This is a genomic window from Raoultibacter massiliensis (genome assembly GCF_900199545.1).
Classification (GTDB): Bacteria; Actinomycetota; Coriobacteriia; order Coriobacteriales; family Eggerthellaceae; genus Raoultibacter; species Raoultibacter massiliensis.
Genome location: NZ_LT962671.1, coordinates 879,660 through 937,330, shown reverse-complemented (window position 1 = coordinate 937,330; position 57,671 = coordinate 879,660). Strand labels below are relative to the sequence as shown.

The following is a 57,671-nucleotide window of genomic DNA, read 5'->3' as shown; positions in this document are numbered from 1 at the left end:
TTTCGTCGAAGCATTGACGACGAAACGCGTGATAACAAAGCCGAGAGCGATACCGACGACAGCTCCGATTACAAGCCATAGCACTTCGGGCATTCGCTCCCCCTTTCAATCTGTTTGTACTGGTCATAAAGTCATTTTTCAGTTTTCGGCACAAAAAAATGCCGGGCAAAACACCTGGCATGAGCGAACGCGCACGGTAGAGTACAGATATTGGGTTGTCTCTATAGTCAGCACCCTATCGGGTACGCAATCTCTCAAGCTGCATACCATGATAAAGGTTTCTGCGATTTTGATAAAGTCTTTTTGGAAATTATAACGATTCGCTCCACATGCGGGCGGCGCTCTGAGCAGCAGAAGAGCTGTATCCTTTCGAAATGAGCCTCCGATACGCCGCATCTCGTTTGTTCTTGGCAGTCGGCGGGCGCTTTTCGAGGACCTCGAGAGCACGGGAAACCTCGTCGTCGCCCGATTCGCACCACTCGCCGATCTCCTCAGGATCGATTCCGAGGTCGCGCAGATCCGATTCGATGCCTCGCCGGCCCTTACCCGCTCTCAGCTTGGTACGAACGTACGCCTCTGCATAGCGCCTGTCGTCGACGATGCCGTACGAGACGGCGCGCTCGATCGCCTCGTCGACGGCTTCGGACGCATACCCGTCTTTGGCAAGCCGCTCTCGCAAGGCCTTGGTGGACCGTTCGCTGACGCTTGCGAGTCTCTGAATCTTTTTGTACGCTTCGAACGCCTCGTCACCGAGCGCTTCGCGCGCCGAAGCGGCGCGCGAAGGTGCAGCAGGCCTCATGGAGGCGACAACCGATTCTTGGGAAGATGGCTCTTCGTCGCCGAGTTTTCTTCTCAGATCTTCGATGAACCGCTCGTCGATGTAAGGCATAAGGATGCCGCTACTTCTTGCCCGGCTTCGGGGCTGCCTCGATCGCCGACTCCTCCGAAGAGGCGATCACGGGAATCTCGAAGAACTCGCGCACCTTCACCTCGATCTCGTCGCGCAGATCGGGATTCTCCCTCATCGTCTGCTTCGCCGCCTCGCGACCCTGGCCCAAACGTTCTTCGCCGTAGGTATACCACGCGCCGCTTTTCTTTACGACGCCTGCCTCGACGCCCATGTCGACGATACAGCCTTCGCGCGAGATGCCTTCGCCGTACATGAGATCGAATTCAGCCTGGCGAAACGGGGGGGCAACCTTGTTCTTGACCACCTTAGCGCGGACGCGGTTGCCCACGATCTCGCCGTCTTTTTTAATGGAATCGATTCGACGGATGTCGATTCTGACGCTTGAGAAGAACTTGAGCGCACGCCCGCCCGTCGTAGTTTCGGGGTTGCCGAACATAACGCCGATCTTCTCGCGCAGCTGGTTAATGAATATGCAGGTGGTATTCGATTTCGAAAGAGAACCCGCAAGCTTTCTGAGCGCTTGGGACATGAGCCGCGCCTGCAAGCCGACCGATGTATCGCCGATCTCGCCCTCTATTTCGGCGCGGGGCACAAGAGCCGCCACCGAGTCGACGACGATGCAATCGATGGCACCGCTGCGCACGAGCATATCGCAGATTTCCAAACCCTGTTCCCCGGTGTCGGGCTGCGAGATGAGCACCTCGTCGATATCGACGCCGAGACGGGCTGCATATACCGGATCGAGCGCGTGTTCCGCATCGATGAACGCGACAACGCCGCCGAGCGCTTGGGCTTCAGCGAGGATCTGCAGTGCGAGAGTGGTTTTACCGGATGCCTCGGGGCCGTACACTTCCACGATGCGCCCGCGGGGCACGCCGCCGATCCCAAGCGCAGCATCGAGCGGAAGAGCACCCGTGGGAATGACGCCGATCGAAAGATGCTTGCCGTCTTCGCCCAGCTTCATGATGGAGCCCTGACCGAACTTCCCCTCGATCTGATCGGTCGTCAGTTTGAGCATTTTGGCCTTGTCCTGGTTCATTTCCTTCTCCTCGCTGAGCGCGTCTGTGTTGCATTCGGACTGTTCTATTATACGAACAGATGTTTGTTCGTCAAGCGAATGTTTTAAATCGCACCGTAAAACCGATTATGGCATGAAGACCTTGCATGATAGCGATTCGAGCGCGCGCGTTATCCAACGTGATCGAACACGGTATCTTGCACGCAGCGGAACCGAATCCGGCAAAAACCGGACGCGCGCACCGCCTATAAGGGACGCGGTTCTTCGCGCCCTGCGATCGCATCGAGGACGAGCTCGAGTGCGGTCTTGACCGCAAGCAGCCTGACCTGTTCGCGGTTGCCGGGAAACCGGCAGAGCTTGGAAACCGTTATCGCAGGATCGGCAAGACCGATCCATACGGTCCCGACGGGCTTTCCCTCAACCGCGCCTCCCGGACCGGCGATTCCCGTAACCGATACGGCAATGTCGACACCCAGGCGCTTTCGCGCGCCGAACGCCATCTGCTCGGCCGTCTGAGAACTGACCGCGCCCGCAAGTCCAAGCGTCTCCTTCTTAACGTCAAGCTCCGCCCGCTTGACATCGTTCGAGTAACTCACAATGCCGCCTGCTACGCTCTCGGAGCTGCCGGGTATCGCCGTCAGCGTAGCAGCGATGAGACCGCCCGTGCAGCTTTCCGCCGTGCCGAGGGTCACACCCGCCCGCTTCGCCGCTTCGAGCACTTCCGATGCAAGGGCCCGAAGCGCGTCGGGTTCTATCGAGGCAAGCTCTTCTTCAGTCGGATCGCCCGGATCGGAAGCGTTTTGCACGCAGGATTCCGAACCGCCCCGCTCGCCTTCCCCTCGCACCTTTCGAGCCACCTTCGTGAAACCGAGTATCTCGCGCGCTTTCACGAAGTAGTCGAGCATCGATACGATCGTTAGCACAAGGGCGACGAACATGACCGCCCAGGAGACGAGGTACAGATGGTTGCTGAACACCTCGGAAAACGTCGTAACAGGCGTCGAATCCTTTATGATGAAAAGCACGATGGCGATGATCTGGGTGACCGTCTTCGCCTTCCCGTACCAACTTGCCGCAATCACGACGCCTTGGCTCGCCGCAACCATGCGAATGCCCGATACGATGAACTCGCGGCACAAAATGACAAGAGCGACCCATGAGGGAAGGACGCCGAGCTCGATCAGCGCGAGAAGCGCTGCTGCAACGAGTATTTTATCGGCAAGGGGATCCATGAACTTTCCGAGGTTCGTCACTTCTCCCCTGCTTCGCGCAAGGTAGCCGTCGAGCCCGTCGGTGGCCGCAAGCAGGATGAATATCCCCGCCGCAATCCACGATTTCCAAATTTCCGCATCGCTCCATTCGGGAATCCATGCGGGCCAAGGGCTGATGATCGCTATCACGAACAAAGGAACGCCGCAAATGCGCAGAAGCGTTACGATATTCGCCGGAGTCCAAAGCTTCTCGTGGGTGGGAGCTGGCGTTGCCATGGGCTATTCCGCCTCCATTTCATACAAAAGCGTATCCGCGATCGTCACCGTGACGAACTGGCCGGGCTCTCCTTCGCTCAGATACACGACGCCGTCGACATCGGGCGCCTGGCATGCGGCGCGGCCGTAAAGCTGTCCATCCTCTTCGCGGCCGAGCACGAGAACCGATGCCGTCTTGCCGATCCTCTCGGCAACGCGCGCCGTGCAGACCGTATCGGCTATATCGCGCAAGGTCTGCGCCCGCTCGAGTTTCACCTCGTCGTCGATCTGGTTTTCCAGAGCGGCCGCCCTTGTTCCCTCTTCACGCGAATAGGCGAACACGCCAACGTAATCGAGGTCGGCTCCTTCGACGAAATCGCACAGGTCCTCGAAATCGTCTTCGGTTTCGCCGGGAAACCCTGCGATCAGAGTCGTTCTCAGCGTTACGGCGGGGATGCGACGTCGAATGCGCGACACGAGTTCTTCGAACTCCTCGCGCGATCCCGTTCTGTTCATCGCCCGCAGGATATCATGCTTCACGTGCTGAAGCGGTACATCGAGGTAGCTGCAAATATTGTCATGCGCGGCGATCGTATCGATCAGCTCGTCGGTCACCCCTTCGGGCTGAACGTACATGACCCTGAACCATGTGTCGGCGAAGCGCTCGGCCAGGCTGGCAAGCAGCCACGATAGACTCGAAGGCTCGTCGAAATCGGACCCCCATCGGCCCGTATCCTGCGCGATGAGAACGATTTCCCTCGCACCCGAGTCGACGAGGCGCTTCGTTTCCCGCTCGATCTGATCGTAGGGAAAACTGCGGTAGCGGCCCCGTATGAACGGGATCGTGCAATACGAGCAGAAGCGATCGCATCCGTCGGATATCTTCACATATGCCGATACGGCGCCGCTGCGCTCGTCTGCCGCATCGGCGGCAAGTTCCGCGAGAGGCAATTCGAGTCCGAGCACCTCGGCAAGAAGTTCGGCGATGTCATCCTCCTTGCTGCACGGCACGAAAGCCGCCGCTTCGGGCAGCTCCGATTCGAGCTCGTCGCCATAGCGTGCGGGCATGCAACCCGCCACGACGAGGGGCGGGCGCTTTCCGTCGGAAAACTCGATCTCGGCGAGGTCGAAGATCATCTCAAGGCTCTCTTCGGTAGCCGCCTCGATGAACGAACAGGTGTTGACCACGATCGCTTCGGCTTCGCGCGGCTCGTCGACGATGAGAAAACCCGCCTCGGCGGCGCGCTGCGCCATTCGATCGCTGTCCACTTCGTTCTTCGCGCAACCGAGCGTTACGAAACAGACGCGCGGCGATCCTGAATCTCGAATCATGAGCCCGACCCGTTATCGGTAGTTGACGTACTGGAGCGGCTGTCCGTAGTCCTTTTCCTTCAAAAACGCGATGACCTCTTGCAGGGCATCGCGCGAAGCGCTGCTCACCCGAAGTTTGTCGCCTTCGATCTGAACCTTGACCTTGAACTTCTCCGCCTTGATATCCTTGTTGATCGTCGAGGCGGTGTCGCGGTCGATTCCCTCGACGATGGTTGCCGTCTGTCGCACGCTCTGTCCGGCGGCAGACTGTACGGCACCCCACTTCACGGCGGTCAAATCTATGCCGCGCTTGACGAGTTTCGACCCGATGACGTCGATGACCTGCTTTGCGACGAAATCGCTCGGCGCGGCTACCGTAATCGTCTTGTTCTGCTTGTCAAGCGAGATATCGGCTCCCGAATCCTTCAGATCGTAGCGCTGCGTCAGCTCCTTTTTCGCCTGCCCGAACGCGTTGTCGACTTCCTGCATGTCAACGGTGGATACCACGTCGAAGCTCGATTCTTTTGCCATGTCGTTCCTCCTCGATTCCCTGCCGCGCCCGACGCTGTCCGGCGCGCGCCTTCGCGTATCGCGATAAGGCTCGGCACAAGCCGAGCCCCTGTTGTATGGCCTTATTATAGGCGAGCGGGGATGCGTTTGCCCCCGCTCGCCCATATCCTCGAAAAACATCCCGCATTTGCGACGAGCGGCATGTTTCTACCGCTCGCACGAGGTTCGCTATTCGTTTGCCGTTCCGCTCGGCGAACCGCTATCGCCCGTATCGGTTCCCCCCGTATCCGCATCCCCGGCCCGCCCAGCCGTTCCCGCTGACGGGTTATCCTCCTGCCACTTCTTAAGCACCTGTGCGAAGTCGACGGTTACCTCGTATACGCCGTCGTTGTACGGCGATGTCAACTCGATCTCCTCGCCATCTTGGTACACCTTGACGGCATCGGGATTCGTTGTTTTGAACCTCAGCTTGCCCGTGACGTCGTATTCCTTGTTCGCGGGGCCGCTTACCTCGTCCGCTTCGACGGTCACGTCATCGACGATAACCTCGATATAGGCAGATCCGTTCCCCACCTCGTATTTGAACACAGCGCTAGCCGGAGCCACTTTCGCCGGGGTGTTCTGCTGGGTATCCCCCGAATCGCCGCCATCGTTCGTCGATCCCGAATCCTCCGGATCGCTCAATCCGGTCACCGGCACCTTCGGGACGTCTTCGTTGCTCGATCCGCCCTGCCCGAACACCAGCACGAGCACGATGATCAGCAAGATGAGAATGACCGCTCCCGCAATGATGAACGGCAGCTTCGAACTTGAAAGCGGCGAAGCCTTCGGCCCCGAATAGAAATTCGTGTACTGCGTATTGGGAAGCGCGCTTCTGTTCGATCGATGCGTCCGTTCCTCGCCGTATCTCTCGGATCGCGCGGTTTCGTTGCGTCGCCGGTCCCGATGGGGATCATCGACGTAGAGCTTGCGTCCAAGCGCCGTCGATTCTCCCTGCTCGTCGTAATCGCGCCTGCTGCCGCGCCTGTTAGGGGGAGCGGCCGACATATCGAAACCCGTTTGGCGCGCATCGGAGCGGGCTCTGCCCACCTGGTAGGCGTACGCCTCGTCGAGATACATCCGCGTGACCTCGGTCGGATTGAGGCCGAGATAGCGCGCATAGGCGTTTACCATGTTGCGGGCATATCCTCTCGGGGGCATCCGCGAGAAATCCGCCGCCTCTATGGCCTGCAGGATATCGGGGCGAATCCGCAACCGGCGCGCCGCAGTGGCCAAGTCGTAGCCTTTGCGCATGCGGGCGTCCTGCAAAACCGTTCCAAAACTTACCTGGTCCACGTCGTCACTCCTCCGCAAACGATGGTTCGCCGGCCTCGTCCTGGGCTTCGAACGCTTTCAGCGTTTCGAGTTCCATGGCATCGACGAGCACCTCGCGCGGCTTGCTGCCGTTCGGGGGGCCCACAACGCCCTTTTCTTCAAGCATGTCCATTATACGCCCGGCTCGAGAATAGCCAACTTTGAGACGTCTCTGTATATTCGACGTCGATCCGAGCCCGCTCGAAACCACGATATCGGCAGCTTCCCAAATCAGGGGATCGTCACTCGACCCGCTGCCGCCCGATCCATCCGGCGCCGAGGCGCCGAGCGTGATGAGGTTCGTGTTGAGGATTTCGGAATGGTATTCGGGCTCGCCTTGCGATTTGAGCATGTCGACCACAGCGTTGATCTCGTCCTCGGAAACGTAGCAGCCCTGGATGCGCTGGGGTTTCGCCAGCTCGGGCTTCGAGAGCAGCAAGTCGCCGAGGCCGATGAGGTTTTCTGCCCCCGGCGTGTCGAGCACGACGCGCGAATCGATGCCCGACGCTACGTTGAACGCTATTCTGTTCGTGATGTTTGCCTTGATGAGGCCCGTGACAACGTTGGTCGAAGGCCTCTGCGTGGCCACGATCAGATGGATGCCCGCAGCGCGGGCCAGCTGCGCGATGCGCGAGATCGAAAACTCGACCTCCTTGCCGACGTTCATCATAAGGTCTGCAAGCTCGTCGATGATGATGACGATGTAGGGCAGTTCCTTCGCCTCGTCGTCGCCGATTTCGCCGCGCTGCACCTTCGCGTTGTATTGTCCGATGTTGCGGGCGCCTACCTTCGAGAATATCTTAAGGCGCCTTTCCATTTCGGCAACGCCCCACGAAAGCGCACTCGCCGCCTCTTTCGCTTCGGTCACAACCGGAACGTAGAGATGGGGAATGCCGTTGTAGGGCGTGAATTCCACACGCTTGGGATCGATCATGATGAAGCGCACTTCGGAGGGCGTTGCACGCATGAGGATCGACATGATCATCGCGTTGATGGACACCGACTTACCCGAGCCGGTCGTACCGCCGATGAGCAAGTGGGGCATCTTGGCGAGATCCGAAACGATCGACGAGCCTTCGACGTCTTTGCCGATGGCGATTTGAAGCGGCCCTTCGGTGGCATCGCTGAGCACATCGCCCAATAGAACGCTTTGCCGCTTGCTGTTGGGCACCTCGATGCCCACGTAGTTCGTGCCGGGAATCGGCGCGAAGATACGCACGCCCGGCGCAGCAAGCGCAAGCGCGATATCGTCTTCGAGCGCCGTCACGCGGCTTACGCGCACGCCGGCGGGGAGATCGACCTTGAACAGCGTGACGGTGGGACCCGCAACCCAGCCGACCACTTCCGCAAGGATGTTGAAATCTTCGAGCGTCTCCTGCAGGCACGCGGCGGTTTCCCTCAAATCGGCTTCGCTCGCACCCGACCCCTTGCCCGATGAGCGGGCAAGAAGGCTCATCGGAGGCAGCGTAAAGCCGTCAAGCGGCTGCGGGGTTGCGAGCGGCGTCGAACTCTTCGCAGCGGTCTTCGAAACGGCCTGTGTCTTCGGAGTTTCTGCAGAGGCCTTTTCCTTCTCAGTGCTTTTCTTCCCGAGCTTGCGCGTCATGGGCTGTTCATGGGATTCCGGCTCGTCGAAAACCGGTGCGACGCCTCCCAGCACCTGGGTGTTCAGCGAAGAGGTAGCGCGCTTCGGACGGCGTTCGATCTTCGAGGTATAGGCATTGGACACGTTCGCAGGCGCAAGATCGTCCTTTGCCGATTCCCGCTGCCGCTTGATGCGCGGCTCGAACGGAGCCGCCTCGAGTATGTCGGCATCGTCGAAATCATCGTGCTCGCGCAGCGAGCGCACCTTCTCGATAAGGCTCGAAATGGAGAATCCGATAACGACGAGCCCTGCCGCGATGATGCCGCCGAGAATGATGGCGGCAACGGTCTGCCCGAACAACGTGAGTCCCGCCCACGCGATCCCTGCGCCGATGTAGCCGCCGCGTGCCGCAAGGGCTTCTTCGGCGAACAGTCCCATCGCATCACGCTCGGCTCCTGGCGTGAAAAGGGATAGAAGCGCAAGCACCGCCACGAAGATCATGACGAGCCCGACCGCTACGCGAACCGGCACCTGCTGACGTTCGAACCGTATCAGGAAGCTCGCCCCGATGACGAGCAGGAAGAACGGAAGCAGGTAGGCGCCCACGCCGAGCGTAAGGTGCAAAACGGTCGAGAGAAACGCCGTGACAACGGCATCAGAGGGCATGACGGCAGCCACGAACAACACGATCGCCACAACGGCGAACACGACGCCGACGATATCGCGCTGCGTGCGCTCGTCGAAAAGCCGCGGGGCCTCCTCGACCCTGCTCGCTTGTGCCTTTTTGCTTTTCTGTGCCTGTTTTTCCTTGGGTGAGGCTGCTTTTGCGCCCTTCGCCTGGGATTGCTTTTGCTTGGCTGCTGAATTCGTCTGGCGAGCCACGTCAGAGCTCCTTTATGTACTGTGTTTATGCTGCGATTGTCAAACTTCGCCCATTATAGACGAAAAGCCCGCTTGCGCGGGCTTTTTTCTCCGTTCAACGACGAATCGTCACGTGTGTGTTTACCATCTTACCTTTACGGTATGTCAAGCACGTTCACGATGACCATCGGACGCTGCTTGGTGCGCTCCCATAAAACCGAGAGAAGCGCGCTTTTGCAAGCTTTTTCGAGCTCCCGAGTCTGCGTTTCCTTCGAGAGGGCGCGCTTGAGCGCATTGCGCACCGTTTGGGCGGCATCCTGCTGCAGGTACTCGTCGTCTCCGCCCGTTATGCCGTGCATTTCGACGCGGACATCGCCCACGACGTCCTTCCGCTTCTTCGAAACCGCAGCTGCGACGGTGGCGAATCCCTGCGATCCGAGCGCGTTGCGCTCGTCGAGCACGCTCTGCGACGTATCGCCAACCGAAAGCCCATCGACGAACACTATGCCGCTCTGCACGGTTTCGCCGCGCTTCACTCCCTTTGCAGTGAGCTCGAGGCTTTCGCCGTTCTCGCAGATGAAGATGTTTTCGCTCGCAACGCCCGTCGCCTCGGCAAGCTGCGCATGGGCGCGCAGATGGGTCGCCTCGCCGTGCACCGGCATGAACGAGCGAGGCTGCACGATGGAGAGCACGAGCTTGAGTTCTTCGGCTCCCGCGTGTCCCGAAACATGCACCATGGCGCGCTTCTTATCGTAAACGTCGGCGCCGATCTTCGCGAGCGAATTGATGACGCGGGTGACCGCCTTCTCGTTTCCGGGAACCGGCGTTGCCGAGATGATGACCGTATCGCCCTCTTCGATGCTGATGGTGCGGTGCTCGCCGTTTGCGATGCGAGACAGAGCCGAAAGGGGCTCGCCTTGCGACCCGGTGCACATGATGACCACCTGTTCGGCCGGTATGCCCTTGAGGTCGTAGGCGTCGATGATGTCGGTGTCACTGACCTTGAGGTATCCGAGGCGACGCGCGATATCGGTATTCTGGATCATGCTCCTGCCCGTCACAACCACCTTGCGCCCGTTCGCAATCGCCGCATCGCATATCTGCTGCATACGGTGGATATGGCTTGCGAACGAGGCGATGATGACGCGCCCTTTGGCCTGCGAGATGATCTTCGAAAGGTTTTTCCCGACCTCCGCCTCGGAAGGCGTGAAGTTGGGGTTTTGCGCGTTGGTCGAATCCGACATCATGAGATCGACGCCGATCTTGCTGAACTTAGAGAGGGCGCCGAAATCGGTATGCACGCCGTCGATCGGAGTTTGATCAAGCTTGAAGTCGCCTGTATGAAGCACGTTTCCCGCAGGACTCTGGAAGAACACGCCGACGGCTCCGGGGATCGAATGGTTCACCGCGAAGAATTCCGCCGTGAAGCATCCGAGCTTAATCTGGTCGCCCGGCTTGATCTCAACGAGCTTGGCGTTTTTGATCTTGTGTTCGGCGAGCTTGCCCTCGATAAGCCCGAGCGTGAGTTTCGTCGCGTAGATCGGCACTTGCCGATCAAGGTCTTTCAACAGGTACGGCAGCGTGCCGGTATGGTCCTCGTGACCGTGCGTGATAATGATGCCGCGGAGCTTTTCGGCGTTCTCGAGCACGTAGGTGTAATCGGGCAAAATGAGATCGATGCCCGGATGATCGTCGTCGGGGAACATGAGTCCCGCATCGTCGAGGATCATATCGCCCTTGCACTCGAATGCCGTCATGTTCTTGCCGATGGCATCGAGGCCGCCGAGCGGAATGATCTTGAGCGTCGCCTTGGGATCCTTCTTGGGAACGTCGGCCGATCGTCTCTCGCCCTGCTGGCTTCTGCTTCGGTGCGCACGGCTCTGCCCGCCTGCACCGCCCCGCTTCGCCGGCGGCGTGCTCTGAGCATCGTCGCCCTTGGTGAGCTGGGGCCTTTTCCGCTCCAACTGGACATGCTTGTACGAGCGCGTGTTCTTCTCTTTCCGCGCTTGACTATTCTCGCGAGAATCGCGAGCGTTCTTCTGTTCCATACTATTCCTTTTTCTTTGCGCTTACAGCACTCCGACTTCCCGCATAACCTGCGCGAGATGCTCGGACTGCTCCGGCGTTGCATCCACCAAGGGGAGCCTTACGCCCCCGACGGGGAACCCGACGAGCTTGAGCGCCTCTTTCACGAGGATCGGGTTCGATGTGACAAAAAGCTCTTTCATCAGCGGTTGCAACGCATTATGAGCCGCTTGCGCGCCGTCGTAGTTTCCAGCGGCAGTCAGCTCAACTATTTCTTTCATTCGTGCGGGGGCAACGTTGCCGATCGTCGAGATGACGCCGGCGCCTCCCATCTTCATGATCTCGAAGGTTGCCTCGTCGTCTCCCGAATACACCTGGAAGGCATCGGGCGACTCCTCGATGATCCTCTTGATCTGCTCCATGTTACCCGAAGCTTCTTTCACGGCAACGATATTCTCGACATCGTGGGCAAGCCGTAACGTTGTATCGGCCTCCATGTTGACGACGCACCGCCCCGGGATGTTGTACAGGATGACCGGCAGATCGACCGCTTCCGCGATAGTTCTGAAGTGGCGGTACAGTCCCTCTTGGGGAGGCTTGTTGTAATAGGGAACCACCAGCATGATGCCGTCGACCCCGAGGCTTTCGACCTCTCGTGCAAAATCGACCGTATCGGCCGTGCAGTTGTCGCCGACGTTGGCCAAAACAGGCACGCGATCGCCAACCGCCGACACGATCGCCCTGAAAAGCTCGATCTTCTGCGGGTAGAACACCGTGGGGCTCTCGCCTGTGGTCCCGTTGATGATGAGAGAATCGCTCCCACCGTCGACAAGGCGGTTTGCCAAAGCCTGCGCCCTATCGAGATCGAGCTCGCGATTCTCGTCGAACGGCGTGACCATTGCGGGTATCATGCGCCCGAACCGGGGCTCGGCTTTTGCTGCCATGGTGTTCTCCTTCGATACTGCGTTTCGTGGTTCCTCTGTTACCGTGACATTGAATTATGCCACGTATGTACGCCTTAGGCCATGAAGTTCTCCAAACCTACAATGAGGCCCTCCTGCTCGCCGACGCTGCGAATGCCGAGCAGTACGCCGGGCATGTAGGACGTTCGATCCCACGAGTCGTGGCGGATCGTGAGCGATTGCCCCATGGATCCGAACACGACCTCCTGACTTGCCACATAGCCCATCGACCGAACCGAATGGACGGGCACGCCGTCGACCAGAGCGCCTCGGGCCCCCTCGCAACCTGCGATCTCGGTTTCCGATCCCGGCGCCGAGCTTTCGAATCCGCGGGATTCGCCGATGATCTGCGCCGTTCGCACCGCCGTGCCGCTCGGTGCGTCCTTCTTGTTCGCATGGTGGAACTCGATCACTTCGGCCTCGGGGAAATAAGGCGCGGCGGCCTTGGCAAACTGCATCATAAGCACCGCACCGGTCGTGAAGTTCGGAGCGTAGAACAAACATGCCTTTCCCGCTGCCGTTTGCGCGAGCCTCTCGAGCGTTTCGTTCGAAAGCCCCGTGGTGCCCACGACGCAATCGATGCCCGCAGGCAGCGCGACGGCCAGGTTTCCCGCTACGACATCGGGTTGCGTGAAATCGACCAGAACATCGAACTCGGTTCCCCCCACCGCCGCTTCGACATCGGGATATACGGGAAAAGCCGCGTCCGACCCATGGGGATCGATGCCGCACGCCACCTCCATATCGTCAGCGGCGCCAACCGCTTCGACAACCGTTTTTCCCATACGCCCCGCGCAACCGGCTATTGCAACCCGTATCATCGACGACTCCCTGTCTCTCGTTTTACGAAGCTATGGTAGCACGGGCGGGAGGCGTCGGATGTTTCGCATCGGTAACCGATGCCCGCAGGCTGTTTCAGTGACGCGCCTTTCGCCTTGTCTCCGCTTGCGCATGCCGATGCATGCGGTAAAGGGCGTCGATGCCCGATGCTTCCCGCGCAAAAAACGGGTCTCGCATCCCATTCGATGCGAGACCCGCCCGTTAACAGATCGCGAACTGCGGCTGCGCGGCTTTAGTGGCGCCTGCGCGGCGTGCGTCCGTTGTTGCCGCCCTCGCTTTTGCCGGAATTTCCTCCGTTGCTGCGATCGGTGCGTTCTTTGCGATCGCTGCGGCCGGGACGGTTGTCGGAAGCGGAAGATGCGGGAGCGTCGGGCTTATCGACGCGGTCGAGCGAGATCTTCCCGTTGTCTCCAACCTCGATGACCTCGACCTTCACGATATCGCCGAGCGAAAGCACGTCTTCGACTTTGGCGACGCGTCCGTTGGCCATGCGCGAAATATGCAGAAGGCCGTCTTTGCCAGGCGTCAGCTTCACAAATGCGCCGAAGTCCTTAATGCCCACGACTTCGCCGTCGTACACCTCGCCAACCTCGGGTTCTTTCACAATGCCGAGGATGATGGCCTTCGCCGCCTCCCCTGCGGGGCCTTCGACGGCGGCGATATGCACGGTGCCGTCTTCCTGCACCTCGATCGTTGCGCCGGTCTCATCCTGAATGCCGCGGATGACCTTGCCGCCGGTGCCGATGATGTCGCGGATCTTGTCAACCGGGATATGGATGGTCTCGATGCGCGGCGCAGTATCGCGAAGCTGCTCGCGCGGTTCGGCGATCTCGTCGAGCATGGCCGAAAGGATGAACGCCCGCCCATCTTTCGCTTGCGCGAGCGCGCGGGCGAGGATGTCGACCGAAAGACCTTTTGCCTTGTTGTCCATCTGAAGCGACGTGATGCCGATCTCGGTTCCGCATACCTTGAAGTCCATGTCGCCGAGGAAGTCCTCGATGCCCTGGATGTCGGAAAGGATGACAACGTCATCGCCCTCTTTGATGAGCCCCATGGCGATGCCGGAAACCGGGCGCTTTATCGGAACGCCGGCGTCCATGAGCGCAAGCGTCGAACCGCAGGTGGATGCCATCGAAGAGGAGCCGTTGGACTCGAGAACCTCGGACACCACGCGAATCGCGTAAGGGAATTCATCCTCATCGGGAAGAACGGGGATGAGCGCGCGTTCGGCGAGGGCGCCGTGGCCGATCTCGCGGCGCTTCGGAGCACCCATGCGACCCGTCTCGCCGGTGGAATACGGCGGGAAGTTGTATTGATGCATATAGCGCTTGCCCTCGGCAGGATCGATCGTGTCAAGCCTTTGCCATTCGTTGAGCATGCCGAGCGTGCAGATCGAGAGCGCCTGGGTCTGACCGCGCTGGAACAGGCCGGAACCGTGGACGCGGGGCAGGTAGCCGGGAACGATATGCAGCGGACGAATCTCCTCGGGCGTGCGGCCGTCGGCGCGCTCGCCGGTCTCGATAACCATTGCGCGCATCGCATGCTTCTCGAGCTTCTTGAGCTCCGCCGCGATGTCGCTTCCCCAGGCCGCGCGCTCCTCTTCGGAGAACTCGTTCGCCTTGATGGAATCCTTCAGCTCTGCAACCTTGTCCATGCGCGCATGCTTGTCGGCATCTTTGAGCGCAGCGGACATCTGGTCGAGGAAAGGTTCGACGCGAGCGGAGATGGACGGATCGGCTTCGTGGACGTTGTAGCTCATCGGTTCGGGATTGACCTTCGCGATGAATGCGGCCTGCTTCTCGCAGAATGCCGCTATGGCCTCCTGCCCGAACGTCATAGCCGCGAGCATGTCCTCTTCCGAGATCTCATCGGCTCCGGCCTCGACCATCGAAATGTAGTCGGCCGTGCCGGCGATGGTAAGCTCGAGATCGGAATTCTCCTGCTCCTCGAACGTGGGGTTCACGATGAACTCGCCCGAATCGATGTCGCGCGCAATGCGCACGCACGCAGCGGGACCGTCGAACGGCGCTCCGCCCACCATGAGCGCTGCAGAGGCGCCGGCAACGCAGATGCAATCGGGCGGGTTGATGCTATCGACGACGAACGTCGTGGCTACCACATGCACTTCGTACTTGTAGCCGTCGGGGAAGCCGGGGCGAATGGGGCGGTCGATCATGCGGGCGGTGAGCGTTCCCTTGTCGGAAGGACGGGCCTCGCGCTTGAGGTAGCCGCCCGGGATGCGACCGACTGCATACATCTTCTCGATGAAGTCGACAGTCAGGGGGAAGAAGTCGTAATCGGGCTTCTCCTTGCCCACGACGGCGGTTACCAGAACGGTGGTATCGCCCTGAGTGACCAGTACGGCACCCGTTGCCTGCTTCGCCAGTTCGCCGGTTTCGAATCTGTACGACTTTCCGTACAGCTCGAATGATTCGACAATTTTTTCCATAGTGCTGATTCTTTCTTTCTCTGCAATCCCCCGCACCCTATTGCACGAAGGCTTCTTCGGCTGTGCGGGTACTTAGATTTCCCGCTGCCACGAGCAAAGACGCCCTTGCGTCTCCGACCGATCGGGCCTCCCACGATTCGCGAAGCCCCTATACAAAAGCCCGCGGATGCGGGCTCATGCTTAGCTTAGATGTTGTCGCGGATGCCGAGCTTCTTGATCAGTGTGCGGTACTCCTCGATGTTGCGGTTCTTGATGTACTTGAGGAGGCTGCGGCGCTTACCGATGAGCATCATGAGACCCCGGCGCGTGTGATGATCCTTCTTGTGCTCCTTGAGGTGCTCTGTCAGATTGCGGATGCGCTCGGAGAGAATTGCGACCTGGACTTCAGCGGAACCCGAATCCTTCTCGTCCTTGCCGAACTCCTTGATGAGTTCTGCGGTGCGCTCTTTCGAAATGCTGTCTTTGTTGGCCATGTTTCACCTTTCTCAGTTCTCGTTCGCTTCGCACTGGGTAAGCAAGCAGGCAGGCATGCGAACCAAGGGCGAAGTAGCGCTGCCTTTTGGCAACCTGCATAGTGTATCGGTTTTGCGTTTCGCGGGCAAGCGTGCAAATTGGGCGCCGCCGGTTGCACACAGGCAGAACACAACCGCGTTATTCGATGTGGAAGCTGTTTTTTCCGTTCCTTTTCGCATAGTACATCGCCTTGTCGGCGCGGTCGTACAGATCTGCATAACGATCGGAGCGATGCGCAAGCGTCGCGCCGATGCTCACGCTATAATCGCTTCTCAGGCTCCCGGTCGATTTCTCCACAAGATCCTGCAGCGCCGAACAACGCCGTTCGAGCGTTTCCGAATCGATGCTCCCCCTGACGCAGATTGCAAACTCGTCGCCGCCGAGACGGCAAAGCAGATCGTCGTTTCGAAACGCCTGGCGCAGCGAATCGGCAAGGGCTACAAGGGTGTCGTCGCCTTTTCTATGGCCGAGCGTATCGTTCACCAACTTGAAATCGTCGATATCAACGACGATGAACGCGCCCACCTCGCCGCGAGCGAGCATTTCACGCGCACGATCGCGAAACGTCCCCACGCCGAGAAGCCCGGTCAGGTCGTCGCGCTCAGCCTTCATTTCAAGCTGGTCCTTCTCGGCCGTCACCACGGTCAACGCCTTCGAGCGTGTGCGCGCGTACAACACGAGGAGCGCGATGATGATCGCCGCGAGAATCAAGCTGACCACGATGATCTCGATCGCGAAATCCTTCACGAAGCGCTCGGGAGTCATTTTCTGCATCTGCGTAACCTGGCCGTAGATGCTCGCGTTGGTCGCACCGGTCGGCATGACCTGGATTGCTTTGTTGAGGATCTTCAAAAGCGTCGTATCGGAAGACGCGGGAACAGCAAAGCATACGTTGCTCTCCACCCCGCCCGTTTCGGCCAACGCCGTAATGTTTCTGTACTGGCCGCCGCTGATGTAGAAGGGCGCGATATAGCCGTCGGCATACGTGTAATCGGCTTCGCCCCGATCAACGGCATCGAAGCATTCCTGCACGGTGTCGTACACGATCGAGTCTTCGATTCGGCCTTCGGCAGCCGCGCGGTTCGCCGCAACGGCGACCCTCTTGCCCGAAAGATCGCTCGCATCGACGCCGTTGCGGACGACAAGCCACTTGAGCGATCGAAGGTACGGGGTGCTCAACGCCAGGTTCTTCTCGCGCGCAAGCTCGTAATCGTGGGACACCCCGACCACCATGTCGAGATCGAGCGCCTCGATGGCTTCGTCGACGGGCATGCCGTTCGGTATGGCGACCGCCTCGAACGACAGGCCCGTATACTCCGATACGTAATCGAGCGCGCCCTTCGCGGCCCCCACCAACTCGCCCGTTTCCTCGTCGGCATCTTGGATCGGCGCCTCGCCGATGAAATACCCGACCCTGGTGGTTCCCTGTTGTTCGATATAGGATTTCATATCGTCGGACAACCCGTACACGGTCTCGTCTATGCCGAAGTATTTATCGTACAAGCTGCTTTGCAGCTGCGGTTCTGCGCTGTCGATGCTTGCTATCGCCTCGTTCATGCTCGCCACGATCTCTTTGTTCCCCTTCGTCGTTGCAAAGTAGAAGGGCTTCGGTGTGAATGTTGCAACGGGATGGAGGCCCGGCAGCGGGCTGATATCGACCCCGAGGGCAAGATCGGCTTCCCCCCGCACAACGAGATCGACTGCATCTCCGGACGAGTCGGCTTGAATGATGTCGAGCTCGATTCCGTTCATCGCGCAGAACGTCTTCAGCTCGGCCGTGCTCGTCGGAGAAGGACCGTTCGTGGCAACCGTCGCATGATCGAGTTCGTAGACATTCGTGTTGGTGATCGCCGTATTGCCGTCCGCTGCGAAAAGCGCCGTATGCGCGTAGCCGTAGGGCTTGATCGCGAAATCGTAGACTTCAGCGAGAGCATCGCTGTAGCTCATGGCGCCCATGATGTCGACCTCACCTGATTCGAGCATATCGAGCATCGCGACAAGCTGTTCGTTTATATCGCCTTCGACGGTAACGTATTCGTAGCGCCATCCCGTCTGCTGGGCGATTTGCTCGAGGTACTCGAAAGTATAGCCCGATCTCGTGCCGTCGTCGTCCGTTTCGGTCAGACCGTTTTGCTGGGGAAACGCGATGCGGATGACACGCCTTCCATCGCCGTCGACGTTTTCGGATTCCTGCTGCGATGCGGCGTCTTCCTCGGCGAAAGCCGATTCGGCAGAAACGGTCATCGACGAAAGCGCGCAGACGGCGATCGTCGAAACCAGTGCGACAAAACACGCCAGCAACAAGGCGATTCGCCGTGAACCGTTTTTATCGATGATCTCTTTCATAATCATTCAGTATAGCAGGCTTTCGCAATCGACGGGCATCCAAGCCGAAAGATCGATGCGGAAGGCAAACGGGCGCAGACCCCGTCGAACGGGCTTCCTTCAGATGGGCTAGAACCCCGCCTGCGGAATCCAGATGGCGAAACTCGTCATGCCGTTCTCGCTCGCAGCCGTGATGTCCCCGCCGTGCGCACGGGCGATCTCCCGCGCGATCGCAAGGCCAAGCCCCGCCCCGCCCGACGCCGTCGTGCGCGCATCGTCGCCTCGGTAGAATTTCTCGAATATGCGGTCAAGATGTTCGGGCGTTATCTCGCGACCCCTGTTCACAACCATGATTTTGAGCCAGTTCACCGTACCGATCACGCTCTCCCCCANCCGGCCTGTCTCTCATACCCATGAGGAGGAGTAGAGGAGACAGCCCGTGAGGCCCCCGCCGTGCGCACGGGCGATCTCCCGCGCGATCGCAAGGCCAAGCCCCGCCCCGCCCGACGCCGTCGTGCGCGCATCGTCGCCTCGGTAGAATTTCTCGAATATGCGGTCAAGATGTTCGGGCGTTATCTCGCGACCCCTGTTCACAACCATGATTTTGAGCCAGTTCACCGTACCGATCACGCTCTCCCCCACATGAACCTCCACAACGCTTCCCTCGTCTGCGTAGGAAAGCGCGTTTTTCAGCACGTTGTTGAACACGCGTGAAAGCCTGTTCGCATCGGCGAACGTCGGCAGCTCGTCGGGTGCCTCGAGCTTGATCTCGAGCGAGCGCGACGAAGCCTGGGGGTAGAACTCGTCGATGACCTGCTGGCAGAACAGCGTGACGTCGAATCGGCTGCGCTCGACGGGGATGGTTTGCAGATTGTATCGCGTAATCTCGAAAAACTCCTCGATGAGCTCTTCGAGCCGATAGGATTTCTCAAGCGTGATGTTCGCATAGCGCGCCCGCGTTTCGATCGGCATATCGGGCGATTCGGAAAGAAGCGTCAGGTATCCGATTATCGAAGTCAAGGGAGTCTTGATATCGTGCGCCAGATACACGACCAGCTCGTTTTTCCTCTGCTCGGCAGCCTTGGCGGCCCGTTCGCTGCGTTCTCGCTCCGCCTGTATCCCATTGAGCGCAAGGGCGGTCGACGAGAGCTCTGCCGGTAAATCGATTGGAGAGCCCTCTTCGACGAGCATGCCCTCGACAGCTTCGAAGAGGGCATCGAAATACCGAAGCGCACGGTTGATGCCCGCACGGATGACGAGGATCATGCCGATGAGGTACACGCCTGCAGCGACGAGGTAGTAAAGCGAGGACAGCAGGTTGTAGAGCGTGTAACCCACTCCATCGAGCACGGTATAGAAAACGAAGTTCGAAAGCGCGGGTTTGAACAGCTCGACGAGGAAGACGGCGGCAGCGTAAACCGCCGTGAAGAGCACTGCGTTGAGTATGGTGCGCCACAAAATCGAGCGCCGGAGCGTTTTGGTCTGATCGTTGGCATATGTGCTAGACATAAGCGTGCACCGCCCTATCCGAGCTTGTATCCAACGCCCCATACCGTTTCAATGTATTCTTGGGACGAATCGATTGCGGCTATCTTCTTGCGCAGATGCCGTATATGCACCATAACGGTATTGTTGCCCTGCACGCTGGCAGGCTCGCCCCAAACCGCTTCGAAGAGCTCGCTCGATGCAACGGGCCTTCCCGCCTGCTTGGCCAAGCACAGCAGGATCGCGTATTCCTTCGGAGTAAGCGCAAGCTCCTCGCCGAGCACGCTTGCGGTGTAGGCGGCCTCGTCGATGGTGACGCCTCCCGCTTCGAGCACCGATTGCGCCTGCACCCGCGACGCATCGACCGAGGTGCGCCGCAACCGAGCCTTCACGCGCGCCATGAGCTCGCGGGGCTTGAAGGGCTTCACAACGTAATCGTCCGCCCCCAGCTCGAAGCCGACCACCTTGTCGATCTCCTCGTCTTTTGCAGTCAGAAAGATAACGGGGACCTGGCTTTTCTTTCTGATTTCCCGACAACATGTAAACCCGTCGATTCCCGGCATCATGATGTCGAGGATGACGAGGTCGAAGCGATCGCGCGTCATCAAATCGAGAACCTGAGCGGCCGAATAGCACACCGAGGGGCGGTATCCCTCGTCGGCCAGCAGCTTTCCGACAAGATCGGCGATAGCCGCCTCGTCATCGCATACGCATATGTGGGAAGTCGTTTCCATGGCTCAATTGTACCGTCCGAATTCGTTGATAGCGCCGCATACACAACATTTAAGGAAAAATTAAGGAATCGGTTACTCCTTCTTCTGGGACGCGATCCATGCGACGAGCGATACTCGATTCGGGCCCGCTTGCAGCGAACCGAACCGGGCGGGCCCGCAATCGACCGCTTATCCGAGATGCAGGGAGGACGCCATGCAACCAAGAAGAAACGCCGGGCAACAGGGCGCACGAAGCGGATGCGAGCAGGCAAGGCCGCATTCGGCTTATGCGCGCGCCGCGCATCCCGCATCCCGCAACGCTTGCAACCCCCCGCACGCCCACCCCCGGCAACCGCGAAACGCACACGCAGCCTATAGCGCAAAAGATCGCCGCTGCGCCCATCCGGCTTCCGCCGGCACCCCTTTTCAGCAGAACTACAGCGGGCGATCGCGCCGCTCGTCGACCCGATCGCCCGCAACTGCGGTCGCAGCCCTGATCCTCGTTGCGGCCGTCGGTTTCGCGGGATGGTTTTCGATGCAGGCCATCCAGGGCAACCTGCCCGTTGCCGATGCCGCATACAGAAGTCCTGTGGCAGCGACGGCGCAGAGCACGCCGATGGCGCAGTGGGAAAAAGGCAGCGTCCCGCTTCTGTACCAGACTGATCCCGCATGGTCGAACATCAGATACGCCGAGAACCACTTCGGCGAAAGCGGATGCGGTCCGACCTGCATGGCCATGGTTTACATCGCCCTGACGGGCGCGACCGACAAAGATCCGGCCGCCATGGCCGAACTCGCAACGAAGGGAGGCTACGCCGGTCCCGATGGAACCGCATGGCTTTTCATGACCGAAGGCGCCGCGTCTTTGGGCCTTGCCGCAACCGAGGTTGGAGCCGACGAGCAGAGCATCAGAAGAGAACTCGTCAAAGGACGGCCCATCATCGCGAGCATGGGACCCGGTGATTTCACGACCACGGGGCACTTCATCGTCATCACCGACATCGATAAGAACAGCAATCTCGTGATCCACGACCCCAACAGCCCCGAACGCAGCGCCAAAGCCTGGAGTTTCGATACCGTCATCGGACAATGTCGCGCGCTGTGGAGCTATTCGCTTATATAATAGGTGCGATTGAGACGAGCCGTTCAAGGAGCACCATGTACACCTACATACCTCAGGGCGTCTGCCCGCGAGCCATAAACATCGAACTTTCCGGCGATACCGTTTCCCATGTCGATTTCGAAGGGGGCTGCAACGGAAACCTCAAAGCGATCTCCAAGGTAGTCGAAGGCATGACGATCGACGAAGTCGCCGAGCTGTTCGAGGGAAACACCTGCGGTCGCAAGCCGACGTCGTGCGTCGATCAGCTGGTTCGAGGACTGAGAAAAGCCCAAGAAGCTTAAAGGGAGCCGGGGACTCCCCCCGACTCGGATGGGCGCCCGATCGATCACTCGAACAATCCGCTTGTAAAGAGGAACTGGAGCGATTTGAGGTTCGCGCCCACATGTTCGCGAACCCAGCTCTGGCAGAGCTGGAGTACCGAAAACGATGTGGGTAGATCGATGTCGTATGCGGCTATCTCGTCAAAGGTCGAAACGAGCAGCGCATTCGCCCACGCACAGATCTCGGAACGCAGTCGTATCGTCTCGTTTCGGGGAGCGCACGCCGCGCAGATCGCTCCGCCCTCGGCATACGAGACGAACACGATCGTATCACGGACGGCGATATCGACGTCTCTGCCACAGCATACGCAGGTGGTAAGGCTCGGCTTGAAACCCGCGAAGGCGAGCGCTTTGAGAATGTGCGCCGCAGTGATCGCCAAAACCATGGGCGCGTCGGCTTCGTCAAGATGCGCAAGCGCCGACTCCGTAAGGGCGAACAACCTCGTGTTTTCAAGCCCGAGCTGCGTGACGCGATCGAGCAGCTCGGCCATCGCCGCAGCGCCCGCAGCGTGTTCCATGCTGCTTCGAATGCGTCCGAAAGCCCGCTCGAGGCGGGCTTCTTTTATGATATCGAGACTTTTCCCGCCTGCAAACAGCACATCCGCAACCGAATAGAGTTCGAGTCGCGAGGCGAACTGGCTCGAGGGCTTTCTCGCGCCTTTGGCGACGGCCCTTATCTGCGATCCGTCTTCGGAAAGCAGCGTGAGCACCAGATCGCTTTCGCCGAGCTTGGTTTTTCGAAGAACGATGACGCGCGCCCTATAGGTCCCCGCCGCCATATGCGCCTACGAAATACTTTCGATGTCGTTCGAATCGCTCCAGACGATCGTCACCGTGCGCTGCTTGAGCGATCCGTAAACCGTTTCGCCGTCGAGCGTGGTCATCGCCCGTACGCTTACCGCGCTTGCCGTCGTATTATCGCCCTTGTATGAGGCCGAGCCGTCGACGGATGCAATCTCGTATGTCGTACCGCCGATTTCGATCGTACCCGCTCCATTGAGATACTCGTTCGCCAATGCGACGAGTTCGTTTGCGCGCGATTTCGCAACCTGGATGGCAACCTGGGAGCCGGCATCGAGTTTGCTTCCGCTCTCGGGTTCCGTTCCAATGGCGGTTCCCTCAGGGCTTTCGGAATACACGTACACCGAATACGCTTCGTAACCCGCATCGGACAGCGCCTGGAGCGCCTCGGATTCCGACATGCCCGCAACATCGGGGACCGTATAGGCTTCGGCAACCGTCACCGTTATCTTCTGAGTCGAGATCGCCTTGGATTCCGCTGCCGGATCGACCGAAAGCACGGTTCCTTCCGCCTCGTTCGACTTCTCGGTTGCAATCTCCACGTTCTCGAACCCCTCGGCTGCAAGCGCCGATGCCGCCTCATCCTGCGTCATGCCGACGACGTTCGGCACATAGCGCCCTGCCGCTATGCTCAAAACGATCTCGACGCCCTCTTCCATTCGGCTGCCGGCCATGGGGTCCATCAGGAGAACCCGGCCCTCCTTATCGTCGGATTTCACATCGACGGTCTTCACGGAGAACCCGAGCGATTCGAGCTCGTCGATCGCCTCCTGGCTCTGCATTCCCTCGACGTTGGGTATCGTTTTTCCGCCCCATAGTTCCATGGAGTAGGTGATGGCCGCTGCTGCTGCGCAAACGATCGCAACGGCGACGAGCCCTATGATGACAAGCTTCGCCTTGCCGCCGCGCTTCTTCTCGGCATCGGGAGCCTTGAACTCCTTCTTCGCCGGTGCCGCAGCGCCTTCGACCTTCGGCATTTCCATCGTATCGCCGGTCTTCCAGACGGCCGCGGGCGGCACGTATCCGGGTTCTACGAGAAATTCGTCGATGCCCCTCGTATCCTGTATGCGTTTGGTCTCCGCATCGCCGTCCGGATCGTAGGCATACGGGCCCCAATCGCCGTACTCGGGCTCCTCGTCGTCGATAGGGTCGAAATCGAACCCGTCGTCACCCGTCTGATCGAGGATATCGCCGCTCGGATCCTCCTCGTCGGCGTTTATCCCCGGTATCTTGATGTCGGGGATCTTGGAGGTGTCGAGATCGCCTCGCGGCGCTTCTGCGCCCGCACTGCGATCAACCGACAAGCCGGCGATCTTTCCGCTATCGGTAAGCGGCGACCCGCATTCGCTGCAGAACTTGGCCCCTGGTATGTTTTCAAAGCTGCATTTCGGACAATTCATGCATCGGCTCCCTTTTCAATTTACTCGGATGTATTGTAGCCGAAACGCGTACGCTTGCGTATACGGGAAACCAGCATTTGGCCTGCGGCTAGAAAAACGCCACGATTAAGCGACCGGCAAGTCCCGGCCACGCCTTGCCGAAGAAGGAACCTCTCATGCCAGCGAATACGAGAACAGGGCCTTCGTCTGCCCTACGACCTGATCGACATCCCAGGTTTTCGCCGACCGTTCCGCCGAATACGGATCGTTGACGTTCAGCGTTCCGTCGTCGTTGATCGAAGTGATGACGAGGTAGTGGCCGCCTGTCGTGAAATCGCCGGCACCGACGTTGCAGATGACGACTTTCCCATCTTCCAGCTCTCTGCGCAGGACATCGGAGTCCACCGAGATCTCGGCACACGCCAACCCGAGGCTCGCCGCCTCGTTGACGAGAAACGCGTCGTCGGTTCCGTTGTATTCCGTCATGTAGCCGCCGTTTTGCGCGCGGAGCCCCATATCGTAAGGGGTGAGATCCGTCTTTCCCGTCAACCCCATGTACACCATGGAAAGCGAAGTCGGGCAGCAGCCCGTCAGCGCGAACGTCGTCGACGAGTACACGGTGTAGCCCCAGCGCGTATCCCATTGATAGAGGCGCGGCACCGCATTTGCTTGAAGCTCGCCTTCGTACGGAGTCGCCGCATCGGCGGGATAGGATTCGGGAAAGCCCTTGACGAACGCCACGGCTTCAGGTTCCTCGACGGCAAGCTTGAGAAGCTTGTACTGGACCACATCGCCATCGACCGCATAATCGGCGGCGTGGTTCGCGATCCAGGCGACATCCTCGCTTTTTGCCGCAGCGGCTTCAAGCGAGGAGGCCAAGTCGGCATCGAGTCCTTCGGGAAGCGACACCGGCGTCGGCACAGCCCCCTCGCCGGTTTCCTGCTGCTCGCTTTGAACCGGCTCCTCGCCTTCAACCTGTTCGGCCGAACAGCCGCGCACGCAACTCGACGCCCCTACCGCGAGCATGGCCAAAGCGATGATGCAGAGCAGGGCAACGACGACCAGCCGGCGGTTCTGCGCCGCGAATGCAGACGAGACCGCCCCGAACGCCGCTTCGAGGACGCCACCGATGCCGGATCGCCCTGCCTCCATCCGATCGGGCTGCCGCCGAGAGGAAGCCCGCCGCACTCCGCTTGCGCGATCGGGCCTTTCGCCCCCAGTGCGCCTGCCCTCTTCCGACGCGATCCTTCCCTGCCGGGCGGCAAGCCGCTCCCGAGCCCTTCTACGGGCTTCTTCGGCATCGGGAGTCGTCCGGCGATCGTCCATGAAAGGCTATATCCCTTCCCCGTATCCGAAACGCCTGATCTGATTGAGATCGCGCCGCCAGTTCTTCTTGACTTTCACCGTAAGGTCTAAAAACACCTTGCACCCGAGCAGCTGTTCGAGATCTTCGCGCGCTTGGGTTCCCACCTGCTTGATAGCCGCGCCCTTCTTCCCGATGATCATGCCTTTCTGACTGTCGCGCTCCACGTACACAATGGCGAAGATGCGGTACATATCCTTTGCCCGCACGTATTCGAGCTCTTCGGCAACCACGCCGATTGCATGCGGAATCTCCTCGCGAAATTCCCGCAATATCTTCTCCCGTATGAATTCGGCGATTATCACCTCAAGCGATTGATCAGTATCCATATCGGCGGGAAACCATTGGGGGCCTTCGGGCAAGAAGCTTTCCGCCAACCCGACGAAAGCCTCCACGTTCTCACCCGTCTGCGCCGAAACCTCGACGATACCGTCCCAATCCGCCAGACCCTCGGCGGCGAGCTTCTGTTTTTCGATTTCCTCAGGCGTTGCCAGATCGATCTTGGTAATGACGAGTATGCGCTTCGCTTTCGCGCTGCGCATGTGCTCGGCGACCCATTCGTCGCCGGTTCCTATCGGTTTCGATGCATCGACGAGCATCGCGACCACATCAACGTCCTCGAGCGCTTTCAGCGCAGACGTATTGAGTTCCTCGCCGAGGGCATCATGGGGTTTGTGCAATCCGGGCGTATCGACCATGACAAGCTGAAACCCCGGTCGTGTGAGAACGGCCCTGAACCGATGGCGCGTCGTCTGCACCGTATTCGAAGTGATGGCCACCTTCTTGCCGATCACCGCGTTGATGAGCGTGGATTTTCCCGCATTCGGCCTGCCCACCAACGTAACGAATCCCGATCGGAACGGCATCGTCTCATCATGTTGCACAGCATCATCCATGTATTCCTCCTACAAGCCCGCCAAAGCCAAGGCGGGCGGAACGTATACGACTGCGGCCACCGCGACAGCACCGAGAGCGCACACGAGAACCGCTCCCGCTGCGCAGTCTTTCGCGTGCTTGGCCAATTCCGAGTACTCGGGCGAAACGAGATCGACGACCGCCTCGAGCGCCGTGTTCATGCATTCGAACGCGAAGACAAGGCCGATCGCCAAAGCGATGGCGGCCCACCCCCACGCCTCGATCTGCAACACGATTCCGAAGACGAGTGCCAAAAGCGCCACGGCCAAATGGATTTTCATGTTGCGCTGCGTTTTGAACGCATGGGCGATCCCGCAGGTTGCGCACGCAAAGGCATTGGCGAGAGAAAATCGCTCGCCTTGACGTTTGTCCTTCGCATTCCGAACGAATCGGTTGCGCATCCGCCCCACGATCCTCTGTCGCTTCCCTTTATCCTACCGTATATTCTACTGCGCCGCCGACGCGCCCGCCGTGCTGACGGCGGCTCGGCGCTCGGTCCATGCTTCGAGAATCTCCGATTCAAGGCTTTCCATGCGCTCCGCCTCGTCGTCTTCGATGTGATCGCAACCGCACAAATGAAGCAGCCCGTGAACGAGCAGCAGGCTTATCTCCTCTTCGAAAGTCGTGCCGAACTCCGCCGTCTGACGGATGGCGACGTCGGGCGCGATGATGACATCGCCGAGCGTGAGCATAGCCTCCTCCACGCCGAACATGGCGGAAAGGTCTTCGTCGGGCCCATCGCATTCGAACGAGAGAACGTCGGTCGGACCCTCTTTGCCCCGATACTTCTTGTTGAGATCGGCGATGGCCTCGTCGGTCACGAAGCTGATGGATACCTCGGTATTGAACGGCTTGCCTTCGTGGTTGAGCACGAATATCGCAAGCCCTTCGATGGGCAGCGCTTCGAGTTCTTCCTTGCGATGCTGGTAATCGATTTGTATATCCATGGTTATCGCTTCCTTTCAGCGGAGTCGTACGCGGCGACGATAGCGGCGACCAAGGAATGCCGCACGACATCTTTGCCGGTAAAATCGCAAAACGCAATGTCAGACAAGCCCTCGAGAATGCTCCGTACGTTTTTGAGTCCCGAGATGCCGCGCGGCAGATCGAGCTGCGTCACATCGCCTGTCACGACCATCTTCGAGCCGAATCCGAGCCGCGTCAAAAACATCTTCATCTGCTCGGGCGTGGTGTTCTGTGCCTCGTCGAGGATGATGAAGCTATCGTTCAGCGTTCGCCCGCGCATGAACGCAAGCGGGGCTATCTCGATAACGCCGCCTTCGATGAGCTGGTTCGCCTTCTCCATGTCGGTCATGTCGAACAGCGCATCGTAGAGGGGCCTGATGTAAGGATCAACCTTCTCGGTAAGCGTGCCGGGAAGAAATCCGAGGCTCTCGCCCGCTTCCACGACGGGGCGCGTGAGGATGATCCTTCCAACTTCTTTGCGCTTGAGCGCAGCAACCGCCATGGCCATGGCCAGATAGGTCTTGCCCGTTCCCGCAGGCCCGATGCCGAACGTGATCGTATTCTCGCGGATGGCATCGACGTAGCGTTTCTGACCCGCAGTTTTCGGCCGGATCGCACGGCCGCGATACGTGAGCAGAATATCCTCGCGCAGCGCCTGCGGGGCGAACTCCGCAGTATGGAGCAAGTCGATCGCATGGCGAACGTACTCGAGGTTCGGCTCGTTGCCGCTTTCAACCATCTTGATCATATCGGAGAAAAGCGCCGTGAGCGATTGCACTTCGAGCGGATCTCCCGAAAGCTCGATGGCGTTGCCCCTGACGGTGATGCGGGCGCCGAAGGCATCCTGAACGGCATGAAGCAGCTCGTCGGCTTGTCCGACGATGCGGGCCATGCTCACGTTATCGGGGGCGGTTAGGGTGATTTGCGTTTGATCTGTCATGACGTCATTGTACCATGCGACCCTGGAAGGCATTGCGACGTAACCAAACCGACACCGCCTGCGATTGCGCCGTTACCGACCGGCGCAATCACCGAATTCGAGGGAGCGCTATCGGCGCCTGTGACGCAATCCCGCCCTCAGCCGAATGGCGCAAGCGCAGAAGACTCCTATAGCCGCGACACCCAAAACGAGCGCCATGCACGCAGCAGACACATCGCCCGTCGAGGGATCGAGCGACGATTTGAGCACTCCAAGCCGATGGATGTTGCCCTGGCCGGTTTTCGATGCGGGTTTTCCAGTATCGTCCGCACCCCGGTTCCCGTCTGCGCCGCCCCCCGATTCATCACCGGTACCGGGCGTGTCGCCTGGATTCTCCGGCTTTCCCTCTTCTCCCGGTTCCCCGTCTCCATCGTGCCCGGATTCGGTGTAGACGACCGAATAAACCGAGAAGCGATCGGTCTCGAAGGTAACCGTAGCCGGATCGTCATCGAGATCGGGGAGCAGTTTCTCTTCCACCGTGCCATCGTCTCTCACATGGAACCGCAAAACGGAAAACGTGCGGCCCTCGATGATTTCATCCTGAGGAACGTCTACGCTGAATCGCGCAGACAAACCCGCTTGCAGGATGGACGAGATCGGCGTCTCGGTGCCGTCGACGGATTTTATCAGGCTGACATCGACGTGCTGCAGCAACGTGCAGGAATGCTTTTCCAGAGCCTGAGCGACAACGGGAGCGACCTCGGCCGGTATCTCATCGATTCCATCCGCACGGAAGAAGAACTCTATGAGCGATCCCTGCCTCAACGCGGTGCGATCTTCGTCGGTAAGCAGCCGTTCTGCAAAGTCCTCATCCACATCGACGGATACGGCAGGAACACCCGAGTCGCCGGAAACGACCATGTCGACCTTCCCCGGGCTGGGCGGTGCCGCCTCCCCCAAGCGCCACACTGAAGCTGCCTGCCCATCGATGTGCTCTATCGCATAGCGAAGGCTTCCCTCGACGCGGGAGAACCAACTCGATCGCGATGCATCGCCTTTGCAGACGACCACGGGATCATCTTTGGAAATGCCGGCAACCGTCAGTCTAAGCGGTTTGCCGGCTGCTTTCTCCACGAACTCGTCAAGATAGAGCGTCGAGGAAAGCGAGGCCGCATCGAAGCAGGCGAGAAGCTGTATCCTATTGCCCGAGCCGATGATGTCGAGCGTGCTTGCGCATGCCGTCGATACGGGCTCGTCGGCAACAACGAAACCGCCTACCAGGTATTCCAGGGAGCAATCCTCTACGGAAACGGAAATCGAGCTCGAATCCACTGTCGAAACATCCGAATCGTCCGCTTCGCCTCCCGCTATCAGGCTGCAGGAGAACTGCATGCCTTCGTATGCCGCTTTCGTCATTCGGGCAAGGGAGATGTCGGAGTTGCCGACGGTTGCACGGCCCCCCTGCGATGCCCTCCCGCCGCCGTAGATTCCACCGGCGCTTTCGCAATCGGAAAGCGAGAGGAAAACGTCGCCGAGCACGCTCGCATCCGAATCTTGGCCCGAGGCCATGCCTCCCGCGATCGTCGATCCCGCCGCGTAGTATTCGGGGAACTGCTCGTCGACCGGATACGTCGAGGACTCGACGGAAACACGTGCGGACCCCACTCGCGTTTTGCCACCCGAGTACGCCTCGCCGCCGCCGTAGATGTAACCGTACAGGTTGCTGCAATTGCGGATTTCCACGCTCGTCGCCCCATACACGTCGGCAACGCCCGATTTATATGCCGTTCCACCACCGGTAACGCTCATGGCTTCCGTGCCGTCGATAGAGATCGACACCGATCCGGCAGTCGCATGAGCCGTCGGCCCGTCGGCGGATCCCGCCCCGTACACCTCGCGAATGTCTACGTTGTTAAACGCCAAGCCGATCGACCCTGTTACGTCGGCAACCGCCGCGCCCGTCGCTCCCGAAGCAAGCGAAGCGCTTCCACCTCCGCGCAGCGAATACGTACGCCCGACAATATCGGCTTTCACAGAGCCCACATTCGCCGAAGCGTTGTTGGATCCAATGGAAAAAGCATTTCCACCGCCGAAAATGTTCCCGTGGTTCGAAGTCGGCTGGGCAGGAATGCTTACCGTTACAGCGCCGTTGACGTCAGCAGAAGCGTTTCCTTTTGAGGCATAGGCGTATCCGCCTCCATGAACCTGCCCCGCATCGATGTTTCCGGTGATCAGAACCGTTGCATCGCCCGAAACGTCGGCCGAAGAGCTCCCGTCGGAGTAGCCGCCGCCGTATACGCTTGATACCTTCGCTCCCTTTATCGCAATAGTCGTGCTTCCTTCGACGGAAGCGTTTTTGCCGCCGCCGTACACGGTCGAGACGCTCGCACCATCGATCGTGATGCTCGTATCGCCCTCAACAGGTGCGCTCTTGCCGCCTCCGTATACCGTCGACGGAGAGCAGGGGTCGGGAAGGAGCTTTTCGGTGCCGTCCGCATTGTACACGTAGACTTTTCCATCGGCATCTTTCTTTATGCAAATGGCAACGCCGTTCGCATACACCGTCGACCCCTCGACGAGCACGCTTGCAGCAGGCTGGGTTTCTTCGATTTCGACCGGCGTCGCAACGGGGTTGCTTCGAGCGATCTGCTGCTCCGGAGATTCTTGGGGATCCTTCCCTTCGACGGTTTCCCCACACGCCTCGTCACCCGAAGGTGCTGATTCGGCCCCGAGCGATGTTTCGTCGTTTTCGGGTTCTTCCTTATCTGCGGACTCTTTTTGAATTTCGATTTCCACAATGGGTTCCTGCACGGAAATCGCCTGATCCTGTGCGGCGTCGGACCCCTCGGCCAACGCGGGAAAACCCGAAAACGAGAAGACGAGGGAGCAAGCTAAAACGAGCGTTAACGCACATGCTCCCCACGTGCGAAGATGATGCGACATGACTTTCTCTTTTCCTTGATGTGCCCCTACGTAATCGCCGAAACGGCTATGCTGACTATTTTGATAATCATATCGCATGAGCGCGAGGAGCGCTACGTCCATTTTCCCAAGTTTTGGAAAGCGCATACGGGGATTGCACCCGATCAGAAAGCTACGTGCTCCTATGGCAGGATCAGGGACACCAAATCGCCCACAGCGTATTCGTCGGACACGGAAATCTCGAAATAGCTTTCCGTCATGCCCTTGCCGCACGCTTCCACAAGCACCTTTTCCGTCGTGCCCCTCCGTTTGGCATACGCTTCTTCGCGCAAACGGGCGCCCAACTCCGAAAGAAGAGCCGACCTCGTCGCTTTCACCTCAGGCTCAACCTGATCAAGGCGCTCGGCGGCAGGTGTTCCGGCGCGCTTCGAGTAGGGAAAGACGTGGATTTTCGAAAATCGGCACGCCTGCGACACCCTCGTCGTCTCCTCGAAATCCGTCTCGGTTTCACCGGGAAACCCCACGATGATATCGGTGGAAAGCGAGAGCTCGGGAACGGCTTGGTATAGGCGATCGACCAGATCGCAGTACCACTTTGCCGAATAGGGGCGCGCCATCTCGCGCAGCACGCGCGTACTGCCCGATTGCAGCGGCAGATGCAGGTGGCGTGCAATCCTGCCGCCCGACTGCGCGATGAGCTCGATCAGCCGATCGCCGACGTCTTTGGGCTCGATGCTCGAAATCCTGATCCGCGTCGTTTCGGAAGCATCGAGCAAGCGCATGAGCAGCTCGGCGAGATCGGTCGAGCCGTCGCGATACGTGCCGAGGTTTATCCCCGACAGCACGACTTCGTTCACGCCCGAAGAGGCGTAGCGCGCAAACTCGCGGACCACCTCGTCGGCCGGTCGGCTCCACGCCCTCCCTCGCGCCACGTGGACTATGCAGTACGTGCAGGCGTTGTTGCACCCGTCCTGCACCTTGATGCCGACCCGCGTGGGAAAGCCTTCGCCCACCCTCAGCTCTTCAAGTGCCGCATCCGCAGGTTCGCCGCACAAAAGAGGCCGCGAACGCAGATCCCGGGCAAGCGCGGGGATCAGCAGCCCGAGCGCCTCGCCCGACTGAGAGGCCTCGGCTATCTCGCGCTTGCCCACCACGACGACGCGTTCGTCCATCGATTCGAATACCGCAGCGTCGATGGCCGCCGCACATCCCGTCACGACGACAACGGCTCCCGGATGCTCGCGAAGCGCACGGCGCACCGCCTTGCGCGTTTTCTTCTCGGCTTCGCCGGTGACCGTGCAGGTGTTCACCACGACGAAATCCGCTAGATCGGCGTTGCAGCGACCCTCGCCCGCTTCGCGCAGCGTTCCGGATTCGGCCTTCGCATCGCGGCCGACGGGCTGCATTCCAAGCCGCTCGAGGGAAAGGGCAAGGTCGTCGGATTCGACGCGGTTCACCTTGCAACCCAGGTTTACGATCGCATACTTCACGAAAGACCACCGAGCTCGTATATCGCGAGAGCGGGCGCCAGAAGGCCAGCCGTCTCAGTGCGGAGGATCGAGGGGCCCAGACTGACCGTCGAGGCGAACGGGTTCGCATCGCACAGCGCTGATACCTCGCGGCGCGAAAAGCCCCCCTCGGGACCGACCACCACGATCACGCGCGCGTCTTCGGGCAGGACCCTCTGCGCCCCGAGCGCTCCCCGAATCGCAGCTCTGATCGAGCCCGACGAGGCCTCTTCCCAGCAAACGAGCACCGCATGGGCGTTACGCGCGAATTCGCACACGGCCGAAAGCCCCATCGGCTCGCACACATCGGGTACATCGGGTTGCCCCGATTGCATGGCCGCGCTCTTTGCAATCGAGCGCCACCGCTCCGTGCGCGCGACGGCCTTCTTCTCGTCGAGTTTCACGATGGACCGCTCGCATGCCAAGGGCACGAACCCCGCGATGCCGATCTCGGTTCCATGGCGGATGATGCCGTCCATCTTCTCGCCCTTCGCGATTCCCTGCACAAGCACCACAGTCGGACGGAAACGCTCGTCTTCGATCTTCTGCGCGATGCGCACGAGGCATCCGTCGCGATCGAACGAGACGATCTCGCACTCGAAGTAATCTTTAGCCGCATCGATAACTGCAATGTGCTCGCTCGGCGCAAGCCTGAGTGCACGCGCATGCTTCGCATCGTCGTCGGCAAGCCGAAGCGCGAAGACCGCGTCCGTCTCTTGGGCGAGCACCTGGTTTTCGAGGTAGAAATGAGGAAGGGCCATGAACGGACGTCGCCTAATTGAACACGTCGCGCAGCTTTTGGAGCGGAGTGCGCTCCTCGGCCACGTCGTCGCCCATCTCTTCGGCAAGCTTCTCGAGCAGTTCGCGCTGCTTTTTCGTAACCTTCTTGGGAATCACGACATTCACGTGCACGTACATATCGCCGCGGTTCTCGCTCTTGAAACGAGGCATGCCGTATCCGCGAACGCGAACGATCTGTTCGTTTTGGCAACCTTCGGGAATGCGCACCTTTACGATCTCGTCTTCGAAGATGCCGTCGATCTCTATCTCCGCGCCGAGCGTCGCCTGCACGATGGAAATGTTCGCCCGGGCATGGAGGTTGTCGCCTTCGCGTTCGAAGAACTCGTGAGGCTGGATGCGGCATGTGACGATGAGATCGCCCGCCATGGCGCCTTGCATGCCCGCCTCCCCGAATCCGGAAAGCCGCAGCTGCTGGCTATCGCGGATGCCCACGGGCACCTCCACGGTAACGCGCTGCCGGTCGGGCACGCGACCCTGGCCCTCGCACTCAGGGCACGGATTGTCGATCGTCGTTCCGGTTCCCCCGCAGGTTTTGCAGGTCTGCGCCGTTTGCATATCGCCGAGGAAGGTATGTTGCACGGTGACGACGCGGCCGCGGCCGTTGCATTCGGGGCAGGTGACCTCTTTGCCATCGGGTCCGAGGCCCGTTCCCTCGCAATCAGGGCACGGAGCCAGCCTGTCGTACACGATTTCCTTTTTGGCGCCCGCCGCAACCTCCTCAAGCGTCAGCCTGAGACCAACACCCATATCGCGGCCCTCTTTGCGCGTGACGGCATGGTTGCCCGCACCGCCGAAAAACGAGCTGAACAGATCGCCCATGCCGAAGCCGCCGCCGAACAGATCCTCGAAATCGACGTACTGGTACCCGCCTGCGCCTCCCCCGCCCGCTGCACCGGGGATCGTGCCGAACCGATCGTACTGGGCCCGCTTGTTCGGATCGCTCAGCACATCGTAGGCTTCGTTGAGCTCCTTGAAGCGGTCCTCGGCATCGGGGGCTTTGTTGACGTCGGGATGCAACTCCCGCGCCTGTTTGCGGAACGCTTTTTTGATCTCGTCTTCGCTCGCGTTTTTCGAGACGCCGAGCACCTCGTAGAGGTCTTTGGCCATTGCTTCGGATACCTTTCTACAATCTGAAATCAGCTGTCCTGCAGCGCGCTCTGCGCGAGCCTGACCGCTTTGATGACCTTCGAATAATCCATGCGCGTCGGTCCGATGACGGCCACCACGCCCGCAGCCTCGCCGCGCCCGTACTGGGTTGCCACCACCGAAACGCCGGATAGCGCTTCGTCGTTGTTCTCGTGCCCGATGCGCACGAGCGGACCCGCTCCCGCGACGGCGTCGTCGAACACATGGAGCAGCACCGCATCGTCTTCGAGTATCTGCATGATGGGGAGAAGGGATTGCGAGTGGCTGAACTCCGGTTGTTTGAGCAGCGTGCTCACGCCGATGCGATGGGCTCTGCCCGTCTCGCTCTCCTGCAGGCAGTACATGACCTCTTCGAGCACAAGGCGCACGAGCGGATCGTTGAGCGCCTCGGCGGCCTCGAGATCGATTCGGGTTCTCACCTCGCTCAGCGATCGTCCGGCGAACACGTCGTTGAGGAGGTGCTGCACAGACGCCAAATCGTCGGAAGAAACCTCTTCGGGGAAATCGACCGAACGGTTGAGCACCTGTCCGTCTTCGGTGACGAGAACGACGAGCGCTCTGTATGCGTTGAGCGATATGAGCGAAATCTGCCGGATATGCAGCGCCAATACAGAGGGCGCGAGCACGATCGAGAGGCAATCGGTGAGCCGCGTGAGCGTCACCGATGTTCGCTCGATCAGATCGTCGAGCTCGCTTGCGCTGCGCTTGAGCTCCTCGATCGCATCGCTGTAGGGCAGCTCGTCGGTAGCCAGCCCGCTTTCAAGCAGGTCGTCCACGAATGCGCGGTATCCGATATCGGTCGGAATGCGTCCCGCCGACGTATGAGGCTGCACGATGTAGCCCGCATCCTCGAGCACAGAAAGCTCGTTGCGCACCGTGGCGGGGCTCACGCCCAGCTGATAGCGCTCGACAAGCGTGCGCGACCCGACGGGAAGCGCACGGGCGACGTACTCTTCGATGAGAGCGCTGAGAACCCGTTGCCGTCTGTCAGAGAGCACCGCTTGCCTTCCTTCCGTCTATCCCGCCAACGCAAAGCTAACCACGTATTTTAGCAGCCTCGCCCGTTGAGTGCTAATCATTCTTATGATTTCTCGATATCTTGACGCAAGCACCACAGCGAACGGCGCCGCACCGCTTCCCAAACCCCGCTCGGCGCCTTACGGTGCAAGGTCGAATATGCGGCCGTAGAGCTCGTTTCCGCAAAGCCAGCCCATCACAGTCGGGCGGTAACGGCCGCAGAGGCGCTCTGCCAAACCGCTTTCGACAAGCCCGCGAAAAACCGCCAGAGCCTCGGGCAAAAGCAACGCAGCTTCGCGCACCTGCTCTTCGCTTACCCCCTGCACCATCCTCATTTTGAGCATAAGGTCTTCGGCGCACTTCTGCCTTCTATCGAGATCGTCGATCACCTGACCATCCTGAACGCGCATGCGGCGCGCGTCGTTTTGCGTCATGGTCACCGCCGACGTCCCGAACCCGAGATAGGGCTTTCCCGTCCAATACGCCTTGTTGTGGCGGCATTCGAACCCCGCCTTCGCATAGCTTGCCACCTCGTAGCGGCGATATCCCGCCGGGTCGAGCACCCTCAGCGCCGTCTCCATCATAATGGCTTGGTTGTCCTCCACCGGCGCCTCGAGCGCACCGCTCTCGACGAGCAGCTCGAGCGGCGTGTTCTCCTCAACGCTCAAGGGATACACGCTCACGTGCGCAACGCCGGATGCGATGGCCGTCTCCAAATCAGCCGCAAATCCCTCGAAGCCCTGCCCGGGTATCCCGCACATCAAGTCGATGCTCACGTTCTCGAACCGCGTCTGGGCGCACGCTATGGCACGCTTCGCTTCTTCGGCATCGTGCACGCGGCCGAGCCGCGCAAGCAGCTCGTCATCGAAGCTCTGCACGCCGATCGAAAGGCGGTTCACGCCGAGCGCCCATAGATCCTTCACCATGGGCTCGGTCAGGCTTTCGGGATTCGCCTCCATGGTGCATTCCACCTCGGGCGTCAGATGAAGCGAAGTCGAGAGCGTGTAGAGGAGTTTCGAGAGGTTCGCCATGCCGATGTGGCTCGGCGTTCCTCCCCCGATGTAGACCGTCTCGATGCTGCCGAGCTTTCCCTCTCGGGATGCCCGCCTGATCTCAAGCACAAGCTCGTCGATGTATTCGGACACCGCCGGGTTTTCCCTCTCGATAGCCTGCGTTGCGAAATCGCAGTAAGCACACCGTTTTTTACAGAACGGTATATGCAGGTAAAGCGCCTTGTACGGATCATACATGCTGTTTATCTTCTCCTTCGATAGCCCTTCGCAGCTCGTCGAAGACCCGATCGAAATCCGCAAGCGACGAGCACGAGTTGAGCTGCTTGCGGGCGACCGAGGCGTGGGGCAGCCCTGCGAGGTACCACATGGCGTGCTTGCGCATGCGCACGATGTTCTTCTCGCCGCGCCGCTCCAGCAGCGCGGCATGCCGGCGCGCCGTATCCAGCCGCTCCCTGAAATCAGGCGCGGCGGGGCGCTCGGACTTCGCAAGCGCCGCCTTCACGTCGGCGAATATCCACGGGTTCCCTTCGGCGGCGCGCGCGATCATCACGGCATCGCATCCCGTTCTTTCCATGAGCGCCACGGCATCGTCCCCGCAGCGCACATCGCCGTTTCCGATCACGGGAATCGACACGGCGTCCTTCACCTTTGCGATAACGTCCCAATCGGCGCTGCCGCTGTAATACTGCATCGCGTACCTTCCGTGCACGGCAACCGCCGATGCCCCGGCAGCCTGAGCCATCATGGCAAAGGAAACGGCTGATTCCTCGCCAAGCGCATAACCCCTCCTGAACTTGCAGGTAACGGGCACCGAAACGGAATCGACGACGCGCTCGATGATCTCGCGGGCAAGCTCAGGGGTCTCCATGAGCTTGCTGCCGTCGCCCTTCGATACGATTTTTCGGGCAGGACAGCCCATGTTGATATCGAGATACGCCAGGGAGCTTCCCATCTCCCGCTCTATCCATACGGCCTGTTGCGCCATGACTTCCGGCTCGTGGCCGAACAGCTGCACGGCGACTGTCTGCTCGCCTTCCGCCAACTCGAGCAGACGACGCGTCTTCTCGTTCGCATAGGAAAGGCCTTTGGCCGAAACCATCTCGGTGTACGTGAGGTCGGCGCCCTTCTCTCGGCACAGAGTTCTGAACGCCGTATCCGAAACGCCCGCCATGGGAGCGAGCAGCACGCGATGCGCCTCGAAGAACGACGTGAGCGCTGTATTCATGCTCGATACCCGCCCGCTGCCGGCTACCCGCTGTAGACGTCGCCGAGGACGCCCAGGCTTCCGACGACCACGAAACCGAGCACGGCTACCAAAACCACTGCGAGAATCAGAGCGACGAGCGCAATCCCGGAGCAGCCGCCCTGGGGCTTCTGGTTCTTCCGGTCATCGAACGGATCGTCGAGCCAATCGTAATCTTGTTTTTGCTTCCTTGCCATACCATTCGCTTTTCGTATCGTATCGAGCCGACCCCATGCGGGCCGCTTTGCCAGTCTACCCGAAGACGGCCCGTTAGTCGTCCACCTTCAGAATAGCCATAAAAGCCTCTTGCGGAACCTCCACGTTTCCAATACTCTTCATTCGTTTCTTGCCGGCCTTCTGCTTCTCGAGCAGCTTGCGTTTACGCGAGATGTCGCCGCCGTAGCACTTGGCAAGAACGTCTTTCCTCTTGGCCTTCACCGTCTCGCGGGCCAAAACCCTGCCTCCGATAGCCGCCTGGATGGGCACTTCGAACATCTGGCGGGGAATGATCTCCTTGAGTTTTTCGGTGAGTATGCGGCCGCGGTCGTAAGCCTTGTCGCGATGCACGATGAACGAGAGCGCGTCGATCGGCTTCCCCGATAGCAGGATGTCGAGCTTCACGAGCTTCGAAGCCTTGTATCCGTCGAATTCGTAATCGAGGCTCGCATAGCCCTTCGTGTTCGATTTGAGCTTGTCGAAGTAATCCATGATGAGTTCCGACAAAGGTATCTCCCACAGCATCTCGACCGTCGTGGTCGACAGGTAGTTCATCGTAACGAACGTGCCGCGGCGCGCCACCGTCAGATCCATGACCGCGCCCACGTAGTCGGGCGGGATGAGGATCTTCGCCTTGAGGTACGGTTCCTCTATGCGCTCGATCTCGCCGGGATCGGGCATTTCCTGGGGCGAATGGAGCGAAACCATTTCACCTCCCTGCTTGTACACGTGGTATTCGACCGAAGGCGCCGTCGCCAAAAGATCGAGCCCGAATTCGCGCTCGAGGCGCTCTTTGATGACCTCCATGTGGAGCAAACCCAAAAATCCCACGCGAAACCCGAATCCGAGCGCATGGGATTTCTCGGGTTCCCAGATAAGCGCAGGGTCGTTGAGCGAAAGCTTCTCGAGCGCCTCTTTGAGCGGCTCGTACTGATCTCCGTCGATGGGGAAAAGGCCCGTGAAAACCATCGGCTTGACCTCGCGGTATCCAGGGAGCGGATCGCTCACGCCGCCCGACGCCGTCGTGATGGTGTCGCCCACCTTCACATGCGAGACGTCTTTGAGTCCCGTTACAAGGTAGCCCACCTCCCCAACCGAAAGCTGGGGCATGGGGGTTTCCGCCGGCTTGCGCGCGCCCACCTCTTCGACGAGCGCATCGACTCCGGTTGCCATCATGTGAATGCGGTCGCCCTTCTTCATCGAACCGTCCACCACGCGAACGAGCGCAACCACGCCGCGATACGCATCGAAATACGAATCGAAGATGAGCGCCCGCAGGGGAGCCGACGGATCGCCCTCTGGGGAGGGAATGTTGTAGACAACCGATTCAAGCAGGTCATGCACGCCTTGGCCTGTCTTGCCGCTCGCAAGCACCGCATCGTCGGCGGGGATGGCGAGGCCATCTTCGATCTCCTGCCTCACCCGCTCGGGATCGGCGGCGGGCAAATCGATCTTGTTGATAAGGGGGATGATCTCGAGATCGGCGTTCATCGCCATCATTGCGTTGGCGACGGTCTGGGCTTCGACGCCCTGCGTGGCATCGACTACGAGCACCGCGCCCTCGCATGCCGCAAGGGATCTCGACACCTCGTAGGTGAAGTCGACATGACCCGGCGTATCGATCAGGTTGAACTGGTAGAGCTCGCCATCATCGGCACGGTAGTCAACGCGGACGGCCTGGCTTTTGATCGTTATGCCGCGCTCTCGCTCGATGTCCATCGAATCGAGCACCTGTTCCTTCATATCGCGCGATGCGACCGTGCCCGTCAACTCGAGGATGCGGTCCGAAAGCGTCGATTTGCCATGGTCGATATGCGCGATGATCGAAAAATTGCGAATGTACTTCGGGTCTTGGGTCATGTCCTATCTTTCAAATGCTCTGTGCGCCGCACGATGGCCGCTTTCGGCGCGATTATCCGTAGCTTTCCATGATAGCCGAGGATCGCCTCCCCGCAAGGCACCGTTTCGGAAGTGCATCGGTTTTCACGAATCCGCCGAACAGGCGCCTTCGCACCGCAATGCATGCGGGCATGAAAAAGGCCCATGCGGGCCTTTTTCACTTGATATGCGGATGAACCCGAAACAGTTCGAACCTGTTATTCGGCGGCCTCTTCGGAAGCGGCTTCCTCGGCAGCGGCGGCAGCCTCGGCTTCCGCCTTCTTCTTAGCAGCGGCCTTCTGTGCCTTCTCGGTCTCGGCGCGGCGCTTCGCCTTCTCCTTTGCCGCAGCCTCCAAAGCCTTCTTCTTCTCGGCCTTGGCGAGAGATTTCTTCGAGCCGCCCTTGGCCTCGGGCTTCTTCTTCTCAGCAGGCTTGTAGGCGGCGATGTCCTCGGGGGTCACAACGGTTTTGATCAGCAGCATGATACCGCTTTTGCGGTTGGCGGCCTGACGCTTGTGTATGACGCCCTTGGAAGCGGCCTTGTCCATCAAGCGGCATGCAGCGAGAGCGGCAGCATAAGCTTCCGCACCGTTACCGGCGGCAACGGCGTCCTGAACCGCACGCGTTGCGGTTTTCAACTCAGAGCGGACGGCGCGATTGCGCAGACGGGCCTTCTCGTTGGTCTTGATGCGCTTCTTCTGACTTTTAATGTTAGCCATGTAGGTAGTTCCTCCAATGAATCACAAACTAATATCTCACGAAACCAATCGATTTCCTGTATCCAACGATTCGATCGCGTTGCCCTTGCGGGACGCGGTCGCCGACCAGGTCGATTGCTTCGCAAGAAGTCCTCGGAGGACCCTTCGATGCGCCGTCGGGCGCATGAAATTTGCGATGCACGAAAAACAGCGGGATTTTCTGTTTTTCAGACCATACGGCCAACCAGCGAGACGAGATCCATAGCGCAGCCACGTCTGCGGACTCGGCGGTATCGGCTACCGCGCGAACGTATCGCTGAATACACAATGCGATAGAATAGCAAACGTTCTGCTCCTTTGTAAGGGGGATCTTGAGAAATCTTGCAGGCTCCACGCATATCCCATGCGCGGTTTCGCCCGAATCTCCACCATCCTCGCATACCGCTGCCTCGACGAACCGCGCGGCTGCGACGAAAGTCAGCCGAAAATGCCGCGTCGAAACCTCCTGAACGCCGTTAGCGTTTCGTCGTCGCAAGCACCCAATCGAGAAACGCGTCGTCGGGGTCGGCACCGCTTTTCATGGCCTTTTCGGTGTCGCGCGCTGCGATGAGAGCGCGGCGAAGCTCCTCGGCGGTATACGCCCTAGCCCATGCAAGGTGGTTCTTCACCCGCCAATCCGGCATTTTGAGCGTAGCCGCCAAAGTCCGCTCGGTCCCGCGCGCCGCAAGCGAGCGGGCGCATATGAGCTCGCGCAGCCGAGCCGTGCACATGGCGAGAAGAGCATGGGGCGACGTCGATTCCATGCGTTGCAAGCACGAAAGGCACTTCTTCTGGTTTCGGCTCGAAAACGCGTCAACGAACTCCCAGGGCTTCACCTCCGCCGTCCTGCTGACCAATGCCACGATCTCGTGCTCGTTGACCGCATCGTTTCCCCTATGCGCAAGCGCGATCTTTTTCAGCTCGCTATCGAGATGCACGGTGTTTTCGCCTACGAGCTCGATAAGTTGGTTGGCAGCTCCCTCGGTAATGGTTATGCCGTGGCCCACGGCAAGCGAACGCACGGTTTTCGGGAGCTCGTAGCGCTTGAGCGGAGTGCAGTCGATGACGGCGGTTTTGCCGAGCGCGGCAACCGCTTTGTAGAGACGCGTGTTCTTCGCAAGCTTGTCGGCGACGAGCGCGAGCACCGTGGTGGTCGCAGGCGACTTGAGGTACTCGACGAGGGCTTCGGAATCTGCTTTCTTCAGCTTGTCGGCCGCCTGCACGAGCACGAGGCGGGCATCGCTTGCGAACGGCATCGTGTTGCAGGCCGCAACGATATCGGCCCCCGAAGCCCGCTCCCCGTCGAAAGCATCCGAATTGAACGAAAGGTCGCCCAGCTTGGCGATTCTCGCCTTGAGCCGTTTGAGCACGGCCTCGCGTTTGAGTTCGTCCTCCCCGTTTACGAGGTATGCGGGAAGGAGCGCGTCTTTTTTCTCAGTAGTCATGCGATCATTTTAGCGCAGCGTCGCGACCTCGAGGGCATTCGGGGTCATTCTGCACACAACATCCCCCACCTGGTCGGTTCTGTACACGCTGCTTTCCACCCCTTCGAGCGCAGACAGGACCTGGGGTGCCGGATGCCCGTAGCGGTTCCCCTCGCCGACGCTCACCAGCGAGATCGCAGGCGAGAGCACCGATGCCGTCTGTTCGTCGAGCGCCTCCTTCGATCCGTGATGGCCGACCTTGTACAAATCGACCTTTCCGAGCCTGCCGGCGGCTATCATGGCATCGAGCTGCTCGTCTTCCGCATCGCCGCACAGAAGGCCCGTCCACCCCGTTCCATCGTCGTTGAAGCCGCATGTCATGAGCAAGCACAGGCTATCCGAATTGCCGCCATCGTCTGCAAACGCGTCGGGCCACGCCACGGTGAGATCAATTGACCCGACGTGCAGCGCATCGCCCACCGCAAGGCCCGAAACGCGATCGCCGCCAACGAGGGCCGCGGCTGCGGCCCTGAGCTTCGAGCAGGATGCGCAGGTGCAATCGAGCAGATCCTCAGCCACGTACACCGCTCCGACGCCCACCGTTCCATCGAGCGCTGCAAGCGACGAGCAATGATCGTCGTCGGGATGGCTGATCACAACCGCATCGAGAGAATACACCTTGTTTCGGGCGAGAGCCTCCAAAAGCTTCGCGTCCTGGTTGCCGGTATCGACGAGCACGGTTGCTCCCCCGCTTCGCACGACGATGGCATCGCCCTGCCCCACATCCAACATGATGATTTCGGTTTCGCGGTACGTTAGAGCCGGAAACGCCGCCAGGACAAGCGCGAGCACGGCGGCGCTTGCGCCAACCGCTGCGCTCCTGCGCGAGGGCTGCGGCCACTTCGCCCATACAACAGAGGCAGCACCGGCGCTTATCGCAAGGGCGCAGGCAAGCGATACGTCGCAGGGAACGGATGCGAGGGGCGCATCGGCAAGAAGGCCCAGGCCCTCGCAAAACCCCTGAGCCGCAAGCACCAATGCATCGAGCATCCAGCCGAACGCTTCGGGAGCCGCCTCGCACAGAGCCACCACCGCAAGGCCTCCCCCGCAGAACAGCGCGAAAAACGGCATCGCGCAGAGGTTCGCAAGCGGAGCCATCACCGGAAGCTGGGCAAACGTCGACGCGGCGAGCGGCATGGTGAAGATTCCCGATGATGAGGTGAGCGCCATCGATTCGCACAGGACGGAAAAACGACCGCCCGTCGCGGCCAGACACCATGTTCTCGCCAGCCCCCCGAACACAACGATGCCCGCCGTCGCCAGAACCGACAGGGCAAACGAGATCGAGACGGACGCTTCGGCGGAGATGCAGAGCACGCAGCACACGCACAGCGCCAGCGCGCCGATGCCCGACGCTCGACGTCGCGCGTAAAACGAACCCAAGGCAACGGCGGTCATGAAGGCGGCCCTGACACCCGATACAGGCATCGCCGTGCATACGAGGTATCCGACGACGAACAGCACCTGCAAAGGGACGGCTGCCGCCCGAGGGACGCGCATCGCCTTAAGGGCGAGGCCGATAAGCGCAGAGACTATAGACAGATGCGCGCCCGATACCGCAACGACGTGAGCCAAGCCGATCGCCTTCACGTCGCGGTAGAACCCATCGTCATCAAGCGCGCTGCGATCTCCGAGCAGTATCGCCCTGAGAAAGGCCGCACCGCAGCCCTCGTAGCCATCGAACAAGGCGATCGCCCGCTCCCTGAGGGCGACGAGCGAGCCGCGGATGCCGCCCATCTCCACGCGAGCCAGATCGCTCGCCGTTGCCACGGCGACCGCCCCCTGCCTGCGGTAGTATGCCGCCGACGTTTCCGAAAACTCGGAAAAGCGCACGTTCGCCTCGAAGGAACAGCCGTATCGGAGCATCCCGCAATCGGATGGATACCGCAGACTCACTTTCGCCGTCGCCCCACTGGGAAGCCGAAGATCGGCAAAACACGTCGGTCCGAAATCGCCCGACCGCGCATCGGCCGCCATGCTCAGCATATAGGTTCCCGACGGCATCGAAAGCACCGCTTCGCGCTGTTCGTCGAACGTCGTTGCACGCAACAGCCCGCCTGCAACGCCGAGAGAGCATCCGACGACAACCAGCAAGGCGGTTTTGACGCACGCGCGGTCGCGGGCGAACGCAAATGCGGCGAGGGCGCCAGCCGAGCAAACCAGCGCAGCGAAAACCGCACCGCATCGAAAAGTTCCCGCAAGGATGCTCGACGATTCGAATGCCACCGCCGCTGCCGCCCACCATGATACGGCAAGCGGAACCGTCGGGGGAAACGATGGCCGTATCGCCCGCCTATCCGCCGCCCTGCCCCCGCGCGATACGGCTGCACCCTTTGCTTCGAACCCCATCGCCCACCGTTCCTTTTCGCACCGTCAGCCGATGCAGATAAGGGCTTCGAGCCGAGCGTACTTCTTTGCTCCGATACCCGAAACGCGCTGCAGGTCCTCCTTGCTCGAAAACGGTCCGTTCGCCTCGCGGTCGGCGATGATATTCTCTGCAGTCGCCTCCCCTATCCCCGGCAGGGTATCGAGCGCTGAGGCATCGGCGACGTTGATGTTCACCTTCCCGCCGATAACCGATCCGTCTGCAGCGCTTGCTGCAGACGGCGCACCGCCCGCAGCATCTTCGCCCGGCTCCCGCCCGAAGCCATCCGCAGCATCCGCCTCGATCGACGGCACGACGATCTGTTCGCCGTCGGAAACCACGCGCGCAAGGTTGAGAACCGCCGTCGCCGCGTCGTCGGCATAGCCTCCCGCCGCGTCGATCGCATCCTGCACACGCGAGCCATCTGCCAGTTCGTACAGGCCGGGAGTCGTAACCGCCCCCGCCACATGCACGTAGATATGCAAAACATCCCCCTCGGCACCGTCCGCACCCGCGTCCGCGCCTGCATCTCCCCCCGTCGCAGATGCGGCATCTTTCGCCCTGATCACCTCGGTGCTTTCGCTTGAGGCGAGGCCGATTGCGCTCTGAACCATCAAAACGACGGCAATGGCCGCGGCAAGGCACACCCCGACTATCGACGACGTCTTCGCATCGGTCAAATGGAGTTTCGAGCGGAGGGATTCCGCGCTTTGGGTGAACGGCATGCCGACCTCCTTGCCTTCGGTATGCGAAAGCATAGCAGGGCGGTCTTTCACGTTCGAGATGCAGGCGCATCTTCGTTTTTGCACGAAACGCACCCGATTCGCGCGGCGTTGTTACGCGAAACCACACCGTCTACGACGCAAATCCAACGCGAACACGTAATTCAGCGCGAAGCAAGCAGATGCAATGCGGTAAAACGACAGCCGGGCCTCGCTTTGGGCCTGGGTTTGCGGGTTTTGGCGAAGCGAGTGCCTAGCTGTTTGCAGGTTGCGGTTTCTTGGGTTTGTACGCGGGGCATGCATAATCGCGCACTTCGACGTTTTCGACGATCTCGGCCACCCAGGCATCGATCGGCAGGGGCTTTTCCGCTTCGAGGACATCGGCGAGCTTCGCATGCGTTTCAGGGCTGCGCGGCATGAACAACGTACAGCAATCGGGAGCGTCTTGCGACGATATTTCGAATGTTCCGAGCTCTTTCGCCTGGGCTATGATCTCCTGCTTGTCGGTTCCGATCAAGGGCCTGAAAACGGGCATGCTCACCGCAGAATCGGTTGCAGCAATGTTCTCGAGCGTCTGGGAGGCAACTTGACCCAGGCTCTCTCCCGTCACGAGCGCGCCCGCCTTCTCGCGGGCGGCGAGCGCCTGAGCCACCTTGAACATAAGCCTTCGGTACATGATAACGCGAAGCCCCGGAGGCACCGATCCGGCTATCTCTCGCTGGTAGTCGCCGAAAGGAACGGTGTAGACGCGCGCAATGCAGCCGGTCTTCTCAAGCACATGGGCTATATCGTCAACCAAATACTCGCTTGTCGCCGAAGTCTGCGGCCTGCCCGAGAAATGCACGCCGATGCAGATCGCGCCGCGCCGCGCTAAGCGCCACGTCGCAACGGGAGAATCGATGCCGGAAGAAAGCAGGCACATCACGCGCCCGCTGCTTCCAACGGGAAGGCCCCCCACGCCGGGGATGCTTCGGGCGTACACGTATGCCGAACTCTGCACGACCTCGACGCATACCTTGAGATCGGGGTCTTTCATCTGCACCTTCTTCTCGGGAAACGCCTCGCATAGAAGCGATCCGACAAGCTGGTTCATCTGCATGGAATCTATTTCGAAATCGGTATGGCTTCGCCGCGCGGCAACTTTGAAGCTCTCGAACCGCCCCGCCTCATGCATCGCGTCGACCGCAGCGCGGCCGATCTCGTCGATATCGCGCTCGGTCTTGTACCCGCTCGACACGCGGGCCGTACCCGGCACGCAGGCGAGCTTGTCGGCAATTTCGCACGCAAGGTCGTATTCGGTTTCCTCTTTTAGGAATACGCACACCCGACCGGAGATCTTGCGTACGGTCACAACGGGATACCCGTCGAGCATCGCTTCGACGTTTTTGAGCAATCGCATTTCAAACGAGCTGCGGTTGTGGCCTTTGAGGCCGATTTCGTGGTAGTGGACGAGGCAGATTCTCTGGAACACAGGTGCAGCCCTTTCGCATGTTGCCGGCCGATCGGCTTCCGATCGAATCGGAAGCCCCAAACACACCGAAATCCCCCGAGGCCTGATCCGCATACGGCCCGAGGGGATTTTCGAAGATGAACTACGGTATCGTTTTAGTGGTTCTTGATGTCGATCGACTCGGGGTCGAACGACACCTCGCCGCGAGCGATCTCGTTGAACGCCAGGCTCAGCGGCTTCTTGTCGGCTGCGCGGGCAATCTCCACGGCAGTCTGCAGCTGGATTGCGCGATCGCGCTGGCCACGCATCATGTCGTTGATATCATGCGCTCGCTTCGAAGCGAGCGAGCACAGCAGAAAACGATCGTTGTCAGTTCGGTTGAGAAGCTGGTCGATCTTCGGTTCGATAATGCTCATATACCTATAATCCTTCAGTTCGATTCGGCTTGTTCGTCGATGTAGGCGATCAATTCCGACGTCGCTACGTCGAGGTCGTCGTTTACCAGCCGTATATCATACTCCATTTTACGGGAAAGCTCCAGAAGAGCGGTTTTCATTCTCTTTTCGATCACATCTTCTGTTTCGGTGCCCCGCCCGCGCAAGCGGGCCTCGAGCACCTCCAAGGAAGGCGGCTCGATGAAGATCAGACGGGCGCCGGGCATGGATTCCCTCACCTGAAACGCACCCTGCACATCGATTTCGAGGATCACCTGCTCGCCGTTCGCTATGTGCTCCTCCACCGTTTTCCTCGGGGTCCCGTAGCGGCATCCGTGGACGTTCGCCCATTCCAGCAGCCCGTCTTCGGCCACCAACCGATCGAACTCCTCATCGGACGCGAAAAAGTAATGAATGCCGTCGATTTCCCCGGGTCGAGGCGAGCGCGTGGTCACCGATACCGAAACCCACGCATCATCGACCGCATCCAAAAGACGGGCCACCAGAGTGCCCTTGCCGGCACCCGATGGCCCTGATATGACAAAAAGATTGCCGTGACGCATGTGGCTGTTTAGCCGAGACGCTCCAGCAGGGCAGCCTGCTGACGCTCGCCCAGACCGCGAAGACGGCGGCTCTCAGCGATCTGAAGTTCCTTCATGATCTTCTCTGCCTTCGCCTTGCCGTAACCAGGCATGGTCTCAATGAGAGTGGAAACCTTCATGCGACCGACGACCGGATCGTCTTTCATCTCAAGAACCTTCTCGAGAGTGAGCTTTCCGGACTTCAGATCATCACGAACCTGAGCGCGTTTGATGCGAGCAGCCTTTGCCTTCTCCAAAGCAGCTTGACGCTCTTCGGGGGTAAGCTGAGGGATAGCCATAATGTTCTCTCCTTCTTCTCCAAAAGCAATTTCGAGATAGTAGCACGCAATCAGGAATTATGCAGGGCAAAACACCTGTTTTTCCGAAAAATTCAGCGCTACAGCACAGTATTTTAGGAATACGGTCGCGAAAGGGCGGCTTTCGTCGCTCAATCGTTACGTTATCCCCTGTACATCAGGTAAATATAACTTATTAACTTCATATTTGCGGCAACGACCCCATCTGGCTCAACCGATTCTTTAAGCCAGATTCTCCCCTTTTATCGTTAATCGTTCAATCAAAAAACGAACGGATGTTTCACATGAAACATCCGTTCTGTTTTAAGGCCTCGAAAGGCTTGCGAAAAGCCGCCTACAGCTCAGCGGCTATGCGCTCGAATGCAGCCGCCGGATCCGCCGATTGCGTTATCGGACGGCCGATCACGATATGCGAAGCGCCTGCCGCGAACGCCTCGGCAGGCGTTGAGACGCGGCTTTGATCGCCTTTCTCCGATCCTGCGGGACGCACTCCCGGCGTGACGATGTAGGCATCGGGGCCGAGTATCTCGCGCAGTTCGGCCGCCTCCTGGGGCGAAGCGACAACGCCCGAGATTCCGGCGACCTTCGCCTGCTCGGCGAGAACCGCCACCTGATCGGCCACCGCCCTGTTCACGCCGATCTCGCGCAGCCCTTCTTCGCTCATGCTCGTCAGCACCGTGATTCCCAGCGTAACAGGCACATCGAAGCCGTACTCTTCCGCAGCGCGCACAGCTCCCTTTTGCGCCGCGCGCATCATATCGACGCCGCCGACGGTGTGCATGGTGAGCATGTCGGCGCCGTTGCCGGTAGCCGACGCGGCGGCCCCTTCGACTTGATGCGGGATGTCGTGGAACTTCAGGTCGAGAAACACCTTGAACCCGCGTTCCTTAAGCGCATAGACGATCGCCGGGCCGTTCGCATAGAACAGCGTCATGCCCACTTTGAGCCACGTGGCCTTGCCTTGAAGCTTGTCCGCAAGGTCGAACGCCTCGTCGATTCCGCAGTCGAGCGCAACGATGATCCGCTCGCGCGCCGGAATGCTTTCGAATGAACTTAACACTGCAGTGCTCCTATCAGTTCGGTAATGCTTTCTACGCCTTGCTGTTCGCAATAATACTCCATGCCGGCGATAACTTCGAGCGTTGCGGTCGGGTTCACGAAATTCGCCGTTCCCACGGCAACGGCCGTAGCCCCCGCCAGCATGAACTCGATCGCATCTTCCCCACACGAGATACCGCCCATGCCGAGCAACGGCACCTGTACCGCGCGATGGCACTCCCACACCATGCGCAGCGCGATCGGCTTGACCGCAGGGCCCGAAAGGCCTCCGACAACGCGTGCGAGCTGCGGTTTGCGAGTACGCGCATCGACCGCCATGCCGAGCACCGTGTTGATAAGCGACAAGGCGTCGGCGCCTGATGCCTCGGCGGCGCGGGCGATCTCGGTGATATCGGTCACGTTGGGCGTGAGCTTCACGATGAGGGGGCGCTTGGTGGCAGCACGGCATCGCGATACGACCTCCTCGACGCTTTCGGTCTGGCAGCCGATGGTCATGCCGCCCGCATCGACGTTCGGACACGATACGTTCACCTCGTACGCATCGACCGCCGCACCCTCGAGAGCCTCGATAACCTGCACGTACTCGTCGAAGCTATGACCCGAAACGTTCACGATGACGGTTGCGCCCCGTTCGGCAAGCCACGGCAAATCGCATTTTTTGAGATGCTCGACACCGGGGTTCTGCAACCCGATCGAATTGAGCATACCCGAAGGGGTTTCGGCGATGCGGGGAGATGCGTTTCCCTCCCAGCCGTTGAGCGATACGCCTTTGGTCGTCACCGCGCCGAGTTTCGCCACATCGACGAAATCGCCGTATTCGCGGCCTGCGGCGAAGGTGCCCGACGCAACCGTCACCGGATTCTTCATGGTAAGCCCGCCAAGGTTCACCGCCATGTTCACGCTCATGCCCACACCACTTCCTGCGCCTTGAATACGGGACCGTCGACGCACGCCCTCTTCTTGCCCTCGACGGTATCGACGACGCACGATAAGCAGGCGCCGATACCGCATGCCATCCTGCGCTCCATCGACAGCTCGCAGAAGATGTCCGCACCATCCGCCATGCCGGCTACGATTTTCATCAGGGGTTCCGGACCACATACGGCAACGTAGCCGTAAGGCTCTCCCGCGCGAGCCGCCTCCTCGATCGCTTCTTGCACAAGCGAGGTGCAGAATCCTTCGCGCCCGAAGCTTCCGTCATCGGTCGCACAGCGCGGCGGCTCGGCAAGCAGCGCCTCGTAGCGGCCGCGGCAGGCAAGCGCCGTCTCCGTCTGGGCCCCGAGCACGACATCGGTACGAACCCCGTTTTTCACCAGGGCCTCGCAAAGCATGAACAGGGGAGCTGCGCCCACGCCGCCGCCCACGAGCAACGCGCGCTTCGCTTCGGCAGGCGGCTGCCACGCACGACCCACGGGCCCGATGAGCTCGACGCCTTCGGCTCCCGCAGCCAGCTCGGTCATCCGCGCGCTGCCGAATCCCACAACCTGATAGAGGATTTCAAGCACGCCCGCCTCGGCGTCGCGCGCGTAGACCGAAAACGGCCTGCGCAGAACGTGATCATCCATGCCGGGAATCTTCATGTGCACGAACTGGCCCGGCTCGATGCCCGCCGCGATAGCGGGCGACGAGAGGGTCGCAACATGCAGGTTCGGGCCGACGCATTCGTTTTCGAGAAGGCGCGCCCGTTCGTTGACGAGAGCCACGTACATCCTTTCATCCAATCGCCGCGCAAGCGGCGCTCGCATACATGCTGATGATTGTATCACCCCGCCCCGCACGGCTTCCATCCCGCTCGAAATGCAAGGAAGAATCTCATATTCCGGAATTCGTCTTCGCGACCCCCTTCGCTGATTCTGCGCTTGCGCGTTTTCGGGCGCGTATGCCTGCGCGCCTGCGCCGCGCGCCGTGCGGACGCATTTGGATTTGCGGCGTTTATTCGCAGGCAAACGCGTCTCAGAGACTTCAAAACCCGGTTTCATGGCAGAATGTTGGATTCATTCACGCAAGTGAAAAGCGCTGCGAACCGAGGATGGGAACACCATGCAAAACGAAGAACGCAAGCTCACCCCTGCAGAACTCAAGCGAAAGGAAGAATTCGAGGAAACGGAGGCCGCCTTCGCAATGCAAGGCTATCGCAAAGAGCGCCTCACCATGGGCATCGTCGCTGCCAACATCTTCGCCCTCGGCATCGCGCTGCCCATCGACATCGTGCTCGGCATCGCCTTCTTCGCCATCCATCCCGCGGGCAGCCTCACGTTCGATTTCGCAGGAGCGCTCGGAGTCCTTGCCGCTTTCATCGTCCTCATCGTCGTCCACGAGCTCATCCACGGCCTCGTATGGAGCCTCTACGCGAAAGGCGGACGCAAGGCGATCTCGTTCGGCTTCATCGTAGAGTACCTCACCCCGTACTGCAGCTGCAGCGAGCCGTTGCCGAAGCACGCCTACATCATCGGCGCGCTCGCTCCCACCGTCGTGCTCGGCCTGCTTCCGGTCTTGGCATCCTATGCGCTGGGATCGATTCCGCTGTTCGCCGTCGGCGCGCTCATGATAATCGGAGGCGGAGGAGATATGGCCATCGTATTGAAGCTGCTCAGATTCAAGCCCGAAGGCACCGAGGTTTTACTTCTCGACCACCCCTACGAGCTCGGCCTCGCAGCCTTTGTGAAGTAAGCGCGCGTTTTCGCAAAACATGCTGCCGAGACGAATTCGCCAACGAGACCGTCGGCCCGCACTCGACTGAAGCGACGCCCGCCATCGCCGAGGGCGGCGCGCAAAAGACTGGCCCGACAATCAGAAGGCGCCCTGATCGGGGCGCCTTCGTTTCATGCATCGCTTCTCTTACTGCTCCCACTGGGGAAGATCTTGCAGCGCGACGATATCGATGCCCACATCGCGCGACACCTCCATGCCCGTAACCATGGCCTGCGCCCCCGCAAGGTTCGTCACCTGGGTGATTCCGTGCTTCACGGCTTCCAGGCGAAGCTCGTAGCCGTCGGCGCGGGTCGCATGGCCGAACGGCGTGTTGATCATGAGCGATATCTCGCCGCCCGCAATGAGGCTGCTCACGTTGGGTTCGCCTTCATGGATCTTCTTCACCTCTTCGCAATCGACGCCGGCAGCCCGCAGCGCACGCGCGGTTCCCGCCGTGGCAACCACGCGAAAGCCCAGACGCACGATATCGCGCGCAATGGATACGATGGCGCGCTTATCGCGATCGCACACGCTGATGAACACCGTTCCGCCTTCGGGCAGCGCGTAGCTGATGGCGAGCTGGGTCTTCGCGAACGCCACCGGGAAATTACGGGCGATACCCATGACCTCGCCCGTCGATTTCATCTCGGGGCCGAGCACCGTATCGGCACCCGGGAAGCGGCCGAAGGGCATGACAGCTTCCTTCACGCTGAAGTGCTCGAGGCGGCGGTCGTCGGGCGGCAAGTCCAGATCGGCGATCTTCTCGCCCCCCATGATGCGCGCAGCGACCTTCGCAAGCGGTACGCCGGTTGCCTTCGAAGTGAACGGCACGGTGCGGCTTGCACGCGGGTTCGCCTCTATCACGTAGATTACCTGGTCTTTGATGGCGAATTGGATGTTGATGAGCCCTACGACGCCAAGTCGCAAAGCCAACCGGCGCGCGATCGAGCGCAGCTGGTCCTGCACTGCTTCCGATAGCGCAAACGGCGGCGTGCAGCAGGCCGAATCGCCCGAATGGATGCCCGCCATCTCGATATGCTCGAGCACGCCGCCCACATACACGCGATCGCCGTCGCAAAGCGCGTCGAGATCGACTTCCACGGCGCCTTCGAGGAAGCGGTCGAGATACACCGGATGATCGGGAGAGATCTTCGCAGCCTCGGCCATGTACTTCTCGAGCTGCGCGCCGTCGTAGACGATCGCCATGCCGCGCCCGCCGAGCACGTAGCTCGGACGCACGAGCAGCGGAAATCCAATCTGATCGGCCACCAAGCACGCCTCCTCGAACGTGGAGGCCATGCCCGCAGCCGGATACGTGATCGAAAGCTCGTCGAGGATGGCAGCGAAGCGATCGCGGTCTTCTGCAAGGTCGATCGCCTCGGGGCTCGTCCCCATGATGGGCACGCCCGCATCGGCGAGCGCGTTGGCGAGCTTCAGCGGCGTCTGCCCGCCCAACGTAACGACCACGCCGTCGGGCTGTTCGACGTCGACGATGTCCATAACGTCTTCGAAGGTAAGCGGCTCGAAGTAGAGCTTGTCGGACGTATCGTAGTCGGTCGACACCGTTTCCGGGTTGCAGTTCACCATGATGGTCTCGTAGCCCGCCTCCGCAAGCGCGTAGCTCGCATGCACGCAGCAGTAGTCGAATTCGATGCCCTGTCCGATGCGGTTCGGCCCCGCGCCGAGGATCATCGCGCGCTTCTTCGTTTTCGGCGCGACTTCGGTTTCGCAGACATCGTAGGTCTTGTAATGGTACGCCGTCGTGCTTGGGAATTCGGCTGCGCAGGTGTCCACCGTCTTGAAGGCGGGTTTGACACCGAGCATCTTGCGGCACGTGCGCACGGTCATCTCGTCGGATCCGGTCAGATAAGCGATCTGCACATCCGAGAACCCGTAGCGCTTGAGCGTGCGGAAGGCATCGGCATCGAGCTCGTCGAGGGGGATGCCGCGCAGGTTTTCCTCGATTTTCACGACATCGGCCATACGCGATATGAAGAACGGATCGATGCCCGTCGCTTCGGTGACCTTCTCGACCGGCCACCCGCGGCGAAGAGCCTCGGCAACGTAGAAGATGCGATCTTGAGTAGGCCTTCCCACCAGCTCGTCGAAATCGTCTTCCGCAGTGATCTCGATGCCCTTGCCATCGGCGCCCAAGCCCGCTCGGCCGTTTTCAAGCGAGCGCATGGCTTTTCCGAGCGCCTCCTCGAACGTGCGGCCGATGGCCATGATCTCGCCGACCGCCTTCATGCGCGTTGAAAGGGTATCGTCGGTTCCCTTGAACTTCTCGAACGCGAAACGCGGTACCTTGACCACGCAGTAGTCGATGGAGGGCTCGAAGCAGGCGGGCGTCGCCTTCGTGATGTCGTTCACGATTTCGTCGAGCGTGTAACCCACGGCAAGCTTGGCCGCCGCCTTCGCGATCGGGAACCCGGTCGCCTTCGACGCGAGCGCCGATGAGCGCGACACGCGAGGGTTCATCTCGATGACGATCATGCGCCCGTTGTCAGGGTTGACGGCGAACTGCACGTTAGAGCCGCCCGTCTCGACCCCGATCTTCTCAAGGATGGCGAGCGACGCCGCGCGCATACGCTGGTATTCCACATCGGAAAGCGTTTGAGCAGGCGCCACGGTAATGGAATCGCCCGTGTGCACGCCCATGGCATCGAAATTCTCAATGGAGCAGACGATGATGCCGTTTCCGACGCGGTCGCGCATGACCTCCATCTCGAACTCTTTCCATCCCTCGATGCTCTCTTCGACGAGCACCTCTTCGGCTGGCGAAAGCTCCAGACCCTGCCCCACGATGGCGACGAGCTCGTCATGGTCGTGGGCGATGCCGCCGCCCGCGCCGCCGAGCGTAAACGACGGCCTGAGCACGACGGGATAACCGAGCTCCCCGACGATCGCCTCGGCATCGGCAACGGAATAGGCGTAACCCGACCGAGCGGTCTCGATGCCGAGCTCGGCCATGCAGTCGTTGAACAGCTTGCGGTCTTCCCCGCGTTCGATCGCCTCAAGGTCGCAGCCGATCATCTCGACGCCGTACTTCTCGAGCACACCCGAACGCGCAAGGTCGACCGCCGTATTGAGGCCGGTCTGCCCGCCGAGCGTGGGAAGCAGCGCGTCGGGGCGCTCCCTTTCGATGACCTTTTCAACAAACTCGGCGGTGATGGGTTCGACGTAGGTACGATCGGCAAGACCCGGATCGGTCATGATGGTTGCAGGATTGGAATTCACGAGCACGACGCGGTATCCGTCTGATTTGAGGACCTTGCACGCCTGGGCTCCCGAATAGTCGAATTCGCACGCCTGGCCGATGACGATGGGACCTGAACCTATGACGAGAATGGTCTTTATATCTTCGCGCTTCGGCATACCTAGCGCCCCCCTTCCGTCATCGAATCTTGCTCTCGGTCGGATGCGCCGGCCACCGTCGCAGCCTGCTCCCCGAACGTCCATCCCGCCAAGCGATCGGCGGCGATGTCGATGTCGAGGTAATCATCTCGTCCGTCCATGAGACGGGTGAAGGCCGTGAACAGGTAGTGGGCGTCGGTCGGCCCCGGCGAGGCCTCGGGATGGTACTGCACCGAGAACGCCGGGATATCGAGCAAGGCGATTCCCTCCGCTGTACCGTCATTGAGATTGACATGCGTGAGGCGGATGCGGCCGAATTTCTCATTTTGAACCACGGGCGCGATGCGTGCGTTCGTCCAGAATCTCAGGTCGCTTTCATGCCCCTTGAACCCGCCCGAAAGCTCGGGCACAAGCTCGCCGAGGCTCGGGAACAGCAATCCGAAGCCGTGGTTCTGCGCCGTGATCTCGACGCGGCCCGTAAGCAGGTTCATGACCGGATGGTTGCCGCCGCGATGGCCGAACTTGAGCTTCTCGATCTGTGCGCCCGCCGCCTTGCAGATCATCTGGTGGCCAAGGCATATGCCGAACACGGGAACCTTCCCCAAAAGCTTTTCAACCTGCAGATACGTTCCCTCGACGGCTTCCGGATCGCCCGGCCCGTTCGAGAGAAAAACGCCGTCGGGCTCCATGGCGAGCACCTCTTCGGCCGGAGTATCCCACGGGACGGCCACAACCGAACAGCCCGCGCGAAGCAGGTTCTCCAGAATGGAGCGTTTCGCTCCGCAGTCGTACGCCACAACCTTGTAGCGGCGCTCGGCGGGAGAGGACACGGCGAACGCATGGCTTGCCGGGAGGCTGTCGAACTCGTAGGCGCTCTTACATGATACGGTGGCCGCAAGGTTCGCGCCCACGATCGACTCGCTTGCGCGCACCTTGGCAAGCAGGCTTTTCGCATCGGTATCGACGGTCGAGAGCACGGCGCGCTGGGCGCCGTTGTCGCGAACGTGGCGCACGAGCGCACGGGTGTCGACCCCCTCGACGGCCACGACGTTGTGCTCGCGCAGGTAATCGGGCAGGCTCTGGGTGCTACGCCAATTGGAGGGCGTCGTGCACAGGTCGCGCACAACAAGCCCGCGCAGCGCGGGGCTATCGGACTGTGCGTCTTCATGGTTCACGCCGTAGTTTCCGATCTGGGGGTAGGTCATCGTGATGATCTGGCCCGCATACGAGGGATCGGTGATGACTTCGAGATAGCCCTCGAGCGAGGTATTGAAGCAGATCTCGCCGAACACCTCCCCACTCGCCGCGCATGCCGAACCCTGAAACACCGCGCCGTCTTCCAAGACGAGCAGCGCAGGCGCTCCCTGAGGCTTCGAGGTTCCCCGCAGTAACCGTTCGCTCATTTCACTCAAAATGCTTCCTTCCGTTTAGGCACCCAGCCTACAAAAAAGCGCCCCTTGGGAGCGGGCGCATACAGGCACTGATCATAGGTTGTGGTGCGCGCCTTGTCGGTCTCTCTGAACCGCCCTTAAAGGTCGAATGCAAGTATACTCCTATCGTGCGTATTACTAGGCAGAAATGCAATTTAAAAGGCGATTTGCACAGTTTTATGCAGAATTCGACTTTTGGCGACGCTCCCGGCACGCCGGGCGGGCGCTCCGCGAACCGCCCGGGCCCGATACCTCCGAACAGCTTGTTCCAAGTTGCAAAATCTGACCCGGTCGCCCATACTTTCATCAAGGAGCAAGCACCGCACGGTCCCGGTCGCCGCAGCGCGGCGCCCGCCTGCGGCTGCAACCCGAACCGGACCGCCAATCGAGAGGAGCCTTCATGGCAGAAATTCGCGAAGAATACGTCGATTTCAGAGGTTTCAAAACGTACTGCAAGATCGTCGGAGAGAACCAGCCGGGCAAAAAGACGCTGCTCGTATTGCACGGCGGGCCCGGCAACTGCCACAACTACCTTCTGACCTACGCAGACATGGCCGACAGATACGGGCGCCAGGTGGTGTTCTACGACCAGATCGGCTGCGGAAAATCCTCGATCCCCCATCAAGAGGACGACTTTTACAACTACGATCTGTGGACTGACGAGTTCTACGCCGTACGCGAGGCGCTCGGGCTCGACGACATCCACCTGTTCGGCAACTCCTGGGGCGGCATGCTCGGCATGCGCTGCATGCTCAAAGACGACACGGGCGTGAACTCGTTTGTGATCAACTCCTCCCCCGTGCGCATCGCAACCTGGCTTGAAGAGGCAAACCGCCTGATCAAGTACATGCCCCAAGAGATGCAGGACGCCATCGCCGAAGCGGAGCGCACCGGCGACTACGAGACGCCCGCTGCGAAAGCCGCCTATGACGAATACTACAAGCGCCACGTGATCGGCTTGTACGAGAAGGACTACCCCGATTTCATCATCGACTCGAACGAGGGTGCAGGCGAATGCTACATGGTCATGCAAGGCGCAAGCGAGTTCGTGGTCACGGGCAAAATGAAGGATTGGGACATCCGCGAAGAGGTGAAGAACATCAAGGTGCCGTGCCTGGCGCTTTCGGGCACCGACGACGAGGGGACGCCGTTCGTCATCAAGGAGGGCGTCGACCTCATCCCCAACTGCGAATG

50 protein-coding genes (2 of these 50 cut by a window edge) are annotated in these 57,671 nt (G+C 60.3%); 4 read left to right on the top strand and 46 right to left on the bottom strand.

What is annotated here, in order from left to right; genetic code table 11:
• The 17 genes from rny to C1719_RS08085 form a co-directional block, all read right to left on the bottom strand.
• Positions 1 to 93 carry the beginning of a ribonuclease Y gene (gene rny, locus C1719_RS08165; RefSeq protein WP_102374649.1) on the bottom strand. Its footprint begins 1,440 nt before the window's first position, so only the first 93 of its 1,533 coding nucleotides appear in the window; the start codon lies at positions 91 to 93; its stop codon lies off the left edge, out of view.
• A gap of 217 nt (positions 94 to 310) precedes the next feature.
• Positions 311 to 889, bottom strand: coding sequence for a regulatory protein RecX (locus tag C1719_RS08160; protein ID WP_102374648.1), 579 nt, complete (start codon positions 887 to 889; stop codon positions 311 to 313).
• Positions 890 to 899: 10 nt separating this feature from the next.
• The gene (gene recA, locus C1719_RS08155) at positions 900 to 1,949 is read right to left on the bottom strand and encodes a recombinase RecA (protein WP_102374647.1); all 1,050 of its coding nucleotides are present in this window, start codon (positions 1,947 to 1,949) and stop codon (positions 900 to 902) included.
• Between the two features lie 224 nt (positions 1,950 to 2,173).
• Positions 2,174 to 3,415: a CDP-diacylglycerol--glycerol-3-phosphate 3-phosphatidyltransferase gene (pgsA, locus tag C1719_RS08150; RefSeq protein ID WP_102374646.1), complete on the bottom strand. Its 1,242-nt coding sequence runs from the start codon at positions 3,413 to 3,415 to the stop codon at positions 2,174 to 2,176.
• 3 nt (positions 3,416 to 3,418) lie between these two features.
• Entirely contained in the window at positions 3,419 to 4,726 is a 1,308-nt protein-coding gene (gene rimO / locus C1719_RS08145; protein WP_102374645.1) for a 30S ribosomal protein S12 methylthiotransferase RimO, read from the bottom strand.
• Positions 4,727 to 4,738: 12 nt separating this feature from the next.
• The gene (locus C1719_RS08140; protein ID WP_102375991.1) at positions 4,739 to 5,236 is read right to left on the bottom strand and encodes a YajQ family cyclic di-GMP-binding protein; all 498 of its coding nucleotides are present in this window, start codon (positions 5,234 to 5,236) and stop codon (positions 4,739 to 4,741) included.
• Positions 5,237 to 5,443: 207 nt separating this feature from the next.
• Positions 5,444 to 6,550, bottom strand: a complete 1,107-nt coding sequence (locus tag C1719_RS08135) for a helix-turn-helix domain-containing protein (protein ID WP_245874437.1) — start codon at positions 6,548 to 6,550, stop codon at positions 5,444 to 5,446.
• A gap of 4 nt (positions 6,551 to 6,554) precedes the next feature.
• Positions 6,555 to 9,032: an FtsK/SpoIIIE family DNA translocase gene (locus tag C1719_RS08130; protein ID WP_102374644.1), complete on the bottom strand. Its 2,478-nt coding sequence runs from the start codon at positions 9,030 to 9,032 to the stop codon at positions 6,555 to 6,557.
• Positions 9,033 to 9,166: 134 nt separating this feature from the next.
• Positions 9,167 to 11,059, bottom strand: a complete 1,893-nt coding sequence (locus C1719_RS08125; RefSeq protein WP_102374643.1) for a ribonuclease J — start codon at positions 11,057 to 11,059, stop codon at positions 9,167 to 9,169.
• Positions 11,060 to 11,080: 21 nt separating this feature from the next.
• Positions 11,081 to 11,980, bottom strand: a complete 900-nt coding sequence (gene dapA, locus C1719_RS08120) for a 4-hydroxy-tetrahydrodipicolinate synthase (protein WP_102374642.1) — start codon at positions 11,978 to 11,980, stop codon at positions 11,081 to 11,083.
• Between the two features lie 74 nt (positions 11,981 to 12,054).
• Entirely contained in the window at positions 12,055 to 12,819 is a 765-nt protein-coding gene (gene dapB, locus C1719_RS08115) for a 4-hydroxy-tetrahydrodipicolinate reductase (protein ID WP_102374641.1), read from the bottom strand.
• A 251-nt stretch (positions 12,820 to 13,070) separates the two neighbouring features.
• On the bottom strand, positions 13,071 to 15,287 hold the full coding sequence (locus C1719_RS08110; RefSeq protein WP_102374640.1) for a polyribonucleotide nucleotidyltransferase: 2,217 nt from the start codon (positions 15,285 to 15,287) through the stop codon (positions 13,071 to 13,073).
• Between the two features lie 185 nt (positions 15,288 to 15,472).
• The gene (rpsO, locus tag C1719_RS08105; RefSeq protein WP_102374639.1) at positions 15,473 to 15,760 is read right to left on the bottom strand and encodes a 30S ribosomal protein S15; all 288 of its coding nucleotides are present in this window, start codon (positions 15,758 to 15,760) and stop codon (positions 15,473 to 15,475) included.
• A 178-nt stretch (positions 15,761 to 15,938) separates the two neighbouring features.
• On the bottom strand, positions 15,939 to 18,146 hold the full coding sequence (locus C1719_RS08100) for a transporter substrate-binding domain-containing diguanylate cyclase (RefSeq protein ID WP_180963526.1): 2,208 nt from the start codon (positions 18,144 to 18,146) through the stop codon (positions 15,939 to 15,941).
• A gap of 108 nt (positions 18,147 to 18,254) precedes the next feature.
• Complete coding sequence (locus C1719_RS08095; RefSeq protein WP_245874436.1) at positions 18,255 to 18,506, bottom strand: ATP-binding protein; 252 nt, start codon at positions 18,504 to 18,506, stop codon at positions 18,255 to 18,257.
• Between the two features lie 24 nt (positions 18,507 to 18,530).
• Positions 18,531 to 19,634 carry a sensor histidine kinase gene (locus C1719_RS08090; RefSeq protein ID WP_102374637.1) on the bottom strand — a complete coding sequence of 368 codons (1,104 nt, stop codon included), beginning with the start codon at positions 19,632 to 19,634 and terminating at the stop codon, positions 18,531 to 18,533.
• Between the two features lie 14 nt (positions 19,635 to 19,648).
• Positions 19,649 to 20,344 carry a response regulator transcription factor gene (locus tag C1719_RS08085; protein ID WP_102374636.1) on the bottom strand — a complete coding sequence of 232 codons (696 nt, stop codon included), beginning with the start codon at positions 20,342 to 20,344 and terminating at the stop codon, positions 19,649 to 19,651.
• A 514-nt stretch (positions 20,345 to 20,858) separates the two neighbouring features.
• On the opposite strand from C1719_RS08085, the gene C1719_RS08080 reads away from it, so the two are divergent.
• The gene (locus C1719_RS08080; RefSeq protein WP_245874435.1) at positions 20,859 to 21,446 is read left to right on the top strand and encodes a C39 family peptidase; all 588 of its coding nucleotides are present in this window, start codon (positions 20,859 to 20,861) and stop codon (positions 21,444 to 21,446) included.
• A 35-nt stretch (positions 21,447 to 21,481) separates the two neighbouring features.
• The gene (locus C1719_RS08075) at positions 21,482 to 21,727 is read left to right on the top strand and encodes a TIGR03905 family TSCPD domain-containing protein (protein WP_102374635.1); all 246 of its coding nucleotides are present in this window, start codon (positions 21,482 to 21,484) and stop codon (positions 21,725 to 21,727) included.
• Between the two features lie 44 nt (positions 21,728 to 21,771).
• On the opposite strand, the gene recO is transcribed toward C1719_RS08075, so the two are convergent.
• The 27 genes from recO to C1719_RS07935 form a co-directional block, all read right to left on the bottom strand.
• The gene (gene recO, locus C1719_RS08070) at positions 21,772 to 22,545 is read right to left on the bottom strand and encodes a DNA repair protein RecO (RefSeq protein WP_102374634.1); all 774 of its coding nucleotides are present in this window, start codon (positions 22,543 to 22,545) and stop codon (positions 21,772 to 21,774) included.
• Positions 22,546 to 22,551: 6 nt separating this feature from the next.
• Positions 22,552 to 23,967, bottom strand: a complete 1,416-nt coding sequence (locus C1719_RS08065) for a PASTA domain-containing protein (protein ID WP_102374633.1) — start codon at positions 23,965 to 23,967, stop codon at positions 22,552 to 22,554.
• Between the two features lie 153 nt (positions 23,968 to 24,120).
• Positions 24,121 to 25,272, bottom strand: coding sequence for a C39 family peptidase (locus C1719_RS08060; RefSeq protein ID WP_102374632.1), 1,152 nt, complete (start codon positions 25,270 to 25,272; stop codon positions 24,121 to 24,123).
• 6 nt (positions 25,273 to 25,278) lie between these two features.
• Positions 25,279 to 26,205, bottom strand: a complete 927-nt coding sequence (gene era, locus C1719_RS08055; RefSeq protein ID WP_245874433.1) for a GTPase Era — start codon at positions 26,203 to 26,205, stop codon at positions 25,279 to 25,281.
• 9 nt (positions 26,206 to 26,214) lie between these two features.
• Complete coding sequence (locus C1719_RS08050) at positions 26,215 to 26,625, bottom strand: diacylglycerol kinase family protein (RefSeq protein WP_102374631.1); 411 nt, start codon at positions 26,623 to 26,625, stop codon at positions 26,215 to 26,217.
• A 45-nt stretch (positions 26,626 to 26,670) separates the two neighbouring features.
• On the bottom strand, positions 26,671 to 27,171 hold the full coding sequence (ybeY, locus tag C1719_RS08045) for an rRNA maturation RNase YbeY (protein ID WP_102374630.1): 501 nt from the start codon (positions 27,169 to 27,171) through the stop codon (positions 26,671 to 26,673).
• A 2-nt stretch (positions 27,172 to 27,173) separates the two neighbouring features.
• On the bottom strand, positions 27,174 to 28,130 hold the full coding sequence (locus C1719_RS08040; RefSeq protein WP_102374629.1) for a PhoH family protein: 957 nt from the start codon (positions 28,128 to 28,130) through the stop codon (positions 27,174 to 27,176).
• Positions 28,131 to 28,238: 108 nt separating this feature from the next.
• On the bottom strand, positions 28,239 to 31,052 hold the full coding sequence (locus tag C1719_RS08035; RefSeq protein ID WP_102374628.1) for a hypothetical protein: 2,814 nt from the start codon (positions 31,050 to 31,052) through the stop codon (positions 28,239 to 28,241).
• A gap of 161 nt (positions 31,053 to 31,213) precedes the next feature.
• Positions 31,214 to 32,521 carry a tRNA (N(6)-L-threonylcarbamoyladenosine(37)-C(2))-methylthiotransferase MtaB gene (gene mtaB / locus C1719_RS08030; RefSeq protein ID WP_102374627.1) on the bottom strand — a complete coding sequence of 436 codons (1,308 nt, stop codon included), beginning with the start codon at positions 32,519 to 32,521 and terminating at the stop codon, positions 31,214 to 31,216.
• Positions 32,518 to 33,300 (bottom strand): RsmE family RNA methyltransferase, encoded by a 783-nt coding sequence (locus C1719_RS08025; RefSeq protein WP_102374626.1) that lies wholly within the window; start codon positions 33,298 to 33,300, stop codon positions 32,518 to 32,520. Before C1719_RS08025 ends, mtaB begins: the two co-directional genes overlap by 4 nt.
• Positions 33,301 to 33,313: 13 nt before the next feature.
• Positions 33,314 to 34,447, bottom strand: a complete 1,134-nt coding sequence (dnaJ, locus tag C1719_RS08020) for a molecular chaperone DnaJ (RefSeq protein WP_102374625.1) — start codon at positions 34,445 to 34,447, stop codon at positions 33,314 to 33,316.
• Between the two features lie 29 nt (positions 34,448 to 34,476).
• A complete protein-coding gene (hrcA, locus tag C1719_RS08015) occupies positions 34,477 to 35,484 on the bottom strand; it encodes a heat-inducible transcriptional repressor HrcA (RefSeq protein ID WP_102374624.1) in 1,008 nt (335 codons plus the stop codon).
• A gap of 159 nt (positions 35,485 to 35,643) precedes the next feature.
• Complete coding sequence (gene hemW / locus C1719_RS08010; RefSeq protein ID WP_102374623.1) at positions 35,644 to 36,753, bottom strand: radical SAM family heme chaperone HemW; 1,110 nt, start codon at positions 36,751 to 36,753, stop codon at positions 35,644 to 35,646.
• Complete coding sequence (gene dusB, locus C1719_RS08005) at positions 36,746 to 37,741, bottom strand: tRNA dihydrouridine synthase DusB (protein ID WP_102374622.1); 996 nt, start codon at positions 37,739 to 37,741, stop codon at positions 36,746 to 36,748. The genes hemW and dusB overlap by 8 nt, the downstream gene beginning before the upstream one ends.
• Positions 37,742 to 37,764: 23 nt before the next feature.
• The gene (locus C1719_RS08000; protein WP_102374621.1) at positions 37,765 to 37,956 is read right to left on the bottom strand and encodes a hypothetical protein; all 192 of its coding nucleotides are present in this window, start codon (positions 37,954 to 37,956) and stop codon (positions 37,765 to 37,767) included.
• A 73-nt stretch (positions 37,957 to 38,029) separates the two neighbouring features.
• Positions 38,030 to 39,835: a translation elongation factor 4 gene (gene lepA, locus C1719_RS07995; protein ID WP_102374620.1), complete on the bottom strand. Its 1,806-nt coding sequence runs from the start codon at positions 39,833 to 39,835 to the stop codon at positions 38,030 to 38,032.
• A 236-nt stretch (positions 39,836 to 40,071) separates the two neighbouring features.
• Positions 40,072 to 40,572 carry a 30S ribosomal protein S20 gene (gene rpsT, locus C1719_RS07990; RefSeq protein ID WP_102374619.1) on the bottom strand — a complete coding sequence of 167 codons (501 nt, stop codon included), beginning with the start codon at positions 40,570 to 40,572 and terminating at the stop codon, positions 40,072 to 40,074.
• 494 nt (positions 40,573 to 41,066) lie between these two features.
• A complete protein-coding gene (holA, locus tag C1719_RS07980; RefSeq protein WP_102374617.1) occupies positions 41,067 to 42,035 on the bottom strand; it encodes a DNA polymerase III subunit delta in 969 nt (322 codons plus the stop codon).
• Positions 42,036 to 42,044: 9 nt separating this feature from the next.
• The gene (locus tag C1719_RS07975; RefSeq protein ID WP_102374616.1) at positions 42,045 to 44,423 is read right to left on the bottom strand and encodes a ComEC/Rec2 family competence protein; all 2,379 of its coding nucleotides are present in this window, start codon (positions 44,421 to 44,423) and stop codon (positions 42,045 to 42,047) included.
• Positions 44,424 to 44,447: 24 nt separating this feature from the next.
• On the bottom strand, positions 44,448 to 45,164 hold the full coding sequence (locus C1719_RS07970; RefSeq protein WP_102375986.1) for a ComEA family DNA-binding protein: 717 nt from the start codon (positions 45,162 to 45,164) through the stop codon (positions 44,448 to 44,450).
• Between the two features lie 250 nt (positions 45,165 to 45,414).
• Positions 45,415 to 46,632, bottom strand: a complete 1,218-nt coding sequence (thiI, locus tag C1719_RS07965) for a tRNA uracil 4-sulfurtransferase ThiI (RefSeq protein WP_245874429.1) — start codon at positions 46,630 to 46,632, stop codon at positions 45,415 to 45,417.
• A gap of 134 nt (positions 46,633 to 46,766) precedes the next feature.
• Positions 46,767 to 47,027 carry a DNA-directed RNA polymerase subunit omega gene (locus C1719_RS07960; RefSeq protein WP_102374614.1) on the bottom strand — a complete coding sequence of 87 codons (261 nt, stop codon included), beginning with the start codon at positions 47,025 to 47,027 and terminating at the stop codon, positions 46,767 to 46,769.
• A gap of 14 nt (positions 47,028 to 47,041) precedes the next feature.
• Positions 47,042 to 47,608 (bottom strand): guanylate kinase, encoded by a 567-nt coding sequence (gmk, locus tag C1719_RS07955; RefSeq protein ID WP_102374613.1) that lies wholly within the window; start codon positions 47,606 to 47,608, stop codon positions 47,042 to 47,044.
• Positions 47,609 to 47,616: 8 nt separating this feature from the next.
• Positions 47,617 to 47,925: an integration host factor, actinobacterial type gene (mihF, locus tag C1719_RS07950; RefSeq protein WP_102374612.1), complete on the bottom strand. Its 309-nt coding sequence runs from the start codon at positions 47,923 to 47,925 to the stop codon at positions 47,617 to 47,619.
• Positions 47,926 to 48,277: 352 nt separating this feature from the next.
• Positions 48,278 to 49,003 (bottom strand): orotidine-5'-phosphate decarboxylase, encoded by a 726-nt coding sequence (pyrF, locus tag C1719_RS07945; RefSeq protein ID WP_102374611.1) that lies wholly within the window; start codon positions 49,001 to 49,003, stop codon positions 48,278 to 48,280.
• Positions 48,997 to 49,908 (bottom strand): dihydroorotate dehydrogenase, encoded by a 912-nt coding sequence (locus C1719_RS07940; RefSeq protein ID WP_102375984.1) that lies wholly within the window; start codon positions 49,906 to 49,908, stop codon positions 48,997 to 48,999. Before C1719_RS07940 ends, pyrF begins: the two co-directional genes overlap by 7 nt.
• A complete protein-coding gene (locus tag C1719_RS07935; protein ID WP_102375985.1) occupies positions 49,905 to 50,705 on the bottom strand; it encodes a dihydroorotate dehydrogenase electron transfer subunit in 801 nt (266 codons plus the stop codon). Before C1719_RS07935 ends, C1719_RS07940 begins: the two co-directional genes overlap by 4 nt.
• A 337-nt stretch (positions 50,706 to 51,042) precedes the next feature.
• On the opposite strand from C1719_RS07935, the gene C1719_RS07930 reads away from it, so the two are divergent.
• On the top strand, positions 51,043 to 51,672 hold the full coding sequence (locus tag C1719_RS07930) for a DUF3267 domain-containing protein (RefSeq protein WP_102374610.1): 630 nt from the start codon (positions 51,043 to 51,045) through the stop codon (positions 51,670 to 51,672).
• 168 nt (positions 51,673 to 51,840) lie between these two features.
• Here the strand turns inward: C1719_RS07930 and carB are convergent, their stop codons facing one another.
• Entirely contained in the window at positions 51,841 to 55,068 is a 3,228-nt protein-coding gene (gene carB / locus C1719_RS07925; RefSeq protein ID WP_102374609.1) for a carbamoyl-phosphate synthase large subunit, read from the bottom strand.
• A gap of 2 nt (positions 55,069 to 55,070) precedes the next feature.
• The gene (carA, locus tag C1719_RS07920; RefSeq protein ID WP_102374608.1) at positions 55,071 to 56,459 is read right to left on the bottom strand and encodes a glutamine-hydrolyzing carbamoyl-phosphate synthase small subunit; all 1,389 of its coding nucleotides are present in this window, start codon (positions 56,457 to 56,459) and stop codon (positions 55,071 to 55,073) included.
• Between the two features lie 418 nt (positions 56,460 to 56,877).
• On the opposite strand from carA, the gene C1719_RS07915 reads away from it, so the two are divergent.
• Positions 56,878 to 57,671, top strand: the 5' portion of a protein-coding gene (locus C1719_RS07915) for a proline iminopeptidase-family hydrolase (RefSeq protein ID WP_102374607.1). It continues 94 nt past the right edge of the window; the window shows 794 of its 888 coding nt (coding positions 1-794); the start codon lies at positions 56,878 to 56,880; its stop codon lies off the right edge, out of view.

What these genes read in the sequence shown, in the direction of transcription:
- C1719_RS08160 (WP_102374648.1), bottom strand. Translation starts at nt 889, where the DNA reads ATGCCTTACATCGACGAGCGGTTCATCGAAGATCTGAGAAGAAAACTC.
- recA (WP_102374647.1), bottom strand. Translation starts at nt 1,949, where the DNA reads ATGAACCAGGACAAGGCCAAAATGCTCAAACTGACGACCGATCAGATC.
- pgsA (WP_102374646.1), bottom strand. Translation starts at nt 3,415, where the DNA reads ATGGCAACGCCAGCTCCCACCCACGAGAAGCTTTGGACTCCGGCGAAT.
- rimO (WP_102374645.1), bottom strand. Translation starts at nt 4,726, where the DNA reads ATGATTCGAGATTCAGGATCGCCGCGCGTCTGTTTCGTAACGCTCGGT.
- C1719_RS08140 (WP_102375991.1), bottom strand. Translation starts at nt 5,236, where the DNA reads ATGGCAAAAGAATCGAGCTTCGACGTGGTATCCACCGTTGACATGCAG.
- C1719_RS08125 (WP_102374643.1), bottom strand. Translation starts at nt 11,059, where the DNA reads ATGGAACAGAAGAACGCTCGCGATTCTCGCGAGAATAGTCAAGCGCGG.
- dapA (WP_102374642.1), bottom strand. Translation starts at nt 11,980, where the DNA reads ATGGCAGCAAAAGCCGAGCCCCGGTTCGGGCGCATGATACCCGCAATG.
- dapB (WP_102374641.1), bottom strand. Translation starts at nt 12,819, where the DNA reads ATGATACGGGTTGCAATAGCCGGTTGCGCGGGGCGTATGGGAAAAACG.
- C1719_RS08110 (WP_102374640.1), bottom strand. Translation starts at nt 15,287, where the DNA reads ATGGAAAAAATTGTCGAATCATTCGAGCTGTACGGAAAGTCGTACAGA.
- rpsO (WP_102374639.1), bottom strand. Translation starts at nt 15,760, where the DNA reads ATGGCCAACAAAGACAGCATTTCGAAAGAGCGCACCGCAGAACTCATC.
- C1719_RS08100 (WP_180963526.1), bottom strand. Translation starts at nt 18,146, where the DNA reads ATGAAAGAGATCATCGATAAAAACGGTTCACGGCGAATCGCCTTGTTG.
- C1719_RS08090 (WP_102374637.1), bottom strand. Translation starts at nt 19,634, where the DNA reads ATGTCTAGCACATATGCCAACGATCAGACCAAAACGCTCCGGCGCTCG.
- C1719_RS08085 (WP_102374636.1), bottom strand. Translation starts at nt 20,344, where the DNA reads ATGGAAACGACTTCCCACATATGCGTATGCGATGACGAGGCGGCTATC.
- C1719_RS08080 (WP_245874435.1), top strand. Translation starts at nt 20,859, where the DNA reads ATGCAGGCCATCCAGGGCAACCTGCCCGTTGCCGATGCCGCATACAGA.
- C1719_RS08075 (WP_102374635.1), top strand. Translation starts at nt 21,482, where the DNA reads ATGTACACCTACATACCTCAGGGCGTCTGCCCGCGAGCCATAAACATC.
- recO (WP_102374634.1), bottom strand. Translation starts at nt 22,545, where the DNA reads ATGGCGGCGGGGACCTATAGGGCGCGCGTCATCGTTCTTCGAAAAACC.
- C1719_RS08065 (WP_102374633.1), bottom strand. Translation starts at nt 23,967, where the DNA reads ATGAATTGTCCGAAATGCAGCTTTGAAAACATACCAGGGGCCAAGTTC.
- C1719_RS08060 (WP_102374632.1), bottom strand. Translation starts at nt 25,272, where the DNA reads ATGGACGATCGCCGGACGACTCCCGATGCCGAAGAAGCCCGTAGAAGG.
- era (WP_245874433.1), bottom strand. Translation starts at nt 26,205, where the DNA reads ATGGATGATGCTGTGCAACATGATGAGACGATGCCGTTCCGATCGGGA.
- C1719_RS08050 (WP_102374631.1), bottom strand. Translation starts at nt 26,625, where the DNA reads ATGCGCAACCGATTCGTTCGGAATGCGAAGGACAAACGTCAAGGCGAG.
- ybeY (WP_102374630.1), bottom strand. Translation starts at nt 27,171, where the DNA reads ATGGATATACAAATCGATTACCAGCATCGCAAGGAAGAACTCGAAGCG.
- C1719_RS08040 (WP_102374629.1), bottom strand. Translation starts at nt 28,130, where the DNA reads ATGACAGATCAAACGCAAATCACCCTAACCGCCCCCGATAACGTGAGC.
- C1719_RS08035 (WP_102374628.1), bottom strand. Translation starts at nt 31,052, where the DNA reads ATGTCGCATCATCTTCGCACGTGGGGAGCATGTGCGTTAACGCTCGTT.
- C1719_RS08025 (WP_102374626.1), bottom strand. Translation starts at nt 33,300, where the DNA reads ATGGCCCTTCCTCATTTCTACCTCGAAAACCAGGTGCTCGCCCAAGAG.
- dnaJ (WP_102374625.1), bottom strand. Translation starts at nt 34,447, where the DNA reads ATGGCCAAAGACCTCTACGAGGTGCTCGGCGTCTCGAAAAACGCGAGC.
- hemW (WP_102374623.1), bottom strand. Translation starts at nt 36,753, where the DNA reads ATGTATGATCCGTACAAGGCGCTTTACCTGCATATACCGTTCTGTAAA.
- dusB (WP_102374622.1), bottom strand. Translation starts at nt 37,741, where the DNA reads ATGAATACAGCGCTCACGTCGTTCTTCGAGGCGCATCGCGTGCTGCTC.
- C1719_RS08000 (WP_102374621.1), bottom strand. Translation starts at nt 37,956, where the DNA reads ATGGCAAGGAAGCAAAAACAAGATTACGATTGGCTCGACGATCCGTTC.
- lepA (WP_102374620.1), bottom strand. Translation starts at nt 39,835, where the DNA reads ATGACCCAAGACCCGAAGTACATTCGCAATTTTTCGATCATCGCGCAT.
- rpsT (WP_102374619.1), bottom strand. Translation starts at nt 40,572, where the DNA reads ATGGCTAACATTAAAAGTCAGAAGAAGCGCATCAAGACCAACGAGAAG.
- holA (WP_102374617.1), bottom strand. Translation starts at nt 42,035, where the DNA reads ATGACTACTGAGAAAAAAGACGCGCTCCTTCCCGCATACCTCGTAAAC.
- C1719_RS07975 (WP_102374616.1), bottom strand. Translation starts at nt 44,423, where the DNA reads ATGGGGTTCGAAGCAAAGGGTGCAGCCGTATCGCGCGGGGGCAGGGCG.
- C1719_RS07970 (WP_102375986.1), bottom strand. Translation starts at nt 45,164, where the DNA reads ATGCCGTTCACCCAAAGCGCGGAATCCCTCCGCTCGAAACTCCATTTG.
- C1719_RS07960 (WP_102374614.1), bottom strand. Translation starts at nt 47,027, where the DNA reads ATGAGCATTATCGAACCGAAGATCGACCAGCTTCTCAACCGAACTGAC.
- gmk (WP_102374613.1), bottom strand. Translation starts at nt 47,608, where the DNA reads ATGCGTCACGGCAATCTTTTTGTCATATCAGGGCCATCGGGTGCCGGC.
- mihF (WP_102374612.1), bottom strand. Translation starts at nt 47,925, where the DNA reads ATGGCTATCCCTCAGCTTACCCCCGAAGAGCGTCAAGCTGCTTTGGAG.
- C1719_RS07940 (WP_102375984.1), bottom strand. Translation starts at nt 49,908, where the DNA reads ATGAGCGTGAACATGGCGGTGAACCTTGGCGGGCTTACCATGAAGAAT.
- C1719_RS07930 (WP_102374610.1), top strand. Translation starts at nt 51,043, where the DNA reads ATGCAAAACGAAGAACGCAAGCTCACCCCTGCAGAACTCAAGCGAAAG.
- carB (WP_102374609.1), bottom strand. Translation starts at nt 55,068, where the DNA reads ATGCCGAAGCGCGAAGATATAAAGACCATTCTCGTCATAGGTTCAGGT.